This is a genomic window from Pyxidicoccus caerfyrddinensis, from assembly GCF_010894405.1.
Taxonomy (GTDB): Bacteria; Myxococcota; Myxococcia; order Myxococcales; family Myxococcaceae; genus Myxococcus; species Myxococcus caerfyrddinensis.
Genome location: NZ_JAAIYA010000031.1, coordinates 52,666 through 108,753 on the forward strand (window position 1 = coordinate 52,666; position 56,088 = coordinate 108,753).

Below are 56,088 nucleotides of genomic sequence, written 5' to 3' on the forward strand. Positions count from 1 at the left end.
GTGACGACCCGAGCATCGGAGCGAGCAACTACGAGTGCAGCCTGGACGGGGCGGCCTTCGTCGGGTGCGGCACGCCGCACACGCCGACGCTGACCGTCGTCGAGGGCGAGCGCAAGCAGCACACGCTGCTGGTGAGGGCGAAGGACGCGGCGGGCAACGTGGACGAGAGCCCGGCCAGCTACACCTGGTTCATCGACAACGAGAATCCGCCGGTCTCCATCACCGCGCTGGACCTGAGGGACCCGAGCAACGCCACCAGCGCGGGCTTCGACCTGGACTCCGCGGCACCGGACTTCTTGCGCTTCGAGTGCCGGCTGGACTGGCGGCCGGCGGGAGGTGGCGCGACCACCACTGGAAGCTGGGGCAACTGCTCGGCCACGCATGTCGAGCCCTCACTTCAGGGCGACCGGCGGTACACGCTGTCGGCACGCACGGTGGACCAGGCGGGGAATGAGTCGAGTCCCGTCGCCAGCTACTCGTGGACGGTGGACACGGTAAGGCCGGACACGTCGCTTCCCCTCAAGCCTCCGCCGGAGACGCAGACGAACGACCCCTTCAACTTCAGCAGTGACGACCCGAGCATCGGAGCGAGCAACTACGAGTGCAGCCTGGACGGGGCGGCCTTCGTCGGGTGCGGCACGCCGCACACGCCGACGCTGACCGTCGTCGAGGGCGAGCGCAAGCAGCACACGCTGCTGGTGAGGGCGAAGGACGCGGCGGGCAACGTGGACGAGAGCCCGGCCAGCTACACCTGGTTCATCGACAACGAGAACCCGGACGCCGCCATCAGCCGGACGTCGCCTGTTCCTCCCCGCAATCCCGACAACTCGGACACGGCGGTGTTCGGCCTGACCACCACCGCGACCGACCTGGCGCGCTTCGAGTGCCGCCTGAACCTCCTGCCGGGAGACAACGACTGGCATCCCTGCCTGGCGTCCCACTCCATCACCAGCCTGGTGGACGGAACGACGTACACGCTGTCGGTGCGCGCGGTGGACCTGGCGGGGAACGTGGGCCCGAGCTCTGACAGCTACACCTGGACGGTGGACACCGAGCTGCCGGAAACCACGCTGCATTCCACGTGCGTTCCGGATGAGCTGACGAGTCTGCTCGACGCGCGATTCAGCTACACCGCGACCGAGGCGCATTTCTCGCACTTCGAGTGCAGCCTCGACGGTGAGGACTTCCAGCGGTGCGACCTCGATATCGAGGGTGACGCCCCCACCCCCGAGCCCCCCCAGCCTCCCTGTGCAAGTCCAACGAGGTACTACAAGCGACGCGTCGCGGATGGGCCTCACAAGATGCTCGTCCGGGCCGTGGACACCGCCGGCAACGTGGACCCCACGCCGGCGACCCATGCCTGGCGCGTCGAGTCCAAGGCCGTGACGACCCAGATCAACAGCCGTCCCGACGCGCTCACCAACGACCCCACCGCGGACTTCGCCTTCACCTCGAACCGGGGCAACGTGACCTTCCGGTGCAAGCTTGACGACCAGCCGGAGAAGGACTGCGGAACCATGGTTCCCCCGACGCGGGTCGTCACGCATACGTTCCCCGATGTGGCGGGCGGTTCGTCCGAACTTGATGACGGCTTGCACACGCTCAACGTGTACGCGGTGGATACCGACCCGGTGGACGACGAGCGTGACCCCAACGGGGCCTTCTATTCGTGGGTGGTGGATACCGAGGAGCCCAAGGTGTCCCCCCCCGTGACCGAGCCCGCGCAGGAATTCGTCAACACGACGACGCTGACCATCCGGGGCACGTCCCAGGAGCAGGGCCTTGTCAGGGTCTACCTTGGAGACCTCGTCGTCGACCAGGTCAACACCACGCCCCTGCTCACGTGGGAGGTGCGCAACGTGCTGGTGGAGGAGCGGACATACATCCTCCGGACCACGCTGACGGACGTGGCGACCAACCCGGGCCTGCTGGAGAACGCGGTGCCGCGGACCATCACTGTCGATGTCACCTCGCCCGATACCCGCATCACGGCCTCGCCCCCGGCGCGCGGGCGTGAGCGGAGCGTCTCCTTCACGTTCGAGGAGCAGTCGGAGCTGCACCCCGACGGCTTCGAGTGCCGTATCGGCGTGGATGGGCTCTTCGATCGCTGCACGAGCCCGTATTCGTTCACCGCTCCCCAGGACGGCTCGTACCAGTTCCAGGTTCGCGCGGTCGACAAGGCCGGGAATGCCGACCCGACACCTGCCAAGCATCTCTGGTCGGTCGACGCCACACGCCCCGGTACGAGAATCCTCACGAAGCCCGAGTTGTTCGACCGCTCGGAGAATTCGCGGTTCACGTTCGCTACGGAGGACGAGGCGGAGGAGGTGCACTTCGAGTGCAAGCTCGGCGAGTCCGACTTCTTCCCCTGCGACAGTTCCTTCGTGCCTCCGCCGCTCGATGAACTGACCTACACCCTGCAGGTGCGAGCCATTGACGCGGTGGGGAACCAGGATGAAAGCCCCGAGACCTACACCTGGACGGTGGATGACACCGCGCCCTTGCTGCCCACGGTGGACTTCCCGGTGGAGAGCAGCCCGGTGGAGACCCGGACCCCGCAGTTCCGCGGCACCGCCGAGGGCGGCGCCAGCGAAGTGGTCATCTTCGTGGATGGGACCGAGCGGGGCCGGGTGAGCGTGGACGCGGCAGGACAGTGGCGCTTCACGCTGCCCGAGGAGATTCCCAACGGGGAGCACTCGATCAGCGTCTATGCCGTGGACAAGGCCCGGAACGAGAGCGACCGCACCGCGCTGCGGCTCTTCCGCGTCATCCCTTCGACGGAAATCGACTCGCGCGGTGGCGGTCTGAGTTGTGCCCTGGGCGGCGGTGGTGGCTCACCGCTGGCCACGGCGGGGCTCATCGGGCTCGCCCTACTGGCGGCCCACCGTCGACGGCGGCACTAGCGGCAGGGGCGGCATCCCCCCTGGAGGCAGGGGGAAGGGATGCCGCCTTCCAGCCGTTGAGGGATTGCGTGCTTGCGTCGCCGGGGAAGTTCGGCTACTTGTCGCCCGCTGTTGATGGCCGTCTGCGGGATTAGCTCAGCTGGATAGAGCGTTGGCCTCCGGAGCCAAAGGCCACAGGTTCGAATCCTGTATCCCGCGCAGAGAAGGGCCCGGAACCAAGGGGATGCTCTCCTGCGGTTCCGGGCCCTTGTCTTTTCAGGGCGTGACGCCGCACCCACCACGGGCCGGAAGCACCGAGCGCGGGGGCAGGCGCACCTCCACCTCTTTGCCGCCGGTCTGTTGATGAGTCCCCGGTCTGCGAGTGCACTCCCGACCGCAAGTCCCGGCGTGCTCTTGTGGTTCACGGACTCGTCCGATATGCGACTTCCCCCTTCTCCGAGAGAGCCCTCTTCGGAGACGAGGCGCGAGGTGAATCGATGAGCCGTGTTCGGTCGAAGGTATGGAGCCTGGTGCTCGTGTTGGGGCTGCTGGCTTGCGGTGATGACGCGCCGGAAGGGCCCGTCCTCAAGGTCCCTGGCGCGCCGCGGAGCGTGAGCGCCGTCCCGGGCGACGGGCAGGCCACGGTGAGCTGGTCGGCGCCGCTGGAGGATGGCGGGAGCGCCATCCTGCGGTACTCCGTCCAGGCGCTGCGCGACGGAGCGGTCGCGAAGACACAGGAGGGCTCGGCGACGTCCCTCACCGTCACGGGGCTGACCAACGGCGCGTCCTATACGTTCGTCGTGACGGCGGGCAATGCCCAGGGTGCTGGGCCTGCCTCCGCGGCCTCCGCGCCCGTGGTGCCCCGAGTCACTCCGGGCGCGCCGCGCGACGTCACCGCGACGCCCGGAAACCAGCAGGTCACCGTGTCCTGGAGCGAGCCGACGGACACAGGCATGCCCATCGTCGGGTACACCGTCACGGTCCGCCAGGGAGAAACGGTCGTGACGACGCAGCAGGCTTCCGGGCTGAGCGCCACCATCTCCGGCCTGACCAACGGGACGAGCTACCTCGTCAGCGTGTCGGCGAGCAACTCCGTGCTCGCGGGGCCCGAGTCCTCGCCCGTGGCGGTCATGCCAGTGACCACTCCCGGGGCCCCAGACGGGTCGCTCGTCGTGTACGTCGACCGGGTGGCCTTCTCCTGGACGGTACCGGCTGACGGGGGCAGCCCCATCACCGGTTACACCGTGACGCTCAAGCAAGGTGCGCAGGTGGTGCGGACCGAGGAGACCTCCGAGACGACGTTCACCTTCTCGGGGCTGACCTACGGCACGGAATACACCTTCATCGTCGCCGCCAACAGCGCGGTGGGGCGGGGACCGGAGTCCGAGCCCGAGGTCGTGATGCCCTGCGGCTATTCGAGCCCGCCCATGGGTTTGAGGTCCGAGCCGGGCAACGGGCAGGTCCAGCTCTTCTGGCGTGCGCCCGCGGATACGGGGGGCTGCCCCGTCAGCCGGTACCGCATCGGCACCCTCCTGCCCGGAGGCGAGTACGTGACCTGGACCACGACCGAGCTGAGCTACACGGTGACGGGGCTGCAGAACGGGACCTCGTACAAGTTCTCCGTGTACGCCCAGACCACCTGGTTGGAAAATGAAGCGGCCTCGGTGAACCAGACGCCCCGGACGGTACCCGCCGCTCCCAGCAACCTCGCGGCGGCGCCCGCCAATGGGTCGGTGCGGTTGACGTGGACGCCGCCCAACGACGGGGGCGCGGCCCTCAACGGCTACGTGCTGACGGTGACGCCGGGCGACCAGCCGCCCATCGACGTCGATGGGACGGCGAACGAGGTCCTCGTCAGCGATCTGACCAACGGGACGAGCTACACCTTCACCCTCATCGCGAGGAACGTCGCTGGGACGGGCCCTTCAGCGACGGTGCAGGCCACGCCGGCGACCCCCTGACGCGGCGGGGCCCCTGGCCCGGTGCGGTGACAGAGGCGCAGGGGAGGGGCTCGCCGGGGCGAGCGCGGGCCACTCCTCACGCCTCCGCTTGCGGCGGCTGCGGCAGGTGGAAGCGCACGGTGCGCACGCGGCGGGGCGAGGACTCCAGCACCTCCACCACCAGGCCGCCCTCGGCCTTCAGCCGCGTCCCCGGCTCCGGAATGGCGCCGCCCGCGAGCGAGATGCACAGCCCCGCCACCGTCGAGTAGTCCTGGTCCTCGTCCAGCTCCAGGCCCAGCGCGCGGTTGACGTCGCGCAGCGCCGCCGAGGCCTGTACCAGCGCCGTCGTCGGGCCCTCGCGCGTCACCAGCTCCTCCGGTGTCTCCGACTCGCTGAGGATGTCCCCGACGAGCTCCTCCACGAGGTCCTCCACCGTCACCAGGCCCGCCACGCCGCCGCGCTCGTCCACCACCACCGCGAGCTGCATGCGCCGCTTCTGCAGTTCCTTCAGTGCGTCCATGGCGCGCATGGACTCCACGAGGAAGAAGGGCGGCCGCATCACGTCCTCCAGGACGATGAGGTTGCCCTCCCACGCCACGCCGAGCAGGTCCTTGGCGATGACGTAGCCGACGATGTTGTCCACCGTGTCCTCGTACACCGGCATGCGCGAGTGGCCGTGCTCCAGCAGCACCTGGCGGATTTCCTCCGCGCTCGAGTGCCGCCGCAGCGCGACGATGCGCTCGCGCGGCACCATCAGCTCGCCCAGCGTCAGGTCGCCCATCTCGAAGGCCCGCGAGGCAATCTCCCCCGCGTGCGGGTCCAACGTGCCCTGCTTCGCGGCCTCCACCACCAGTTGCTGCAGCTCCTCCGCCGACAGCCGTCCTTCCGTGAAGTTCGTCCGGTCTCCGAAGAGGCGCAGCACCACGTTGGAGCTGGCGGTGAGGAACCACACCACCGGCCGCATCAGCCACGACAGTCCATGCAGGGGCCGGCCGATGAGCAGCGCGTAGCGCTCGCCCGCGCGCAGGGCGAGCGACTTGGGCACCAGCTCGCCCAGCACCAGCGACAGGTACGAGACGAAGGCCACCACCACCGCCAGGGCCACGTCGTCCGCCTGCTGCTCCGGCAGTCCCAGCCGCACCAGCACGCCGCCCAGCCGGGTGGCCATGCTGGCGCCGCCGAAGGCCGCCGCGGTGGCGCCGATGACGGTGATGCCGATCTGCACCGTGGCGAGGAAGCGCTCCGGGTCTCCCCGGAGCTTCTCCACCGCCTTCGCCGAGCCGCTGCCCTCGTCCATCAGCTCCCGCAGCCGCGTGCGCCGCATGGAGAGCACCGCCAGCTCGGCTCCGGCGAAGATGCCATTGCCCAGGACCAGCAGCAGGATGATGACGAGCTCGGTGACGATGACGGCCCTCCTCTCAGGGGCCCTCTACCCTAACCGTCGCAGGCTGGCCGCTCACTCTCCAAGTGACTGCAAGAGGAGCGACAGTTGATCCCGGCTCGCGCCCTTGGGCAGGTAGTAGTGCGGACCGGACAGCAGCGCGTTGCCTACGTCCTGTGCAGCCGCCGAGGTGAGGAACACGATGCGCGGATGGGGACCTCGCGGCAGCCGCTCCACGACTTCCAGTCCGCTCAGGCCGGGCATGTTGAGGTCCAGCAGCATGACGCCATAGCGGTCACCCCGCTTCAGCGTGTCCAGCGCCTCCTGTCCATCCGCGGCCTCGAAAGTCTCATAGCCAAGGTCCTCCAGGCTGAGCCGGAGAAACTCCCTCCAGTCCGCGTCGTCATCGACGACCAGGACCTTGCGTGCGCCATCATCCGTTGCAAGTCGCGCCAATCATCCTCCCCCGACAGGAGATGAACTCCGCTGAAGGCGTCCATCATTCACACCAGGCGCTGAAATGGCGCCTGCCGGGAGAGCGGGCGAGCGGGCGCTAGAACAGGGCGATGCCGAGCTGTCCGACGAGGTACTGCAGCGCGGGGCGCACGTTGTGGCTCGCGGTGCGGGGGCGCTCCGACAGCATGGCCCGGCACCACGCCGGCTCGCCGAGCAGCCGGCCGGCCTGGTGCTGGAACACGCGGAAGCGCCCCAGGTCCGCGGAGCTGCCCGCGTTGTAGATGCGCAGCGGTCGCGCCGCTTCGGACGCCAGCACCCGTTCGCCGGGAACGTGCCGGTGGCCGTGCAGCACCAGGTCACACCGCCCCTGCAGCCGCGACACCCACTCCGCGCCCACGGGCAGCTCCGCCGCGTGGGGCCAGCCCAGCATCGTGGCCAGCCGCTCCGGGAAGCTCTCCTCGGGTAGCGGCAGGATGTGGTGGTGCACCAGCACCGCCGTCAGCGTCCTGCGCGGCGCCGCGGCCAGGGCGGTGTCCACCGCGTCCAGCTCGGCGCGGGACAGCTCTCCGTGGCTCGCGAAGTAGTTGCGGTTGTGCGGACCGGTGGAGTCCACGCAGACGAGGTACAGCCCCGGCTGCTCCACCACGCGCACCTTGTGGCCCTCCATCCACTGACTTCCCGCGTCGTCGCCGGGGCGGTCATGGTTGCCGGGGATGAAGGTGAGCCTGCCGGCGTCCAGCAGCGGTGCGAAGAGCTCGCGGAAGCGCTGGTACTCCGCGCTCATGCCCTGGTGCGTCAGGTCTCCCGTCACCACCACGTGGTCCACGGCGCTGGCCTGGAGCGCTCCCATCAGCGCGCGGCCCGCCGCGTCGCTCTCGGGGGTCAGGTCCAGGTGGAGATCGGACAGATGTGCCAGCGTTCGGACAGGCATGCCCTTGAGATAGGCATTCCTTGCGGCGGCATCAGGGCCTTCTGGTGAATGGGCAGCAAGTGATTGGCGACAGTCGTGCGTCAGCTCACGACTTCGCCTGCCAGCAACTCCTCACGCGCGTGAAGCGTGTGCTCGGGAACAGAGGCGGGGGCGCGCACCGGCACCAGCCGGGTGCCCGGCCCCACGCGCAGCTTCGTGCCGCGCCAGTCCACCGTGCGAAAGAAGACGCCGTGCCACCAGGCCGCGAAGAGCAGCGCGTCCTTGAGGAGCACGCCCGGCACCGCGTCCCAGGGCAGTGCTTCCGCGCGCAGCGCGCGGCACGTGGCCAGGTCCACCGCCACCTTGCCCAGCACCACCGCCATGGCCACCATGCCCGCCGTGGGGGAGGGTGAGAGCAGTGCGCCCAACACGGCCAGCGGCGCCGGATTGAGCAGCGACTGGGCCAGGTACGTGGTCGGGGACACCGCCGTGCGGTGGATGACGCTCCAGCGCAGGTAGCGCTGGAAGAAGGCCTTCACGCTCTTGCGCAGCGACACGTTGAACACCGGTGTGCGCGCCACCACCACGCGCTTGCCCAGCTTGCGCGTCACCCACTGGCCGATGACGTAGTCCTCCGCGAGCACGTCCTTCACGGAGAAGAAGCCGCCCAGCGCGTCCACGTCCTCGCGCCGCAGCGCCATGGACTTGCCCACGACGATGTCCTGGTCCGCGAGGCGCTTGGCCGCAATCATCCCCGCCGCCGCGCTGGAGGCCAGGTAGAGGTTGTCCAGCAGCGAGCCGAAGCTCTTCTCTCCCAGCCCCGCCACCGGGTGCGTCACGCAGCCCACCCTCGGGTCCGCGAAGGCCGCGGCCAGTTCCTCCAGGTAGCCCGGCGCCACGCGCGTATTGCTGTCGCTGATGACCAGCACGTCGTGCCGCGCCCGGTCCGCCAGGGTGATGAGCTGGTTCACCTTCGGATTCAGCCCCGGCTCGCCCTCCTGCAGCTCCAGGCGCATGACACCCGGCCACCGCGCCACCGCCGCCCTCGCCACCGCGAAGGCAGCGTCCCGCGTGTCCTTCACGCCCAACACCACCTCGTAGTCCCCCGCGTAGTCGAGCCGGGCGAACTGCTCCAGGTTCGCCTCCAGGTCGTCGTCCACGCCGCACAGCGGCTTGAGGATGGAGATGCCGGGCCGGGGCGCGCCCGCGGGGAGGACGCGGGGCGCGTCGCGCCGGTGCCGGAGCACGAAGAGGTACTGGATGAAGAGGGCGGTGAGACCGAAGCAGGCGGCGAGCAGCAGGAGGCCGGAGGCGAGCAGCATTCGCGGGCAGTCCCCGAAGTCGGCGCGCAGGCATTGCGCGACCTGGGTGGCACGCTAGAGGGGGCTCGCGTCAGGCCCGCGAAGCACTCGCGGCGCCGGGGGCAATTCGGTGTGACGCCCCGGTGAAGCCGTCTGGCTAGTCGGTGAGGTTGCGGCTGCGCGGGTGGCGGATGTCCTTGCCGCGCACCATGTAGACCACCATCTCCGCCACGTTCATCGCGTGGTCGCCGATGCGCTCCAGGTGCTTGGCGATGAACATCAACGCGGTGGCCCGGCGGATGTTCTTCGAGTCCTCCATCATGTACGCGAGGAGCTCGTTGAAGATTTTCAGGAAGAGGGCGTCGAGCAGGTCATCGCCCTGGAGCACCTCCTCCGCCTTCGTCACGTCGCCGGAGACGAAGGCGTCCAGGGCCCGCTTCACCTGCTGCTGGGCCAGCTCCGCCAGCCGAGGCGTGTCCACGTAGGGCGCGAGCGGGGGGACCTGGTTCAGGTCCATGGAGCGCTCGGCGATGTTGACGGCCAGGTCGCCGATGCGCTCGAGGTCCGTGACAATCTTCAGCGCGGTGGTGATGAGGCGCAAGTCACTGGCGGCCGGCTGGCGCAGGGCGAGGATGCGACGGCACAGCTCGTCGATCTCCACCTCCAGGCGGTTGACGTCCTTGTCCGCCGCGACGACCTTCTCCGCGAGCGCGCTGTCGCGCTCGGTGAGGGCCTTCATGCTCTGCGCGATGAGGTTCTCCACTTTGGCCCCCATCGCGAGGAGCTTCTCCCGCAGGTCCCTCAGGTCCTGCTCGAAGGCCTTGTCCGTATGGGTCGCCGCCATCTCCCGTGTCCCTTCTTCCGCTCGTCCACTCACCCGAACTTGCCGGTGACGTAGTCCTCGGTGCGCTTCTCGCGAGGGTTGGTGAAGATCTGCTCCGTGGCCCCGCATTCCACCAGCTCGCCCATGTAGAAGAAAGCCGTCCGGTCCGATACGCGCGCGGCTTGCTGCATGTTGTGGGTGACGATGGCGATGGTGTACTGCGCCTTCAGCTCGTGGATGAGCTCTTCGATTTTCGCGGTGGCGATGGGGTCCAGCGCGCTGGCGGGCTCGTCCATCAGCAGCACCTCGGGCTCCACGGCCATGGCGCGGGCGATGCACAGGCGCTGCTGCTGGCCGCCGGACAGGCCGAGGGCGCTCTCGTTGAGGCGGTCCTTCACCTCGTCCCAGAGGGCCCCGCCGCGCAGGGACTTCTCCACCCGGGCCGCCAGCTCTGCCTTGTCCTTCATGCCCCCCACGCGCAGGCCGTAGGCGACGTTCTCGAAGATGCTCTTGGGGAAGGGGTTGGACTTCTGGAACACCATGCCCACGCGGCGGCGCAGGTCCACCACGTCCACGCTGCGGTCGTTGATGTCCGTGTCGTCCAGGAGGATGTGGCCGGTATGGTTGGTGCCCGGAATCAAGTCATTCATCCGGTTGAGCGAGCGCAGGAAGGTGGACTTGCCGCAGCCGGAGGGGCCGATGAGCGCCGTCACCCGATGCTCGAGGATGGCCAGGGAGACCTTGTTGATGGCCGTCTTGGTTCCGTAGCGGAGCGTCAGCTCCCGCGACTCCATCTTCGCGCGCGGGGTATGGGGCTGGAGGGACATGGAAGGCGTACCGTCTCTCAGTGGGCGCCGGCGGCCTTGCGGCGCGTGCGCGTCCGGATGATGACCGCGACGAGGTTGAGGGCGAAGGTGAGCAGGAGCAGCACCAGCACCGTCGCGTACAGCAGCGGGCGGGTGGCCTCCACGTCCGGTGACTGCGTGGCCAGCACGTACGTGTGGTAGCCCAGGTGCATGAACTGTGAGTTGAGGTGGCTGGGCAAATCCGGGAGGAAGTAGGCCGCGCCCGTGAAGAGGATGGGCGCCACCTCGCCCGCGCCGCGGGAGATGGCCAGCACCGCGCCGGTGAGGATGCCCGGCAGCGCGCCCGGCAGCACCACCCGCACCAGCGTCTGGGACTGGGTGGCCCCCAGCGCGAGGCTCGCGGTGCGGTGGTCCAGGGGCACCGCGCGCAGGGCCTCCTCGGTGGAGACGATGACCACCGGCAGCGTCAGCACTGCCAGGGTGAGCGATGCCCAGAGGATGCCGGGCTGTGCCCAGTGCATCTCCTCGTAGCCCAGCACGCGGTCCATGCCGCGGCCGACGAAGAGGATGAAGAAGCCCAGGCCGAAGAGGCCGAAGACGATGGAGGGCACGCCTGCCAGGTTCACGACGGCTACGCGCACCCAGGCCGCGAGGCGCGAGCCCGGCGAGGCGTACTCGTGGAGGTAGACGGCCGTGAGCACGCCCACCGGCATCACCGCCAGCGTCATCAGCAGGGTGAGCGCCGCGGTGCCGACGATGGCGGGGAAGATGCCGCCGCCCATCATGCCGTCGCTCGGCGGCTGGGAGAGGAACGTCCAGGTGACGTGGCTGGCGCCGTTGGCAATCACATCCAGGAGGATGAGCGCCAGCATGCCCACCATGAGGAAGGCGGCCAGTCCGGTGAGCGTCGTGAGGAACAACCCCACCGCGCGGCGTGTGGTGTACGTCACGAGGCACTCCCCGTCAGGCGCTTGATGACCTTCTTCGTCCAGGCGGACGCCAGCATGTTGAGGACGAAGGTGAAGAGGAAGAGCTGCACGCCGATGAAGAAGAGGATGGAGTAGTGGGGGCTGCCCACCACCACCTCGCCCATCTCCGCGGCGATGGTGGCCGACAGCGAGCGCACCGAGTCGCCCAGGCTGGCGGAGACGATGGCTGCGTTACCGGAGGCCATGAGGATGATCATCGTCTCGCCGATGGCGCGCCCGAAGCCCAGCACGCACGCGGCCAGGATTCCGGGGGCCGCCGCGGGGAGCACCACCTTCCACGCCGTCTCCCACGGGGTGGCGCCCAGCGCCAGGGACGCCTCGCGGTAGCTGCGCGGCACCGCGGTGAGCGAGTCCTCGGCCACGGTGAAGATGACGGGGACGATGGCCAGCGCCAGGCCGATGCCGGCCACCAGCGCGTTGAGCCGGGTGTGCAGGCCGAAGGTGTCCTGCAGCACCGTGGCCATCACCATCAGCGCGAAGAAGCCCAGCACCACGGAGGGAATTCCCGCCAGCAATTCGATGACGGGCTTGAGCAGCTCGCGCAGGCGGCGGGGGGCGAACTCGGCGGCGTAGAGGGCGCCGAAGACGCCCACGGGCACGGCCACCAGCATGGAGACGACCGTGGTCTTCAGCGTCCCGATGAACAGCGGAATCATGCTGACCTTGGGGACATTGGAGACCGGCTGCCAGACGAAGGCCGGCGGCTTCCCCTGCCGCACCACCTGCGGCAGGAACATCTTGGAGAGGCTGGCCTCGTGGCGGGCCTCGGGCTCCAGGAAGAGCGCGAGCGCCTCCTTGGCCACGAAGACGATGATGAGCACGAGGGCGGCGATGCCGGTGAAGGCCACCAGCGTGACGATGCCCGCGATGACCTTCTCCCGGAGCTGCCGGCGCCGCGCGGCCGCGGACAGCCGCGGCACTGCCAAGGTTTCCGTGAGGCCCTGCTCCATGACCACCTGTCTATCCATGTGCGTCAGGGCCTCGCGTGACAATCGTGTGACGGCGGACCTACTTCACGGGGAAGTAGCCGACCTTGGTGACGATGGCCTGCCCCTCGGGCGAGAGGGCGAAGTCGATGAAGGCCTTGACCTCACCGGAGGGCTTGTTGCGCAGGTAGAAGTAGAGGTCGCGCGACAGCGGGTACTTGCCGTTCTTGATGTTCTCCGCGGTCGGGGCGATCTCCTCGTTGCCCTTCTTGACCTTCAGCTCCTTGATGCCCTTGGCGTACGCGGCGCCGCCGTAGCCGATGCCGTTCTTCTCCTTGGCGACGGCGTTCACCACCGCGGCGGTGCCGGGCAGCGTCTGGGCGGTGGAGGTGTAGTCCTCGCCGTTGAGGACGTTGTCCTTCACGAACACATAGGTCCCGGAGGAGTTCTCACGGGAGTAGACGACGATGGGCGCGTCCGGGCCGCCCACGTCCTTCCAGTTGGTGATGTCTCCCAGGTAGATGTCGCGCAGCTGCTCCATGGTGAGTGAGTTCACCGGGTTGGAGCCGTTGACGTAGAAGGTGACGCCGTCCTTGGCCACCGCGATTTCCACGCCAGTGGTGTTGTAGCGGGTGCGCAGCTTCTCACCCTCGGCGTCCTTCATCTCGCGGCTGGACATGGCGATGTCCGTGGTGCCGTTCTGCAGGGCCGCCAGGCCCGTGCCGGAGCCGCCGCCCGTCACCTGCACCTTGGTGGCGGGGGTCTTCTTCATGTAGTCCTCGGCCCAGCGCTGGCCGAGGATGACCATGGTGTCCGAGCCCTTGACGGTGATGTTGCCCGCCTGCGCGGCCATGGGCAGTGCCAGCAGGAACACCGCGACGAGTGACTTGAGAAAGGTCTTCATTGGGGTCTCTCCGGGTTGCGGTTGGTGAGAGCGGGCCTAGTAGCGGGCCTGGAGCTGGAGGGTGAGCAGGTTGTCGTGCGGGTCCTCGGCCGTGCCCGGCGCGGCCGTCATCGGCAGCTCGTAGGCGAGGGTGGCCTTGAGGTTCTCCGAGAAGTAGTGGAGCAGGGCGACGTCGAGCGTGCCGATCGAGTTGTTGGGGCCGGGCTTGCCCTCCGGGGTGGCGAGGTTGGCGCGGCCACTCTCGGGGTCGAAGTAGTCGTAGCGGACGGCGACGGCGTCCGACAGGCCCACGTTCTGCACCAGCAGTCCGTACCAGCCGCTGGCCGGCACGCCGAGCTGCTCCACCTTCGTGCTGCCGGAGCTCTTCGAGTACGTCGTGCCGTTGATGTACTCGCCCTTGATGGCGGTGGCGCCGAAGGGCAGCACGTCCAGGTACATCTGCGCGTCCAGCGCGACGCGGTTGCGGTCATACGCGACGCGGTAGGTATCCGTGGGCTTGCGGCCCAGGGAGTGGCCGTACCAGCCGGAGATGCCGCCGGACAGCCACTTCAGGTCGAAGCCGGCGCGACCGATGATGTCCTTCTCCTTGTCGTTGTCGAGGCCGACGGAGTTCTGGTTGAAGAGGCCGTTGCCGTCGAAGACGCCGACGTTGACGTTGAGCATGTTCTTGTAGAACTTGCCGAAGAGCTTCGCGCCGCGGTCGCGCTCGTCGGGGAGGAAGGCGCGCACCACGCGGCTGCGCTCGGGCACCTCGCGGTCGCTGGAGGACTGCACGGCTTCGTAGCCGAAGGGCCACTTCATCTGGCCCAGGGTGAAGCCCATGGCCTGCTTCGTGCCGGGGAAGTAGAGCGTGGCCTCGGCATCGCGGAGCGTCACGCCGGCTTCGGACCCGGCGTCAAGCTGCAGCATGACCTGCGCCCAGTCCGTGGTGTACGTGGTCTTGAGCCGGCCCCGGCGCACGGTGAAGCGGCTGAAGCCGCCCGCGCCGGTGTCGTCCAGGGGCTCCTGGTACTGGTAGCGGCCCTGGACGTAGCCGGAGATCTTCAGCTTCTTGAGCGCGGACAGGTCGTTCTTCGTCTCGACGTTCTGCTCCTCCAGGGAGGAGACCTTGCCCTCCGTGGTGGTCATCCGCTCGTCGATGGGCGGCTCCGCGGGGGCCTCGGTGGCCGCGGGCGTCTCGGTGGCGGGGGGCGTCGCGTCAGCAGTGCCGGGCTGTGGCTCCGTCGTCTGGGCCAGTGCCGCGCTGGAGGTCACGGTGAGCAATGCAACGAGAAGATTGCGCATGATGTTGGGGGGCTCCGGTGTGTTACGGCGCGTGGCGATCTATGGGGGCCGTGTGGCCTTTTCGCGTCCCGCCTGTCACAAATGGGTGAACGTGCATCACGAACGTGTGACGGGCGTCAGGAAGCAGCTGGGTCGATGATGCGGTAGCCAACACCCCGCACCGTCTCCAGCAGCGCGCGCGCCGGGCCGAGCTTGTCGCGCAGGCGCATGACGTGCGTGTCGATGGTGCGGGTCTCCAGGGAGGAGGACAGGCCCCAGACCTCCTCGAGGAGCTGGTCTCGCGTCTGGACGCGGCCCGGCCGCGTCATCAGGTATTCCAGGAGGCGGAACTCGAGCGCGGTGAGCTGCACCTCGCGGCCCTCCACGTAGAAGCGGTGGGCGCCCACGTCCAGCTTGAGGGCGCCGATGAGCCGGGGCGCGACGCCGTCCGTGGGCGGGCCGCCGCGGCGGAGGATGGCCTTGAGGCGCAGCACCAGCTCGCGCACGCTGAAGGGTTTGACGACGTAGTCATCCGCGCCCGCCTCGAAGCCGCGGATGCGGTCCGCCTCCTCGCCCTTGGCGGTGAGCATGACGATGAGGACGTCGCGCGTCAGGGTGGAGGCCCGAAGCTGCCGGCAGACGTCCATGCCGGACATGTCCGGCAGCATCAGGTCCAGCAACACGAGGTCTGGTTTCTGCTCACGGGCGGCGGCCTGGGCGACCTCTCCGGTGTGGGCCACGCGCGTGGTGAAGCCGGCGCCGCGCAGGTTGAAGTCGATCAGCTCCGCGAGGTCTTGCTCGTCGTCGACGATGAGGACATGGGACATGACGCACGCAATGTGCGCGTCCCGGTTTGCCGCCGGGTGACGCGTCTGCAACAACTGCGTGAGGTCCCGGCGAAGACAGATGGGATGAAGCCTCCAGCTCCGGTGTAGATCTCCCTCACGCACCCATGGACCCCCAGCTCCCGTCCCCGCCACCGGTACCTTCGCTCACCCCCACGCCCGGCGAGCTGGCGCACGCGCAGCGGCGGGGCGGCCGCTCCGCGCTGGTCGGCCTGGGCCTCGTGGGGCTCGTCGCGCTGACGAGCCCCGTCATCGGCTACGTCGAGGACGTGCGCCGCGCGCGCGAGGAGCTGCTCACCCGCCTGTCGAGCACGGCCCGGGTGCAGGCGGACGCGCTGAGCGTCCACCTGGGGGTGCTGGAGGCGGAGCTGGCCCGTGTCTCGGGGCACCCCGCGCTCCTCCCGGAGGACGGCACCTCACCGGCGGAAGAGGCGCTGCTCGACAGTGCCTTCTACCACTCGTCGCTCTTCTCGGAGGGCGTGGCCCTGCTCGGGCCCGACGGCAATCGGCTGTGGAGCGACCCTCCCGGCATGTCGCTGGGGGACTCGCCGGTGACGCAGCGGCCCTGGTTCCGGCGGATGGTGGAGCGGCACGCGCCGGAGATTGATTTGCTCGAGCGCGAGGGCGGTCCGCTCGTCGTGGCCGTCCCCATGATGGGCAAGGGCCGGGTGCGCGGGGTGCTCGTCGGCGAGGTGCGGGCCGGGGCGCTGCCCACGCGGACGACCGCGGGGACGACACAGCTGCTGATGGACGAGCGCGGGCGGTTCCTGTTGCCGTCGCCCCGAGGCTCGAACCCGCCGGAGGCGTCCGAGCGGCTGCGGGCGCTCGCGGAGGTGCCCGGGCCGCTGAACCTCTCTGGCAACCCGCTGGTGGGCGCGGCGGCGTGGGTGGGCCGGAGCGGCCTGTTGCTGGTGGTGCTGGAGGAGGAGACCGCCACGGCGGACCTGCGCGCGCGGCTGCTGCGGCAGCTGGCCCTGCACGTCGCGCTGCTCGTCAGCACGCTGGTGCTGCTCATCCTCCTCTTGCGCCGCTCCTACCGCTCCCTGCTGGTGGCCGAGGAGCGGCTGCGGCGGCAGGAGACGATGGCGGCCCTGGGCACGGCCGCGGCGCTCATCGCGCACGAGGTGAAGAACGCCCTCAATGGCATCCAGGCCGCGCTCTCCGTGCTGCGGCACACCGCCGCGGGCAGCGAGCTGCCCGTCCGGGCGCTGCGCTCGCAGGTGGAGCGCCTGGGGCACCTGGCGCGCTCGCTGCTGTCCTTCGGCTCGCCGCGGGCCGCGATGCGCCGCAGCTGCGAGCTGCGGCTGCTGGCGGAGGACGCGCTGCAGGCGGTGAGCATGCTGCCCGAGTCCGAAGTGGTGGAGCTGCGCAAGTCGCTGGAGGAGGGGCTGATGGTGCAGGGGGACGCGGCGCTGCTGGTGAGCGCCATCGACAACCTGGTGCGCAACGCGGTGGAGGCGGGCGCGGTGGCCCGGGACACGGGGCTGCGGACCGAGCCGTGGGTGTCCGTGAGCCTGACGCGGGAAGGCGACGAGGGCGTGCTGGTGGTGGAGGACAACGCGGGAGGCGTGGACCCCGGGCTCGAGCCACGGCTGTGGGAGCCGTTCGCCACGGGCCGTGCGAAGGGAATCGGCCTGGGGTTGCCCATGGCCCGCTCCTCCGTCGAAGCTCATGGGGGAAGCCTGACCTATCTCCGCCGTCCGCAGGGCAGCCGCTTCACGCTTCGGCTGCCCCTGGAGCGCACGCCATGAGCACCCATCTGCTGCTGGTGGACGACGACCGGACCTTCGCCGCGCTGGCCGCATCGGTGCTCCGGCAGGAGGGCTTCCGGGTGACGACGGCGCACTCGCTCCACGACGCGCGCGCGGCGCTCTCTCGCGAGGCGCCGGACGTGGTGGTGCTGGACAGGCGCCTGCCCGACGGAGACGGCATCGACTTCGTCCCCGAGCTGCGCACCCAGTTCCCGGACACCGCCGTGCTGCTGGTGACGGCGCACGGGGACATCGCCAACGCGGTGGAGGCCATCAAGGCGGGCGCGCGCGACTACCTGTCCAAGCCGGTGGAGCTGGATGACCTGGTGCTGCGCGCGCGCCGGGCCGCCGCGGACCTGCAGCTGCACGAGCGGCTGCGGCAGGCGGAGAGCGAGCTGGGCGGCCGGCACCGGCTCCTGCGTCCCCGCTCCCCGGCGATGATGGCCTCGCTGCAGATGCTGGAGCGCATCGCGACGGCGCCGCGCAGCGCGGTGCTGCTGTTGGGCGAGACGGGCGTGGGCAAGGAGGTGATTGCCCGTCACCTGCACGCCCTGCGAGGAGGGCAGGGGCCCTTCGTCCACGTCAACTGCGCGGCGCTGCCCGCGACGATGGTGGAGAGTGAGCTGTTCGGCCACGAGCGCGGCGCCTTCACCGACGCGCGCGCGGCCCGGCGCGGCCTGGTGGAGGTGGCCAATGGCGGCGTGCTCTTCCTCGACGAGATCGGCGAGCTGCCGCTCGGCCTCCAGGCGAAGCTGCTGACCTTCCTGGACCAGGGGGCCTTCCGCCGCCTGGGTGGCACCGTGGAGCTGCAGAGCACCGCGCGCGTGGTGGCCGCCACCAACCGGGACCTCACGCGCGAGGTGGCCGAGGGCCGCTTTCGCGAGGACCTCTACTTCCGCCTGAGCGTCTTCCGGGTGGAGCTGCCGCCCCTGCGCGAGCGGCGCGAGGACGTGCTGCCGCTGGCGGAGTCGCTGGTGGCGGAGCTGTGCGCCGAGCTGGGGCGCAGGCCCGTGGGCTTCTCGCCCGCGGCCGTCAAGCGGCTGGAGCGCTACCCCTTCCCGGGCAACGTGCGCGAGCTGCGCAACGTGCTGGAGCGCGCGCTGGTGCTGGAGACGGGGCCCGCCCTGGAGCTGCAGGCGCTGGAGCCGCGCGGTGACGCCACGCCGTCACCGACGGACCCTGACGCCTTCGTGGTGCCGGGCCCGCCCCGAGCGATGGAGGAGGTGGAGCGCCTCTACGTCCGCCACGTCCTCGGCCGGCTCGAGGGCCGGAGGATGGAGGCCGCCCGGGCGCTCGGGCTGTCGTACCCCACCTTCCTCCGCCGGCTGGGCGAGGACTGACGCCCGACGCCGAGCGGGCATTCAAGATTCTTTCAGCCCCCGGACGGCCACTTCAAAAAGCTTTCATCCCCCTCCGCACCCCGCCAACGCCGCTCCCTCTGACGCGAGGGGTCAGCGCGGCGGCACGCATGTTGCGAAGGCCCACGAGCACTGTGTGCGCCAGGTCATGGCGCCTTCTCGTGGAGGTGTGATGGAGAAGTTGAAGAGTCCTGGGAATGGGGCGGCCGCGTGGAAGTCGCTCGTCGCGGACCTGCCTGCCTCCCTGGTGGTCTTTCTGGTGGCCCTGCCCCTGTGCATGGGCATCGCGCTCGCGTCGGGCGCGCCCATCATCTCCGGGCTGATTGCCGGCGTGGTGGGAGGGTTGGTGGTCGGGTTGTTCGGTGGCGCGCCGCTGCAGGTGAGCGGACCCGCGGCCGGGCTGGCGGTGATGGTCTTCGGTTTCATTCAACAGCTGGGGCTGACGACGACGTTCGCCGTCGTCGCGGCGGCGGGGCTCCTGCAGATGCTCCTGGGCGGGCTGAAGGTGGCGCGCGCGGCGCTGGCCATCTCTCCGGCCGTCATCCACGGCATGCTGGCGGGCATCGGCATCCTCATCGTCCTGGGACAGGTGCACATCGTCCTGGGCGGCGCGCCGCAGTCCAGCGCGTGGCAGAACCTGAAGGAGCTGCCGGGGCAGCTCGCGGACGTCCATGGGCCCGCGGCGGTGCTGGGAGTGCTCACCATCGGCCTGCTCGTGCTGTGGCAGGTGATGCCGGTGAAGCGGCTGAAGGCGGTGCCGGGGCCGCTGGTGGCCGTGGTGGGCGCCACGGTGGTGGCGGCGCTGTGGGGCGCGGACGTGACGCGCGTGCAGCTGCCGGAGAACCTGCTGGGCAGCTTCCAGCTCCCGTCGCTGCCCCAGGGAGGCTGGGGCGTGTTCGCGGCCGCCGTGGTGTCGCTGGCGCTGGTGGCCAGCGCCGAGTCACTGCTGTGCGCGGTGGCCACGGACAAGATGCACTCGGGGCCGCGCGCCAACCTGGACCGCGAGCTGTTCGCGCAGGGGCTGGCGAACACGGTGTCCGGCCTCGTCGGCGGGCTGCCCATCTCCGGCGTCATCGTGCGCAGCGCGGCGAACATCGGTGCCGGCGCGAAGACACGGATGTCGGGCGTGATGCACGGCGTGTGGCTGCTGCTCTTCGTCACGCTGCTGGGCTCCGTCGCGGGCCTGGTGCCCCTGACGGTGCTGGCCGGCCTGCTCGTGGTGGTCGGCGTGAAGCTGGTGAACGTGGACCACATCCGCGAGCTGAACCACCGCGGCGAGCTGCCCGTGTACCTCGTCACCGTGGCGGGCGTCGTCGGCATCAACCTGCTGGCGGGCATCGGCCTGGGGTTGCTCGTGGCGATGCTGCGGTTGTTGTGGCACCTGGGCAGCGTCCACGTGGACGTGCGCAAGCAGGGTGAGGCGTACCAGGTCCGCGTGTCGGGCGCGCTCACCTTCGTGGGCGTGCCGCGGCTGTCCACGGCGCTGGCTCGGGTGCCCACCGGCGCGCGCGTGGAGCTGGACCTGGCGCTGGAGACGCTGGACCACTCCGGGCACGAGGCCCTGGAGAACTGGTGTGACACGCACCGCAAGACGGGCGGCAGCGTGAGCAGTGAGTCGCTGGAGGAAATCTGGACCCACAAGGGCACCCGCAGGTCGGCCGCGTCCGGCCTGGCCGCGCGGGTGTCCTCGAACAATCTCGTTTCTGGAGGTGCACAGTGAAGAAGCTCATCCGTGGTCTGCTCGACTTCCAGCTCAACGCCCGTCCGGGGTATCGCGACGTCTTCTTGAAGCTGGCCCAGGGCCAGTACCCCGACTGCCTCTTCATCTCCTGCGCGGACAGCCGCGTGGTGCCCAACCTGCTCGTGTCCATGGACCCGGGGGACCTGTTCGTGGTCCGCAACGTGGGCAACCTGGTGCCGCCCTCGGACGCCGACGGCCACTCCACGGGAGACCAGTCCGAGCCCGCGGCGCTGGAGTTCTCGCTGCAGCACCTGCCGGTGGAGGACGTGGTCATCTGCGGCCACTCGAGCTGCGGCGCGATGAAGGCCATCCTCGCGGGAGGCGTGGGGCCGGAGACGCCCAACCTGGCCCACTGGCTCACGCACGGCCAGGGTGCGCTGCGCGCCCTGCGCGCCGGGAGCCCGGTGGGCGAGGGGCTGCCGGAGCATGACCGGCTCTCGCAGCTCAACGTCCTGCAGCAGCTGGAGCACATCAAGACGTACCCGCTGGTGAAGCAGCGGCTCGCGGCGGGCACGCTCCGGCTGCATGGGTGGTGGTTCGACATCGCCCATGCCCAGGTCCACGCCTGGCGCCCCACGCAGGGCCGCTTCGTCCCCATGGACGAGCTGGTGGGGGAGGCGCTGCTGCGGGAGCTGGGCGGGGGCACGTCCATGACGGACGACGAGCCCTCCGCGAATGACGCCACGGGGCCGAAGTCCGGACCGCCCCAGTGGCTCTCCGTCGCCAGCGGGAGCTGACGACAGGCGAGCAGGCAGGCAGGGGGGCGGCGCGAAAGGCGCCGTCCTCTTGTTGGAAAAAGGGCGCGAGCGAGGAAGGATGCGCTCGCGCTTCGATGACTCCCTTCCTCTTCACGCTCGTGGTCCTCTGCTTCTCCGTGGGGGCGGGGTTGCTGGGCTCGCTGCTGGGCATCGGCGGCGGGCTCATCCTGATTCCCGTCCTCACGCTGTGGCTGAAGGTGGACATCCACTACGCGGTGGGGGCGTCCATCGTCTCCGTCATCGCCACCTCCAGCGGCGCGGCGGCGGCGTACGTGCGCGACCGGATGGCCAACATGCGGGTGGCCATGTTCCTGGAGCTGGCCACCACGGCGGGCGCGCTCACCGGGGCGTACCTGGCCGGCCTCGTCGCGGGGCGCGTGGTGTACCTCGTCTTCGGCACCGTCATGGCGTACTCGGCGCTGGCCATGCTCCGGCGGATGCGGGCGCATGAAGAGACGCCGGTGCCCGCGGATGCGCTGGCGGACCAGCTGGCGCTGCACGGCAGCTACTGGGACGAGGCCTCCGGGCGCGAGGTGCCCTACCGCGTCACCCGGCCGCTCCTGGGGCTGGGGCTGATGTACGTGGCGGGCACGGTGAGCGGGCTGTTGGGCATCGGCTCGGGGGCGCTGAAGGTGCCGGCCATGGACCTGGCCATGCGGCTGCCGCTGAAGGTGTCCACCGCCACCAGCAACTTCATGATTGGCGTGACGGCGGCGGCCAGCGCGGGCGTCTACTTCGCACGCGGCTACATCGACCCGTTCATCGCCGGGCCGGTGTGCGTGGGCGTCACGCTGGGCGCGTGGCTGGGCTCGCGCCACCTGATGGCGCGGATGAACAGCACCTGGCTGCGCGGGCTCTTCGTCTTCGTGCTGTTGTGGGTGGCGTACGAGATGCTGCTCAAGGGGTGGGTGTCATGAGCGAGGGGCCGGAGTCGCAGCGTCGGGAGCAGGTCGTCGCCACCGCGCTGGAGGTGGAGGCCGAGCCGGTACCGCTCGTCCCGGAGTTGCTCATCAGCGATTTGCTGCGCTACGGCGTGCTGGCCAGCCTGACGCTGGTGACGCTGGGCACGCTGGTGACCTTCCTGCGCCACCCGGACTACCTCGTCTCGTCGGAGGCGTTGCAGCGGCTCACCGCGCCGCACCCGGTGCCGCACGGCCTGTCGGACGTGGTGGCCGGGGCCATGGCCGCGCGCGGGCAGTCCTTCGTGATGTCCGGGCTGCTGGTGATGATGGCGGTGCCGGTGATGCGCGTGGCGCTGTCGCTGCTCATCTTCCGGCAGCAGCGGGACACGCGCTACGTGGCCATCACCACCACGGTGCTGGCCCTGCTCGTGCTGTCCTTCATCCTGGGCGCGGCGGAGGGCTGAGGCTCTTCAGCGCCGGTCGCCGGGGCGCCGCACCGGCCGGCCCGGCGTGGCCCACCACGCGAGGGTGAAGCCCTTGTCGGCGAGCGGCCGCAGTGCCAGCGCCGTGCCCTTGCGCAGCTTCTCCGGCAACTCCTCTCCGTCGAGCGCGAGCGCGGCCGCTCGCTCCAGCGAGGGGTTGTGGCCCACCAGCGCCCAGCCCGGGCCCAGGTGACGGGCCAGCTTGAGGATGCGCTTGTGCGCACCGGGGCCGGGCACCAGCGCCGGGTGCACCTCCACGCTGGACAGGCCGAAGGCCTCGCAGAGCAGCTCCGCCGTCTGCACCGCGCGCACCAGCGGGCTGGTGACGATGCCCGTCAGCGGCGTGAGGCGCGCCAGCTTTCGGGCATGGTGGCGGAAGGCCGCGCGGCCCTCGGAGGTGAGGGCGCGGGCCTCGTCGCCCAGCTCATGGGAGTCCTCCGCCACGGCGTGGCGGACCAGCAGCAACGGTAGCTCTCGGGGAGACATGGTGGCGGCGGTGAATCACACCGCCCCGGCCCACGCGCAAGCAACGGCACTGCGACAACCGTGTGTCCAGGCGTTCGGAAGTGGTTGCTGGACACGTCCGCGAAGGCAGCCGGGAGGCTCAGCCTTCCATGTCGTTGAGGATGTCCAGCGGCAGCGGGCTGGCGTCCGTCACGGTGCCGTCCATATCCGCGGGCAGGGTGCCGGGGTCCACTTCCGTGGGCGGCCGGTCGTCGAGCGGCGTGGCCAGGTTGCGCGCGACGGCGCCGGGCGGCGGGCGGAGCACGGGCCCCGGAGGGGGCAGGCCGGAGTGGCGGCGCGCGGCTTCCAACAGCGCGTTGTGGTGGCGGTAGCGCGCCTCCACCAGCTTGTGGATGAGCAGCGGGCCGCCGGGCACGCGCCTCGCGGTGAGGGCCTGCGTGGCCTTGCGCACCGGGTAGCGCACGCGGCGGATCTGCACCCGCCAGCCCTTGGGCGTGAAGGTGAAGACGCCGTAGGCGGGGCGCAAATCCCCGTCACGCGGAATGCCCGCGCTGGCCACGTCGGCGATGAGCATCCGACCCACGCGGCGGCGGTAGGGGAAGTGCAGGTGCCCGAAGGCGCACGCGGCCGCGTCCAGGTGGTTGAAGAAGCGGCGCACCGCGACGTCGTCCAGCGTCGGGTCCAGCGACTCCTCGAGGTTGCGCGGGTTGGCGTGACAGACGAAGAGGTCCTGTCCCTTGCGCGGCGTGTAGCGCACGGAGAAGGGCAGGGCGCCCAGCTTCTGCAGCAGCTCTCCGCCGAGCTGGTCTCTCGTCCAGCGCAGCAACTCCGTCTTCCAGTGGTCCCGCTCGCGGTAGGCCCCACCCAGGTAGTTGCCCGCGAGGTAGCAGTCGGTGTTGCCCATCAGCACCGAGTCGCAGCGGTCGAAGAGCAGGTCCACCGTCTCGCGCGGGTGCGCGCCGCGCAGCGCGAGGTCTCCGGCCGCGACGATGTAGTCGGGCGCCACCGAGCGCGTGATGTCCTCGAGGACAGCCTCGCAGGCAGGAAGATTGCCGTGGATGTCCGCGAGGATAGCGACCCGCATGGTCGCCCCATCCTATCCGGTCGCAGCCTTGGGGGGAGCGGCCCGGGGAAGAAAAATGGTGAAGGTGCTGCCCTCGTTGGGCTGGCTCTCCACCTTGACCTCCCCCTCCATGGCCTGCAGCAGGTGCTTGACGATGGAAAGGCCCAGGCCGGTGCCACCCATGTCGCGGCTGCGACCCTTGTCCACCCGGTAGAAGCGCTCGAAGATGCGGGACAGGTGCCGGGGCTCGATTCCCAGCCCGGTATCCTTCACGCGCACCACGCAGCGGTCTTCCTCACACGCACCGTATACGTCCACCCGTCCCCCGGCCGGCGTGTACTTCACCGCGTTGTCCAGGAGGTTGAGGAGCACCTGCTCCACCGCGCGCGGGTCTCCCAGGGCCCGCAGCTCCGCCGGGACGTGGAGTGAAACCCGCTGGGACTTGCCCTCGGCCTTGGGGCGCACCGTGTCGGCGGCGCGGGCGGCGGCCTCGGCCAGGGGCACCTCGGTGAGCGTCAGGCGCACCTCGCGCGACTCCAGGCGCGACAGCTCCAGCAGGTCCTCCACCAGCTCGGAGAGGCGCTCGGACTGGCGGTGGATGATTTCCACCATCTTCGGCGCCATGACGGGGTCATTCAGCGCGCCGCCCTGCAGCGTCTCCGCGTAGCCGCGGATGGCGGTAATCGGCGTGCGCAGCTCGTGGGAGACGTTGGCCACGAAGTCCTTGCGCACCTTCTCCAGGTGCCGCAGCTCGGTGATGTCGTGGAAGACGGCGGCGCTGCCCGGCAAGTCGCGGCCCAGCGGCGTCACCCGGACGGACAGCGTGCGGGGAAACAACCCCTCCAGCTCCAGCTCGAGCCGGGTGGAGGCGCCCTCGCGGCAGGCGCGCATCACCGCGTCATGCAGCTCGTCGTTGCGCAGCAGTGCCAGGGGGCGCTGGCCGATGAGCTCTCCCGAGGTGGACTGGAGGATGTCTCGGAGCGCGTCGTTGTGGCGCACCACGGTGCCCGCGTCGTCCGTCACCCAGACGCCCTCGGCCATGCCGTCCAGCACGGCGGTGAGGGTGCGGGCCTCCTGGGTGAGCCGCGAGTGCTGCTCGGACAGCCGGGCGTGGAGCGAGTCGATGGCGCCCTCGAGGTTGGCCACCTCCTCCAGTTGGTCCGGGTCCGGCGCGGGCACGGTGAGCGCGCCCTCGGCGCGGCCGCGCGTGTGGAGGGCCAGCGTGTCCAGCTGCCGCTGCAGGGCCCCCCGGCTGACGCCCAGGGCCATGAGAGAGCCGGCCAGCGTGACGAGCGCCGCGGCCAGCGCGCCGCCGGGCGTGTCCAGCACGGCGACGAGCACCGCCACCACGAGGGCCGGCAGCAGCAGCGGGAGGAGGATGGCGCGCACGGGCATGAGCGTCCTGGCCCTACGGAGGGCTGAGCTTGTAGCCCACGCCGCGCACCGTCTCGATGATGTCGCCCGCGGGGCCCAGCTTCTCGCGCAGCCGCTTGATGTGCGTGTCCACGGTGCGGGTGTGGATTTCGGCCTGGATGCCCCAGACGTCGGACAGGAGCACCTCGCGCGTCTGCACGCGGTCGCTGCGCTCCATCAGGGTGCGCAGCAGGCGGAACTCCAGGGCGGTGAGCACCACCTCCACGTCCTTCACGCGCACCTGGTGGCGCGAGGTGTCCAGGGCGATGTCGCCGGACGTCAGCACCGCCGCCGGGCCTTCCTCCACGTCCCCGCGGCGCAGTACCGCCTTGACGCGCAGGAGCAGCTCGCGGACGGAGAAGGGCTTCACCACGTAGTCGTCCGCGCCCAATTCCAGGCCCTGCACGCGGTCCGACTCCTGGCCCTTCGCGCTGACGATGATGACCGACGTCTTGCGCAGCTCCGTGTCGAGCTTGAGCATGCGCAGCACCTCGCTGCCCGCGATGTCCGGCAGCATCAGGTCCAGCAGCACCAGGTCTGGCGGCTGCGCGCGCGCCTTGGAGAGGCCGCCCGCGCCGGTGTTCGCCGTCTCCGTCTCGAAGCCGGCGGCCCGGAGGTTGTATTCGATGAGTCCGGCGAGGTCCTGCTCGTCCTCGATGATCAGGATGCGCGACATGAGGTCCTCTCGAAGCTTCTGGCGGGCAGCGAGCAGGCGGCCAGACGGCCGCGGGGACGCATGTCCCCCGGAAGGGCTTCCCCGGCCCGCCTCGCGAAAGGGACAACCCTTGCGCGACCACCGCCCTGCCCGTGCATCAAACCGGCTCCATCAAAGCGTTATCTGAAGAATCCACGAAGGGCTCGCCACAGGGGGTGACGGTGGCGTGACATCTTCGTGGCGGAGTTGGACAAGGTCGTGTTGACCGGGGAGGGGCCGCCCTCTATGTTGCCCGCCCTCTTTTGACTGAAAGTCGTAAATGCTCGTAAAGATTGAACAAATCAAGGAGACCGGGCTTCAGCTCAACGAGCCTATCGGTCTCAACCTGCTCGGCGAGGCGCTGGGCGGCGGCGAGTCCGGCGAGGACACCGGCTTCCGTGCCGCGGGCCCGTCCACCCTCAAGGCGTCGCTGCGCAAGGTGAGCGGCGGCGTGCTGCTGGAGGGGCAATTCACGGCGACTGTCACCAGCCAGTGCAAGCGCTGCCTGGGCGACGTGGAGCTGAAGGTGCCGGTGTCCTTCACCCTCAACCTGGTGCCGAAGGCGCTCGTCCACGGGGACGACTACCTGAAGGACGACGAGTCCCTCATGGAGAAGAAGGAGCGCAGCCAGGGCGAGACGGGCGGCTCGTTCGAGATGGAGGACGCGGACCAGGAGGTCTTCGACGGGAAGACCATCGACCTGGACCCCATCGTCCGGGAGCAGCTGATCCTGGCCCTGCCGCTGACCATCGTCTGCCGCGAGGACTGCAAGGGCCTGTGCCCCCAGTGCGGCATCAACCGCAACGACGCGACGTGCTCGTGCGAGACGAAGCCGGTGGACCCGCGCCTGGCGCCGCTGAAGAACATCAAGCTGGGCAACTGACGCGCCGCGGGCCGCGCGAAGGCGCGCGGCCCGGTGGCGGAAACGACGAGGGCCGCGACCTCCAGACGGAGGCGCGGCCCTTGTTGCTACCGGCGCTTATAGGAAGGGCGCCGTCCGGGCGGGAGTGTCAGCTCCCAGCCGAGGGCTGCACTTCACGGCCCTTGTACTGGCCGCAGGCGCTGCAGGCGCGGTGAGGCATCACCGGCTCCTTGCAGTTGGGGCACTTTGACACCTGCACGGCGACGCGCAGGTTGCTGTTGGCCGCGCGGCGGCGATCGCGACGCATCTTCGAAGTACGCTTCTTGGGGACACCCACGGCTCACCTCTATATCGACGCCGACCCGGAGTTGATGCCGGCCGGACCGGTTCAGTCAAAATGTCTCAAGCGCTGTGCCGGGGTCCCCGGCGTCCTGCGCAACACTCTATGAACTACACCGGGCTGAAGCGGTTGCTCGAAGGCTCCCGTACTCCATGTCCGGCTTCGGAAGGCGGCGGACCCTAGCGGCTCACAAGCCCCGAGTCAATGCGCCTGCGCGCCCCGGAAAGACTTCTCCCGGACCTCCACCGCCCACCCGCTCTACCTCCAACCGGTGCCGGGTGACAACGCCCGGCCGGCCGGGCCCATTTCTCCGGCTTCTGACAGGGATGGCCGGCCCTGGGGGAACCCTACCGGGCAGGGCAGCCAGTCGTTGCCCGCCTGGGGGCTTCCTGGTGTGCTGCGCCGCCGCCCTGGCCCCCATTCCCAGGGCTCGCACGGGATACCCCTCCATGGAGTTCAGGAACCTACAGGGATGGCGGGCATGAGGCTGGTGCTGGATGCCATGGGCGGCGATCACGCCCCCGCCGCCCCGGTGGAGGGGGCGCTCCTCTTCGCCAGGGCCCACCCCGACCACCAGGTGCTTTTGGTGGGAGACCAGGCGCGGATGGCCCCGCTGCTCGCGCGCGGCCGGCCGCCGGCCAACCTCCAGGTCCACCACGCCTCGGAGGTGGTGGAGATGGACGACCACGCCTCCGCGGCCTTCCGCAAGAAGCGGGACTCGTCCCTGCGCGTGGGCTTCGAACTGGTGCGCGAGGGCAGGGCGGACGCGCTGGTCTCCGCGGGCAACTCCGGCGCCGTCATGGCGGGCGGGCTCTTGACGTTGGGGCGGCTGCCCGGCGTGGAGCGGCCGGCCATCGCCGCGCTCTTTCCGGCCCTGAAGGGCGGGGGCCGCTGCCTGCTGCTGGACGCGGGCGCCAACGTGGACTGCCGCCCGTCCCACCTGGCCCAGTTCGCCGTCATGGGCGAGGCGTACGTGCGCGCCCGCCTGGGCGTCCCCCGGCCCCGGGTGGGGGTGCTCTCCAATGGAGAAGAGGCCTCCAAGGGTACGCCGCTCACCCGCGAGGCCAGTGACCTGCTGCGCCGCTCCGACCTGGACTTCGTGGGCTACGTGGAGGGCAAGGACCTGTTCTCCGGCGACGTGCAGGTCGTCGTCACCGACGGCTTCACCGGCAACATCGTCCTCAAGACGTCCGAGGGCGTAGGCATGGGCGTCATCGGTCTGCTGCGCCAGGCGATTGAGAAGCGGGGCGGGCTGCCGGAGAAGCTGGGGGCGCTGCTGCTCCAGCCCGCCCTGGCGGGTCTGCGGCGGGTGGTGGACTACGCCGAATACGGCGGCGCCCCCCTGCTGGGCATCCAGGGGGTCGGCATCGTCGCGCACGGCCGCTCCACACCTCGCGCGCTCTACAACGCGCTGGGTGCCGCGCTGGCCATGGCCGAGGGCGGACTCCAGGAAGAGCTGACGCGTTGCATTGAGCGGGCCAGTGTCTGGCTTCCTACCCACCAGAAGGGAAAAAGAGCGACAGACGAGGCCGTTTCCGATTAGACAGCGTGCCCCGGGCGTTGGGTTCCGACGGACGAAATCTCCCTCTGGAGAACCCTCGTGGCATGTACGCAGATCATCGGAACCGGCTCCTACGCCCCCTCCCGGGTCATCACCAACCAGGAGCTGGAGCAGCGCGTCGACACCTCGGACACCTGGATTCGCGAGCGCACCGGCATCCAGGAGCGGCGGCAGGCCGCGCCTGAAGAAGCCACCAGTGACATGGCCGTCCAGGCGGCACGGCGCGCGCTGGACATGGCGGGCGTGGCCCCGGAGGAGCTGGACCTCATCGTCGTGGGAACGATTACGGCGGACATGCCCATGCCGTCCTGCGCGGCCTTCGTGCAGGCGAAGCTGGGCGCGCGGCGGGCCTTCGCCTTCGACGTGGGCGCCGCGTGCGCGGGCTCGCTGTACGCCATGAGCGTGGCGGACCAGTTCGTGCGCTCCGGGCAGGTGCGGCGGGCGCTCGTCATCGGCGCGGAGCTGCTCAGCCGGGTGGTGGACTGGGAGGACCGCAACACGTGCGTCCTCTTCGGAGACGGGGCGGGCGCCATGGTGCTGTCGCCGTCCCCCACGCCGGAGGACGGGCGCGGCATCCTCTCCACGCACCTGCACACGGACGGCACGCTGGCGGACATCCTCACCATCCCCGGGGGAGGCTCGCGCACGCCCATGACGGAGGAGGCCGTGCGCGCGAAGCTGAACACCCTGCACATGAACGGGCGCGAGGTCTTCCGGTTCGCGGTGCGCGCCCTGGTGGATTCCACTCAGGAGGCGCTGGCCTCGCACGGGCTGACGCCGGGGCAGGTGGACCACGTCATCGCGCACCAGGCCAATGCTCGCATCCTGGACGCCGCGCTCGAGCGGCTGGAGATTCCGCGAGACAAGTGCTGGCTGAACCTGCACAAGTACGGCAACACGTCGTCGGCCTCGCTGCCCATGACGCTGGACGAGGCGCACCGCGCCGGAAGGCTCCAGCGGGGAGATGTCATCGCGATGATGGCCATTGGCGCGGGCATGACGTGGGGCAGCGCTGTCGTTCGCTGGTAGCGCGCTGGTAGGGCAACGGAAGCAGAAAGATTCAGGAGGCGGAGACCGCACATGGCGAAGGTCGCGTTCGTGTTCCCCGGGCAGGGCAGCCAGGCCGTGGGGATGGGCAAGGACCTCTACGAGAAGTTCCCCGAGGCCCGGGCCGTCTTCGAGGCCGTGGACGAGGCGCTGGGGGAGAAGCTGTCCACCCTGTGCTTCGAGGGGCCTGAAGACGCGTTGAAGCTGACGGCCAACACCCAGCCGGCCATCCTCACCGTGTCGGTGGCGGCGCATGCCGTCTTCTCGAAGCGCGGGCCGGCGGCGGCCTTCATGGCGGGGCACTCGCTGGGCGAGTACTCCGCGCTGGTGGCCGCGGGCGCCATGTCCCTGGGGGACGCGGCGAAGGCGGTGCGCGCGCGCGGCACCTTCATGCAGGAGGCCGTCCCCACCGGCGTGGGCGCCATGGCCGCGGTGCTGGGCCTGGAGCCGCAGAAGGTGAAGGCGGCCTGCGACGCGGCGGCCGAGGGGCAGGTGGTGGCCCCCGCCAACTACAACTCGCCCGAGCAGACCGTCATCGCCGGCAACGCCCAGGCGGTGGAGCGCGCCGGGGTGAAGTGCAAGGAGGCCGGGGCCAAGCGCGTCATGCCGCTGCCGGTGTCCGCCCCCTTCCACTGCGCGCTGATGGACCCGGTGAAGCCGCGGCTGGCGGAAGTGTTGAGCCGAGTGCAGATCCATGCGCCCGCGGTGCCGGTGGTGACGAACGTGGAGGCCCGTCCCAACGCGGACGCCTCGCGCGTGGTGCCGCTGCTGCTGGAGCAGGTCAGCTCGGCGGTGCGGTGGATCGAGTGCGTGGAGGCGCTGAAGGCCGAGGGCGTCACCCGCGTGGTGGAGCTGGGGCCGGGCAAGGTGCTGTGCGGCCTCATCAAGCGCATCACCAAGGACATCGAGACGTTCAACGTGGAGGACGCCGCGGGCCTGGAGAAGGTCCTCGCGGCGCTGGGGTGAACACCATGAGCGGCTTCAAGGACAAGGTGGTGCTGGTGACGGGTGGCTCGCGCGGCATCGGGCGGGCAGTGGCCGTGGCGTTCGCGAAGGCGGGCGCCTCCACCGTGGTCATCAGCTACGCGGGCAACGAGGCGGCGGCCCAGGAGACGGTGGCCCTGCTCCAGGCGGCCGGCGCCAAGGCGGAGGCGGTGAAGTTCGACGTGTCGGACACCGCCGCGGGCGCGAGCGCCATCGACACCCTCGTCAAGACGCACGGCCGGCTGGACGTGCTCGTCAACAACGCGGGCGTGGCCGTGGATGGCCTGGTCATGCGCGTGAAGGACGAGGACTGGGACAAGCAGCTGGACACCAACCTCAAGGGCGCCTTCGCGCTCATCCGCGCGGCCAGCCGCCCCATGATGAAGCAGCGGTCCGGGGCCATCATCAACATCACCTCCGTGGTGGGTGAGATGGGGAACGGCGGTCAGGCGGCCTACTCGGCCTCCAAAGCAGGGCTCATCGGCCTGACCAAGGCGGTGGCCCGCGAGCTGTCGAGCCGGAACATCCGCGTCAACGCCGTGTCCCCCGGCTTCATCGGGACGGACATGACCTCCCACCTGAGTGACGAGCTGCGCCAGAAGATGATGGAGGGCATCCCCCTCGGGCGGCTGGGCAACCCGGAGGAGGTCGCCGGGGCCGTGGTGTTCCTGGCGGGGGACGCCGCGTCCTACATCACGGGTGAGGTCCTGAAGGTCAACGGCGGCATGTACATGTAACCCAAGGTTGGATTGCAACCGGGCGTGGGATATACCGCGCCGGCTTTCGATAAGGGCCCGGGAAGCCACCGGGCCGACATCTGGTTCCTGGAGGGTTCTACACTTATGTCGACGTCAGCCATTGAGACCAAGGTCAAGAACATCATCGCCGACCAGCTCGGGGTGGGAGAGGACGAGATCAAGCCCGAGTCGTCCTTCATCGAGGACCTTGGCGCGGACAGCCTCGACATCGTGGAGCTCGTGATGGCGATGGAAGAGGAGTTCGAGGTCGAAATCCCCGACGAGGAGGCCGAGAACATCAAGACCGTCGGCGACGCCATCAACTACATCAACACCCACAAGAAGTAGGCCGCATACCAGGGCGTGCCGGGGTGCGGGGTGACGCCGCGTTGAACGTGGCGTCCCCGGTGTCCCCTTGAGCGCCACCGGAGAGGACTGTGTCAGACCGTCGAGTCGTCGTCACCGGTACCGGGCTCATCTCGGCACTGGGCACTGGAACCGAGAAGAACTGGCAGGCGATGCTCGCCGGCAAGTCGGGTATTGCCCGGGTCTCGCGCTTCGACCCGTTGAAGATCGACGCGCGCATCGCCGGCGAGGTGAAGGACTTCGAGCCGGAGAAGTTCATCGACAGGCGCGAGGTGCGCCGGATGGACCTGTATGCCCAGTACGCCCTGGCCGCCGCGGAGATGGCCGTCAAGGAGTCGGGCATCCCCATCGGTCCGGACCAGCCGCACGGCTACGCGCCGGAGAAGGTGGGCGTCATCGTCGGCTCGGGCATCGGCGGCATCTCCTCGCTCGAGGAGCAGCACCGCAAGGGTCTGGAGAAGGGGTTCGACCGGCTGTCGCCCTTCTTCATCATCCAGATGATCGTCAACATGGCGCCCGGCCTCATCTCCATGCGGTACAACTGCAAGGGCCCCAACTGGGCCCCTGTGTCCGCATGCGCCACCAGCGCCCACGCCATTGGCGAGGCCTGGAAGTCCATCAAGCTGGGCGAGACGGACGCGGCCATCGCCGGCGGCGCCGAGGCGGCCATCACCCCGCTGGGGCTGGGTGGCTTCTCGGTGATGAAGGCGCTGTCCACGCGCAACGACGACCCGTCGGGTGCCAGTCGTCCCTTCGACAAGGACCGTGACGGCTTCGTCATGGGCGAGGGCGCGGGCATGCTGGTGCTCGAGGAACTGGAGCACGCGAAGAAGCGTGGCGCCAAGATTCTCGCGGAGCTGGTGGGCTACGGCGCCAACTCGGATGCGTACCACGTCACGCAGCCGGCTCCGGAGGGCGAGGGCGCGGCGCGCTGCATGCGGCTGGCGCTCAACTCCGCGAAGATGAACCCGGAGGAGGTGGGCTACATCAACGCCCACGGCACCTCCACCCCGTTCAACGACGCGAACGAGACGAAGGCCATCAAGGCGGTGTTCGGCGACCACGCGCGCAAGCTCGCGGTGTCGTCCACCAAGTCCATGACGGGCCACATGCTCGGCGCGGCGGGTGGAGCGGAGGGCGTGGTCAGCGCGCTGGTGCTGACTCACAACGTGCTGCCGCCCACCATCAACCAGCAGACGCCGGACCCGGACTGCGACCTGGACTACGTGCCGAACACGGCGCGCGAGGCCAAGGTGGACGCGGTGATGAGCAACTCGTTCGGCTTTGGCGGCACCAACGCGGTGCTGCTGTTCAAGCGGTTCCAGGCCTGACGGCCTTGTGCGGCTCCAGGGAGACACCCGCGTGAGAATCATTCTCGCTTCCGACCACGCGGGCCTGGAGCTGCGCCAGGAGCTGGTGGCCGCGCTGAAAGAGCGTGGCGTGGCCCATGACGACGTGGGCCCCGTCACGCGTGACTCGGTGGACTACCCGGACTTCGCCTCGCGGGTGTCGCGCGCGGTGGCGGGCGGGGAGTACGCGCTGGGCGTGCTGGTGTGTGGCACCGGCATCGGCATGAGCATCGTCGCCAACAAGCACCGGGGCGTGCGCGCGGCCCTGTGCACCACCGAGTTCGAGGCCCGCATGGCCCGGGCTCACAATGACGCCAACGTGCTGTGCCTGGGCCAGCGCGTAGTGGGGGCCGGCGTGGGCCGCGCCATCCTCGAGGCGTTCCTCAGCACCCCCTTCGAGGGCGGCCGCCACGAGCGGCGCGTCCAGAAGATCCGCGAGGCCGAGTCCCAGGGCTAGCGGCCCCGCCGTACCCGTTGTCCGAAGGGAATCCGCCATGGAGAACACCCGCACGCTGGCCGACGTGGACCCGGAGATTGCCCGCGTCCTGCGCGAGGAGACGCAGCGTCAGGAGGAGGGGCTGGAGCTCATCGCCTCCGAGAACTTCGTCTCCCCGGCGGTGATGGAGGCGGTGGGCTCGGTGCTCACCAACAAGTACGCGGAGGGCTACCCCGGCAAGCGCTACTACGGCGGCTGCGAGGTGGTGGACGTCGCGGAGAACCTGGCCCTGTCTCGCGTGAAGGAGCTCTTCGGCGCGGACGCGGCCAACGTGCAGGCGCACTCCGGCAGCCAGGCCAACATGGGCGCCTTCATGGCGCTGATGAAGCCGGGCGACACCATGCTGTCGCTGGACCTCAACTCCGGCGGCCACCTCACGCACGGCGCGGCCTTCAACTTCTCCGGCAAGCTCTACAAGGTCGTCCACTACGGCCTGACGCGCGACACGGAGACCATCGACTTCGCGCAGGTGGAGACGCTGGCCAAGGAGCACAAGCCCAAGGTCATCGTCGTGGGGGCGAGCGCCTACCCGCGCACGCTCGACTTCGCGAAGTTCCGCGAGATTGCCGACGCGGTGGGCGCGGCGATGTTGGTGGACATGGCGCATATCGCCGGCCTCGTCGCCGCGGGCGTGCACCCGTCGCCGGTGCCCTTCGCTGAAATCGTCACCAGCACCACGCACAAGACGCTGCGCGGTCCGCGCGGTGGCCTGGTGCTCAGCCGTGAGCAGTACGCCAAGAGCATCAACAGCCAGATCTTCCCCGGCATCCAGGGCGGTCCGCTGATGCACGTCATCGCCGGCAAGGCGGTGGCCTTCCGCGAGGCGCTGACGCCGGAGTTCAAGGCGTACCAGAAGCAGATTGTCGCCAACGCGAAGGCGCTGGCGGAGGCGCTGAAGGGCGCGGGCCTGCGGCTGTGCTCGGGCGGCACGGACAACCACCTGATGCTGGTGGACCTGCGGCCCAAGAAGCTCACCGGCAAGGTGGCCGAGGAGGTGCTCGGCAAGGCCGGCATCACCGTGAACAAGAACATGATTCCGTTCGACCCGGAGAAGCCGATGGTGACGTCCGGCGTCCGGGTGGGTACGCCGGCCATCACCACGCGCGGCATGCGCGAGGCGGAGATGGCGGTGGTGGGACGGCTCATCGGCGAGGCGCTGGACGCGGCGCAGGACGACGCGGCCCTGACGCGCATTCGCGGCAAGGTGAAGGAGCTGTCGCAGGGCTTCCCGCTGTATGCCTCGCGGCTGAAGTAGGGGGAGCGCAAGTTACCGCCACCCCATGCGCTGCCCCTTCTGCCAGGACGCCGAGAACAAGGTCATCGACTCTCGCGAGTCGCATGAGGGCTCGGTCATCCGCCGCCGCCGCGAGTGCCTGGCCTGCAAACGCCGCTTCACCACGTACGAGCGGGTGGAGGAGCTCCATCCGCTCATCGTGAAGAAGGACGGGCGGCGCGAGGTCTTCGACCGCGAGAAGATTGTCAGCGGCCTGAAGAAGGCGTGCGAGAAGCGCCCCGTCTCCGCCGACCAGCTGGAGGAGACGGTGGTGGCCATCGAGCGGCAGCTGCAGGGCATGGGCGAGAAGGAAGTCCCCTCGTCCGTCATCGGCGAGGAGGTCATGCGCCGCCTGCGGCAGCTGGATGAGGTGGCGTACGTTCGCTTCGCGTCCGTGTACCGGAGCTTCCGCGACATCGCGGAGTTCATGGACGAGCTGAAGCCGCTGCTCGAATCCGAGGAGCGGGAGCGCAAGGCGAAGGCGCCGCCGGGCACCGACGGTTAAAGAGGGCACATGCGGCTGCTGACGCGGGCACGGATGGATGCAACGAGGGCGCCCCGGGCGAAGCGGGCGGCGGACTTCGACCGCGCGGTGGCCGAGTTCTTCATGCGCATTGCCCTGGAGGAGGCCGCCAAGGGGCTGGGCCGCACCAGTCCGAACCCCGTGGTGGGCGCGGTGCTGGTGAAGGGTGGGCGCATCATCGCCCGCGGCTACCACAAGAAGGCGGGCACGGCGCACGCGGAGGTGGTGGCGCTGGAGGCGGCGGGCTCGAAGGCGAAGGGCGCGGACCTCTACACCACGCTGGAGCCGTGCGACCACTACGGGCGCACGCCACCGTGCAGCCTGGCGATTCTGGAGGCCGGGGTGCGCCGGGTCATCTGCGCGTCCGCGGACCCGAATCCGAAGGTGAGCGGCAAGGGCGTGGCGCGGCTGCGTCGCGGCGGGGTGAAGGTGCTCACCGGCGTCCTGCAGGAAGAGGCGGACACGCTGAACCGGCCCTTCTTCAAGACGATTCGCTCCGGCCTGCCGTGGGTGACGCTGAAGGCGGCGGTGACGCTGGACGGGAAGCTGGCCACGGCGACGGGAGACTCGCGCTGGGTGACGGGCGAGCCGGCGCGGGCGTGGGTGCACCGGCTGCGCGACGCGGTGGACGTCATCCTCGTGGGCGCCAACACGGTGCGGAAGGACGACCCGAAGCTCACCACGCGGCTGCCGGGTGGTGGGGGCAAGGACCCGCTGCGCGTGGTGGTGGACAGCCACCTGCGCCTGTCGCCGGGCTACACCGTCTTCACGCAGCGCAGCCCCGCGCGCACCGTGATTGCGACGCTGGAGGACCCGGAGGGCCGCAAGGCGCGGCGCTTCCTCGCCCAGGGCGTGGAGGTGTGGCAGGTGCGCCAGAAGGCGGGCCGCGTGGACCTGAAGGCGCTGCTGAAGCGCATTGCCAAGAGTGGCCTCAACCACGTGCTGGTGGAGGGCGGGGCGGAGATGTACGGCTCCTTCCTGCGCGAGCACCTGGCGGACTCGCTGGCGCTGTTCCTCGCGCCGAAGCTGATTGGCTCACCGGGGCTGTCTTGGGCGGGAGACCTCGGCGTGAAGGAGATGGCCCAGGCCGTGTCCGTGAGCGACCTCACCTTCGAGCGCCACGGGGCCGACGTCCTGCTCCAGGCGCTGCTGTAGGACCCGGGCACGCCGTCCCGGCGCCAGTTATAAGGCGCCCATGTTCACCGGACTCATCCAGGACCTGGGCAGGGTGGAGCGCGTCATCCCCGGCGGAATGACGGACCTCTGGATTCGCACCTCTCTTGGCGCCGAGAAGTTCGACCTCGGCGAGTCCATCGCCGTCGACGGCGCGTGCCTCACGGTGGTGGAGCGCAGCGGGGACACCTTCAAGGTGCAGGCCGCGCCGGAGACGCTCCGCCGCACCACCCTGGGCGCCGTGCGTCCGGGCGACCGCGTGAATCTGGAGCGCGCCCTGGCGCTCGGCGACCGGCTGGGCGGGCACCTGGTCTCCGGCCATGTGGACGCCGTGAGCGAAGTCCTCGAGACCTTCCCCGAGGGCGGCTCGTGGGTGATGCGCTTCCGGCTGCCCGAGGAGCTGGCTCCGTTCTTCATCGAGAAGGGCTCGGTGGCCATCGACGGCATCAGCCTCACCGTCAACACGGTGGAGGCGGACCGCTTCAGCGTGCAGCTCATCCCCGAGACGCAGGAGCGCACCACCCTGCGGGCCAAGGCGGTGGGCGCCCGGGTGAACCTGGAGGCGGACCAGATTGGCAAGTACGTGGCCCGGCTCTTCGCCCTCCAGCGGGGGCAGGGGGCACCCGGGGGCGGCGGAGGGCTGACGGCGGCGGCCGTCCGGGCGGCGGGCTTCGGGACGCCGTAGCCCGCGACGCCGGGGCGCGGGTGGTGTAGGAAGCGCCGCATGCCTCGCTATTTCGACGGTGACTACCTTCCCCCCAAGGGGCGCTTCGCCATCTGCGTGGCCCGCTTCAACGGCTTCATCACCGAGGAGCTGGCCAAGGGCGCCGTGGACACCCTGGTTCGCCATGGCGTCGCGGACGCGGACATCGACGTGTACCGCTGCCCCGGCACCTATGAGCTGCCCGGCCTGGTGCGCCGGGTGACGGAGTCCCGCCAGTACGCGGGCGTGATTACGCTGGGCGCCGTCATTCGCGGCGGCACCCCCCACTTCGACTACGTGGCCGGCGAGTGCGCCAAGGGCATCGGTCAGGTGGCCTTCAGTGCGGCGGCGGGCACTCCGGCCACGGCCGTCACCTTCGGCGTGCTGACGTGCGATACGGTGGAGCAGGCCATCGACCGGGCGGGCGTGAAGGCGGGCAACAAGGGCTCCGAGGCCACGCTGGCCTGCATCGAGATGGTGAACCTCTACGCGAAGCTGGCGGCGACGGAAGGAAGGAAGGGCTAATCCATGGGCGCGCGGAGAACCGGACGCGAGCGGGCGCTGCAGGCGCTCTACCAGTTGGAGATGGCCCCCGCGACGGTGGCCGAGGCCCTGGAGTCCGCATGGACGGCCTCCGAGGAGGCCAAGCGAGACCCGGACGCGGTGAAGTTCGCCCGCGAGCTGGTCGAGGGCGTGCAGGGCCACCGCGAGGAAATCGACCAGCTGATTGAACGGCACAGCCACAACTGGCGGCTGGACCGCATGTCCCGCATCGACCGGAACGTGCTGCGCCTGGGCATCTTCGAGCTGAAGTACCGCCCGGACATTCCCCGCAAGGTGACCATCAACGAGGCGGTGGAGCTGGGGAAGAACTTCGGCACCGAGGAGTCCAGCGCCTTCGTCAACGGCCTGCTGGACCGCGTGGCCGTGGCGCTCAACAAGCCGTGAGCGCACTGGCGCTCAACAAGCCCTGATCCGCGAACACCCGAGGGACGCCCGCGTGAGCCAGACGACGACGCACGACATCGGGATGGAAGGCCTGGACGCGCTCGGCGGGGTGGACGCCCTCTGCCTCTTCGTGGCCGAGGATGACCGGCCCCTGCCGTCCTCCGCCGGCTACGTGGACTGGCGCCTGTGCGGCGCCCTGTCGCGGGTGCTCAAGAATGGCTTCTTCACCGGGGCCAAGGACGACTGGCTCCTCCTGCCGTCCGACGGGAAGCTGCCCGTGCCGCGCATCTTCGTGGTGGGGCTGGGCTCCCGGCAGAAGCTGGACGCGGCCTCGCTGAGCGAGGCCCTGGCCGGCGCGGGCCGGGTGCTGAGCCGGGCAAAGGTGGACGCGGTGGCCCTGGAGGTGCCCTTCGGGGGCAGGGCCGAGGACGCCGCGAGGGCGGAGGCGTACCAGAAGGGCTTCCTCCCGGCGTTCAAGGGTGGACGGGTGGCGCTCCTGGTGGACAAGGGGCTCGTCCGGCTCCTACCAGCCCGCAAGGGGTGACGCTCAGCGGCCGGGCGAGCGTTCTGTTAGCATGTACCGCCCGGGGCGAGCGCACATGCGTGTCAAGGTCTTGATTGTCGAGGACTCCAAGGCGTCGCGCGAGTACATCGCCGCGATGGTGGAGGCCGTGGAGGGCATCGAGGCCATCGTCACCTCGAGCGGCTTCGAAGCGCTGAAGCTGCTGCCCCGCCACCGGTTCGAGCTCATCATCACCGACATCAACATGCCCGACATCAACGGGCTGGAGCTCATCAACTTCGTCAAGAAGAACCCCAACTACCGGGACGTGCCCCTGTTCATCATCACCACCGAGGGGCGCGAGCAGGACCGCGACCGCGGCATGGCGCTGGGCGCGACGGAGTACCTGGTCAAGCCCTTCCTGCCCGGGAGCCTGGAAGAGCTCCTGCGGCGCTACCTGAAGCTGCCGTGAATCCCGGCTCCAAGGCCCTGGCCGAGTTCGTGGCCGAGGCGACCGAAATCCTCGACGCGCTGGGCAAGGATCTGCTCGTGCTCGACGAGCGGCGCGGCCAGGAGGCGGACCCGGAGCTGGTCAACGGCATCTTCCGCGCGGCGCACTCGCTCAAGGGGCTGTCCGGGCTGTTCGGCCAGGAGCGCATCTCCCGGCTGGCGCATGGGACGGAGGACCTGCTCGACAGGCTTCGCCTGGGCCGGCTGCACCTGGACGACACGGCGCTGGACGCGCTGATCGAAGCACTGGACGCCTTCCAGGCCCTGCTGGCCGAGGCGGCGCGGGGCTCCGAGTCCGAGCCGCTCACCCGGCGCGTGGAGGACATGACGGCGCGGCTGGCCGGGCTGGGCTCGCCGCCGGTGTCCGTGGACGAGGACCCGCTGGACCGGCTGGAGCTGGACCCGCAGGTGCGCTCCGTCTTCACCGAGTACGAGGAGCACCGCCTCCGGGAGAATGTGCGGCGCGGCGTGTCGCTGTGGCGCGTGCGCGCCGCGTTCGACTTGTCCGACTTCGACAAGGGGCTGGCGGACCTCAACGCGCGCCTCAAGCCGCTGGGTGAGGTCATCAGCACGTTGCCCTCCGCGCGGCCCGGTGGGACGCACGGCATCGCCTTCGACCTCATCTTCGGCGCGCAGGCGACCGGCGAGGCGCTGGAGGCCGGACTGAAGGGCACGCCCGCGGAGCTGTCCCCGCTGGTGGTGCGCCCCGCGGCCACCCACGCCGCCGCCCAGGCCCTGGCCCGCGCGGTGGAGCCGCCCGCGTCTACTCGCGCGACGCTGTCCCGGGTGGATGCGCCCGCGGCTCCGGTGAAGCGGGGAGGGAAGAAGAAGGGCGCCCGTGCGGGCACCACCACGAAGGGAGCCCAGAAGTCCCTGCTGCCGTCGACGGACGCGGAGGGCGCCGATTCCTCGGGCCCGGGCGACGCGCTGACGCCGTCCGGAGCTCCGCGGGGCCCGGGCGACGCGCTGGTGCCGGTGACGCCGTCCGGGCTTCAGTCGCCGGCGGGCTCGCCCGGAGCGTCGGTGGCGTACCTGCAAGGGGCCGGTGGGACACAGCGGGTCCGCGCGGTGGTGATGGAGACGCCCTCCACGGGCACTGCTTCGCCCGCACGTCCCGAGGGCGATACCTCGCTGCGCTCGCTGACGCAGACAGTGCGCGTGGACATCGGCCGGCTGGACGGGCTCATCAACATGGTGGGCGAATTGCTGCTCATCAAGGCCAACCTCCAGCGTCTGGCGGAGTCCGCGCGGCAGGACGGGGCGGTGGCGCTGTCCAAGCTGTTCGGCCAGGAGCTGGCGCGCGAGACGCGAGGCCTGGAGCGCAAGCTGGAGGCGCTCCAGGAGGGGCTGCTGGAAGCGCGCATGGTCCCCGTGGGCCAGGTCTTCGACAAGCTGGCCCGGCTGGTGCGCCGCATCACCCGCGAGGCGGGGAAGGAAATCGAGTTCGTCATCGGCGGCGGCGAGGTGGAGCTGGACAAGCTCATCGTCGAGGAGCTGAGCGACCCGCTGATGCACCTCATCCGCAACGCCATCGACCACGGCGTCGAGTCCCCCGAGGCGCGGCTGGCCGCCGGCAAGCCCCGGCGCGCAGTGGTGGCGCTGCGCGCCGAGCAGAAGGGCAACCACGTCGTCATCGAGGTGAGCGACGACGGCGCCGGCATCGACGAAATGCGCGTGCGCGAGGTGGCGCTCACCCGGGGCCTCATCACCTTCTCCCAGGCGCAGGAGATGGGCCGGCGCGAGCTGCTCAACCTCATCTTCCTGCCCGGCTTCTCCACCGCGCGCAGCGTGTCCGAGCTGTCTGGCCGTGGCGTGGGCCTGGACGTGGTGAAGAACAACCTGGGCAACCTGTCCGGCATCATCGACGTGTGGAGCGAGCGCGGAAAGGGCACCGCCTTCCACCTCACGCTGCCCGTCACCCTGGCCATCATCCGCGCGCTGGTGGTGGGTGTGAGTGGCCGCACCTACGCGGTGCCGCTCAACAGCGTGCTGGAAATCCTCTCCGTGCAGCCCAAGGACATCCGCACCGTGGAGCGGCGCGAGGTGCTCGACTTGCGCGGGCAGACACTGCCCTTCATGCGGCTGGCGCGGATGTTCGCCCTGCCGGAGCGGCCGGTGAATCGCTACTTCGTGGTGGTGGTGGGGCTGGCGCAGGAGCGGCTGGGCATTGCCGTGGACGAGCTGCACGGCCAGCAGGACATCGTCACCAAGCCCCTGGGGGGCCGGCTGCAGTCCGTCCGGGGCATCTCCGGCGCCACGGACCTGGGCAACCGGCGCACGGTGCTGGTGCTGGACGTGGCGGCGCTGCTGGAGGAGGGCCTGGCCGTGGAGCGCCGTCGGGCCTGAGCCACGCTGCGGCCGGGGCGGCCGGCTGCTATCCTTGGCGGCCGTGTCCAGGTTCGCTGCGCTACTCGACGACTTCTTCTACCGCCCGGACGAGGACGTCGCCGGACTGCACGACTTCGCCGCCGGCAGCGACGGCACGCAGTCGTCCGTCCCTGAAGAGGTGCCGGAGGAGTACCTCGCGTTCCGCCTGGAGGGCGAGTGCTACGCGGTGCCCATCCGCGTCGTGCGGGAAATCTCCAAGGTGCCCCCGCTGACGGAGATTCCCCGCGCGGAGCCGCACCTGCTCGGCGTGATGAACCTGCGGGGCGAATTGCTGCCCGCCTACGACATCAAGGTGCGGCTGCGGCTGGCCGAGCGGGCGCCCGTCGTCGCGGGGCCCGAGGCGCCCTCGCCACCGCGCGATGCGCGCATCCTGGTGCTGCGCACGGAGTCCGGCCCGGCCGGAGTGTGGGTGGACGGCGTCACCGGCGTGGTGAAGCTGAAGCCCTCCATGCTGGAGGCGGCGCCGCCGGGGCTGCGCTCGGGCGACAGGGACTGCGTGGTCGGCATCGGCCGCCGGGGGTCCACGCTGTACATCCTCCTCGACGCGGAACAGGCGCTCGCCTCATGAAGGACCCGGTCAACCTCCTGGCGCGCCGGCCGCGCGCGGTGCTGGACGCTCCCACCGAGGAGGCGGACACGCTGGTGCAGCTGTGCGCCTTCTTCGTGGGCAACGAGGAGTACGTGCTGGACATCATGCGCGTGGAGGAAATCCTCCCGCCCCAGCGCGTCACGCCCATCCCCCATGCTCCGTCCTTCGTGGAGGGCGTGCTGCACCTGCGGGGCATCATCCTGCCGGTGGTGGATCTGCGGCGCCGGCTGCTGGGACAGGCGACGCCGGAGACGCCGAAGACGCGGCTCTTGGTGTGCAGGCTGGGGACGCGGCGCGTGGCGGTGCGGGTGGACCGGGTGGCGGAGGTGCTGCGCGTGCGCAAGGGTGACATCAAGCCCGCGCCCGCGCTGGTGGTGGCGGGGCGCTCGCCCTTCGTGGTGGGCGTGTGCGGGCCGCCGGAGCGGCTCCGGCTGCTGCTCGACTTGAAGGCGTTGTTGCGCGCGGAGCTGGAGCGCGAATCCTCACGGAGGCCCGAATGAGCCCGCACGATGGAGCACGCATGGACCTGCAGTCGCTCGAAGGGCATCGCCGCATCCTCGGCATCGTCTTCATCGTGATGAACGCGCTGACACTCCTGGTCGCGCTGGGGTTCGGCGCCTTCGGCCTGGCCATAGGCCAGTTCGGGATGCAGCACGCGCGGGCGGACGAGGAGGCCGTGGTGACGGCTGTCCTCGTGGGCGTCACCGGCTGCCTCTTCGTGATGGGGCTGCCGGGCATCATCACCGGCATCGGCCTGCTGAAGCGCCGCCCGTGGTCTCGGATGCTGGCGCTGGTGCTGGGCTGTCTCGCCCTTCCCAACGTTCCGCTCGGGACGGCCCTGGGCATCTACACCATCTGGTTCTACACGCAGGCGGGGTCCGACCAGGTCTTCGAATGAACCACCTGCCCGAGTTCCCCGCGGAGGAGGCTCGCTACCGCGCGCTCCAGGAGCTGGACCCGGGGACGGCGGGGGCCCTGGAGGTGCTCGTCATCGGGCTGCACGACGAGAGCTGGCGCGTGCGCCACGTGGCGGCCGAGGCCCTCAAGCGGCTGCCCTCCTCGCGCGAGGTGGCCGAGCGCCTCATCCGCGTGCTGGGCGAGCGCGGAGAGACGGGCGCGCGCAACGCGGCGGCGGAGGCGCTGGCGGGCCTGGGCGGCGCGGCGCTGGGGCCGCTGGTGGTGCTGCTGGCGCACCCGGACCCGGACCAGCGCAAGTTCGCGGCGGACATCCTCGGGCAGCTCGGGCAGCGCACCGCGGAGCTGCCGCTGGTGCAGGCGCTGGAGGACCCGGACCTCAACGTGCGGGTGTCCGCGTCGGAGTCGCTGGGGCGGGTAGGTGGTGAGCACGCGGCGCGCGCGCTGGAGGGGCTGTTGACGGACGCGGAGCCGCTCTTGCGACTGTCCGCGCTGGAGGGGCTCGCGCTGCTGCGCCGCCCGCCGCCGCTGCCGGTGGTGCTGTCGCTGCTGGAGGACCCGCGGCTGCAGCGCAGCGCCTTCCGCGTGCTGGGGCTGGTGCCGCAGGTGGTGGCCACGGAGCGCATCTGCCAGGGGCTGGCGTCGGCGGTGCGCTCGGTGCGCGAGGCGGCGCTGGGCGCGCTGGGCACGCAGGTGGCGCTGGCGGAGCCGATGCGGCGCGGCGAAATCGAGGCGGTGGTGCGCGTGGCGCTGCGGCGCCTGCCGGACGCGGCGGAGCGGCTGGCCCAGGCGCTGGAGGCCGAGGACGTGACGGTGCGCTCGGGCGCGCTGGTGTCCGCGGCGGCGCTGGGCGAGGCGTCCCTGGCGCTGCCGGTGGCGGAGGCCGCGCGGGAGGACCGGCTGCTGCGCGAGGTGCTGAACACGCTGGGCCGGCTGGGGCCGGAGGGCGGGCGCGCGCTGCTGGCCCACATGGCGGACCTGTCCTCGCCGGCGCGGGCGGCCGCCGCCGAGGCGCTGGTGGACCTGGTGGACGCCCACTCGGTGACGGCGCTGTGCGCGCTGCTGGAGTGGGCGGAGGACGACCTGCGCGCGGTGGTGGTGCGGGCGCTGGGGCGCACGCGCTCGCCGGAAGCCGTGCCTCCGCTGGTGGACCTGCTGGTGGACCCGTCCCTGGCGGGCGCGGCGACGCGGGCGCTGGGTGTGCTGGCGGGCAGCAACCGGGCGGCGGTGCTGGCGGCGCTGGAGGAGGCGGTGACCCGACGGGCGACGTCGGCGGCGGTGGCGGCGCTGGCCCGGGTGGGCGGCGCACCCGCGCTGCCGGCGCTGCGGCAGCTGGCCCGGGACGCGGAGCCCACCTGGCGCGCGGCGGCGGTGGAGGCCGCGGGCGAGGTGGATGGCTCGGTGGGACGGGAGTTGGCGCGCGCCGCGCTGGCGGACGAGGCGGTCCAGGTGCGCGCCGTCGGCGTGCGGGCCATGGGCCGGCTGGGAGGCCCGGAGGCGGGAGCGCTGCTGCGGCCCGCGCTGCATGACGAGGACGCCTCCGTGCGCCTGGCCGCGGTGGAGGCGGTGGGCGAGAGCGGGGCGACGGACCGGGCCGGCGATCTGGAAGCGCTGGTTCGGCACCCGGACGGCGCGCTGGCGGTGGCGGCGGTGCGCGCGCTGGCGAGGCTGGGCGTGGCGGGGCCCGGGATGCTGCGCGAGGCGGCGGGCCACCCGGACGCGGAGGTGGTGAAGGCGGCGCTGTCCGCGGGCGCGGTGAGCAAGGAAGGGGTGGCGCTGGCGTTGTCGCTCCTGGGGCATCCGCGCTGGGACGTGCGCGCGGCGGCAGCCCGGGTGCTGGGAGATTCGGGCGGGCCGGAGTGTCTGGCCGCCGCCCGTGGAGCGCTGGAGGCGGAAGCGGACGCCCTGGCGCGGCAGACCCTCTCCGACGCGGTGGAGCGCCTGTCCCGGCGCTGAGGGGGAAACCGCGTGGCTCGCTTCGACGACGGACGACCGGAGATGACGGTGGAGGAGTTCCGGCTCCTCAGGGACCACGTGTACTCGCACTGCGGCATCCTGGTGCACGAGGACATGAAGTTCGTGATGGAGCGCCGGCTATGGCCCCGGCTGGAAGCGCTGGGGCTGTCCGACTTCGGCGCCTACCACCGCTACCTGCGCTACGACGCCCAGCGGCACGCCGAGCTGGAGGCGGCCGTCGAGTCGCTCACCACGCACGAGACGTACTTCTTCCGCGAGCCCTCGCAGCTCAAGGCCTTCTGCGAGGAATTGCTGCCGGTGCTGGAGAAGCGCAACGGCCGCACGCGGCGGCTGCGGCTGTGGTCGGCGGGGTGCTCGTCCGGAGAGGAGGCCTACACGCTGGCCATGCTCCTCAAGGACAGCCGCCGCTTCGACGACTGGGACGTGGAGGTGTACGGCACGGACATCTCCCGCCGCGTGCTGACCATGGCGCGGCGCGCGGAGTACGGGCCGTCCGCGCTGCGCGCCACGTCCGCGGACCTGCTGGAGCGCCACTTCCTGCCGGCGGGCAACAACCGCGTGCGCGTGCGCGACGAGGTGCGCTCCTGGGTGTCCTTCGGCCACCACAACCTGCTGGACGAGACGGGCAGCCAGCTGGTGCCGCGGATGGACGTCGTCTTCTGCCGCAACGTGATGATCTACTTCGATCAGGCCGCGCGCCGCCGGGTGCTGCGCATCGTCCGGGACAGGCTGGTGCCCGGGGGCTATCTGCTGCTGGGTCACTCGGAGAACCTCTTGAACCTGGGCGCGGACTTCGAGCTGGTGCACCTGCGCGGAGACCTCGTGTACCGCCGGCCGGAGCTGCCGGGCCTGACGGGAGGGGAGGGGCGATGAGCGCGCAGGACTCCATCTCCGTGCTCGTCATCGACGACTCGGCGCACAACCGCCACACCCTCACCACGCTGCTGGAGTCCGCCCCCGACGTGCGCGTGTTGGACCGCGCGGCCGACGGCGAGGAGGGGCTGAAGAAAGTCTTGGAGCTGAAGCCGGACGTGGTGACGCTGGATTTGGAGATGCCCAAGCTGGGGGGCTACACCTTCCTCCGGCTGCTGATGCGCACGGTGCCCACGCCCGTCATCGTCATCTCCAGCTACTCGCACAAGTCGGACGTGTTCAAGGCACTGGAGCTGGGGGCCTTCGACTTCATCGCCAAGCCGCCGCGCAGCACGCGCGAGGCGCTGGACGGGCTGCGTAACGAGCTGCTCGACAAGGTGCGGGCGGCGCGGCACGTGCGGCCCGGACAGCGGCACGCGGCGCCGGGCGCGCGGGCCATGGCGGTGGCGGGCGAGCTGCCGCTGGTGGTGGCGGTGGGCGCGTCCACGGGCGGGCCGCCCGCGGTGCAGCGGCTGCTGGAAGGACTGGCCTCGGAGCCGACGCCGTGCGTGCTGGTGAGCCAGCACATGCCCTCGCAATTCACACGGGCCTTCGCCGAGCGGTTGGACCGCATCGGCCCCTTCACGGTGACGGAGGCGTGTGACGGCGACGTCGTGCAGCCGGGGCACGTGTACATCGCCCCGGGCGGGCGGCACATGGTGGTGGCCGAGCGCGGCACGAAGCTGGAGCTGCACACGCCGCCGCCCACGCCGCTGGACAAGTACGCGCCGAGCGTGGACCGCCTCTTCACCAGCGTGGCGCAGGTGCTGGGTCCCCGCGCGCTGGCGGTGGTGCTGACGGGCATGGGCGCGGACGGCGCGGAGGGCGCGCGCGAGGTGGCCCGCGTGGGCGGCGAGGTGTGGGCCGAGTCCGAGGAAACGGCGGTGGTGTTCGGCATGCCCGGCGAGGCCATCGCCACCGGAGCGGTGAAGCGGGTGCTGCGGCTGGGGGAGATGGGCCCCGCGCTGGCGGCCCTGGCCAAGCGCAAGCGGTAGCGGCTCGCTGCTTTTTCAACGGAGTGGCGAAAGTCCCAATACCCGGAGTGTCTCCCGGAAGTCCGGACTCGAAGCGCGGAAAGCCGGCCGGAAGGCTGGAAATGGCTCGGGGAGTGTCGGCCGGAAGGCCGGACACTGTGGCTGGCGGACAGGGCTCCCCGCGGGGCTGGTGCTTCCCCGCCGTGGCCGAATGGCCCGGGTGGTAGTCTACCGGGGTCATGACGCAGCAGATCCGAGCGCTGGTGGTGGATGACTCGCAAGCGATGCGGCGCAGCATCATGTACGCCCTGCAGCGCATCAGCGGCATGGTCTGCACGGAGGCCCAGGACGGGGCCGACGGGCTGAAGAAGCTGACGCAGGGCCAGTTCGACGTGGTGCTGACGGACATCAACATGCCGCTGATGGACGGGCTCAAGCTCATCAGCCACATCCGCCGGGCGACGGACCACCGGCACGTGCCCATCGTCGTCATCACCACCGAGAGCGCGGCGGCGGACCGCGAGCGGGCGATGAAGCTGGGCGCCAGCGCGTACCTGGTGAAACCCGTGCAGGCGAAGGTGGTGATGGATACCGTTCGGGACGTGCTGAAGCTCGACTGAGGGTCGCCCCGCGCATGGATGCTGTTCTGGAGGTGGAGGGGCTGGAGAAGGTCTACGGCGACGTGAAGGCCGTGAGAGGACTCTCCTTCGCGGTGGCTCCCGGCGAGGTGCTCGGGCTGGTGGGCCCCAACGGCGCGGGGAAGACGTCCACGCTGAGGTGCCTCGCGGGAATCCTTCCTCCCAGCTCGGGGCGCATCGTGGTGGCGGGGCACGACCTGAGGCAGCAGACGGTGGAGGCGAAGCGCGCGCTGGCCTTCCTTCCGGACGAGCCGCGCTTCTTCGAGTACCTCACCGTGTGGGAGCACCTGAACTTCACCGCGCGGCTCTACGGAGTGGAGGACTGGGAGGCGCGCGGTCGGGCGCTGCTGGAGGAGATGGAGCTGACCGGCAAGGAGAAGTCGCTGCCGGGCGAGCTGTCGCGAGGCATGAAGCAGAAGCTCTCCATCGCCTGCGGCTTCCTGCACTCGCCGAAGCTCATCCTGCTGGACGAGCCCCTAACGGGACTGGACCCCATCGGCATCCGGCGGATGAAGGCCTCGCTGCGGCGCCGGGCGGAGGAGGGCGCGGCGCTGGTGCTGTCCTCGCACCTGCTGCCGCTGGTGGAGGAGCTGTGCCACCGCCTCCTGGTGATTGCCGGAGGACGCGCGGTGGCGCTGGGCACGCTGCCGGAGATTCGCGCGCGGCTCAGCGGCCCGGAGGCGGAGGGTGCGTCGCTGGAGGACCTCTTCATCCGCATCACCAGCGCGGCGGCGGAGCCCGGGACGCCCTCGCCGTGAGCTTTCCGCGTGCGGTGCTGTTCCTCTGGACCGCGTCGCTGCGCAACCGCGTGTGGCGGCAGCTCGCGCGGCTGCGGCGGCCGCGCTACCTGCTCGGCGCGGTGGTGGGGCTCGTGTACCTGTACTCCGCCGTCACCCGGGGCCTGGGCGTCCGGGGGCTGGGCGCCATGCCCGGGAGCGCGAGGCTGTTCGCGGAGCTGTCGCTGGTGGGCTCGGCGCTGGGGACGGTATTCGCCGCGTGGATGCTGGGGAGGGACCAGCCGTCGCTGACCTTCTCGGAGACGGAGGTGGTGCAGCTGTTCCCCGCGCCCGTCACGCGGCGTGCGCTGCTGCACTACAAGCTGGTGCGCGGCCTGCTGGGGGCGATGGTGGGCGCGCTGTTCGCCACGGTGTTCATCGGCCGGGTGGTGAGCGGCACGCCGGTGCTCTTCTTCCTGGGCGCAAGCCTGGCGCTGGGGACGCTGTACCTGCACACGACGGCGGCGTCCTTCACGCGTACTCGGCTGGCGGCCCGTGGCGGCTGGGGCCTGGCGGTGCGCTGGGGCGGGGTGACGCTGGCGGTGGTGGCCGTGGCGCTGGCGGTGCTCGGAGCGCTTCGCGCGCACCCCTTCCCGGAGGAGGTCTCCTCGTCGCGGGAGCTGCGCACGTGGCTGCAGGTGCTGGTGGCGTCGCCGGGCCTGGACGCGGTGCTGTGGCCGGGGCGGCTGCTGGTGGGGCCGTCGTTGGCGGGGGACGTGGACGGCTTCCTTCGCGCGCTGCCTCCGGTGCTCGCCTTGGCCGCGACGCACTACGGCTGGGTGATGCTGGTGGAGGTGCCCTTCGAGGAGACGGCGGTGGTGCGGGCGGAGTCGCGCGCCCGGGAGCGGGCGCTGCGCGCGTCGGGGCAGCGGGCGCGGACGGGCACCTTCACCCTGCGCAAGCCGCCCTTCCGGCTGACGGCGCGAGGACGGCCGGAGGTGGCGCTCGTCTGGAAGAACCTCGTCGCCCGCAAGCGCATGGCGGGTGGGGTGGTGACGTTCATGCTCTTCATCGTGTTCGGCGGCGCCGTCGCCGCGATGCTGGGGGATGCGCGCCTCTTCACGGACACGCGGGAGGTGGTGGGGCCCCTGGCGATGACGCTGGCGGTGATGCTGACGGTGGTGGGCCCGAGCGCCTTCCGCATGGACCTGCGGATGGACCTGCCGAAGCTGGACCTGCTGCGGACCCTGCCATTGACGGGGCGGCAGGTGGTGGGCGCGGAGCTGCTGGCGTCCGCGCTGTCGCTGGGCGGCTTCCAGCTCGCGCTGCTGTCGGTGGCGCTGCTGATGGGGCCGGGAGAGGAAGCGGCGCTGCTGAGTGACTGGTGGTGGCCGGTGTCACTGTCGCTGGTGGTGCTCCTGCCCTCGCTGGCGCTGGCGGGCCTCTTCGTGCAGAACGCGGCGGTGGTGCTGTTCCCTGCGTGGGTGCCCGCGGACACGGGCATGCGGGTGCGCGGCCTGGAGGCCATGGGCCAGCGGCTGCTGACGCTGCTGGGCACGCTGGTGGTGACGCTGGCGGGGCTGGTGCCGGCGACGCTGGCGGCGCTGCTGGTGGGGCTGCCGCTGTACTCCGTGCTGGGCCCGTGGACCGTCCCCCCGGCGGCCCTGGCCGCGGCGGGTGTGCTGGTGGGGGAGGTGTTGCTGGGTGTGGTGGCCCTGGGCCGTGCCTTCGAGCGCCTGGACGTGTCCGAGGACCGACCGGAGTAGGGCGCCCGGCGTCGGCTCGTGGACGCTCGCGTGCTTTCGCTCGCCGTTCCCCCTCGCGCGGATTATCCGAGCGGCGATCGGGGAGGACGTACGCATGAAGGTTGGATTCATTGGATTGGGCAACATGGGTCTGCCCATGGCGAAGAACCTGCTCGCGGCGGGGCACGAGCTGTCGGTGTGGAACCGCACGCAGGCCAAGGCCGGGCAGCTGCGTGAGAAGGGCGCGCGCGTGGCCAGCACCCCCGCTGAAGCCGCGCGCGGCGCGGAGGTCGTCTTCAGCATGCTCGCGGATGACCGCGCCGTGGAGGACGCCATCCTCGGCAAGGACGGCGTGCACGCGGGGCTGGGGAAGGGCGCCATCCATGTCTCCTCGAGCACCATCTCCGTGGCCCTCTCCGAGCGTCTGACGGAGGCCCACGCGAGCGCGGGGCAGGGCTACGTGGCCGCGCCGGTGTTCGGCCGTCCCGAGGCCGCGGATGCGAAGCAACTCTGGGTCGTCACCGCCGGGCCGAAGGCGGACGTGGAGCGCTGCCGGCCGCTGCTGGATGCCGTGGGACGCGGCCTCACCGTGCTGGGCGAGAAGCCCTCCGCCGCCAACGTGGTGAAGCTGTCGGGCAACTTCCTCATCGCGTCCATGATGGAGGCGCTCGGCGAGGCCTTCGCCCTCACGCGCAAGTCCGGCCTCGAGCCGAAGGTGTTCCTGGAGGTCTTCCAGTCCGTCTTCGCGCGCTCGCCCATCTTCGAGCGCTACGCGCAGCTCATCGCCGAGGAGAAGTACTCCCCCGCGGGCTTCCCCATGAAGCTGGGCCTCAAGGACGTGGGGCTGGTGCTGGACGCCGGTCGCGCCGCGGAGGTGCCCATGCCCCTGGCGAGCCTCCTGAGAGATCAGTACCTCGGCGGTGTCGCGCAGGGACACGGCGACCTGGACTGGTCCGCGCTGGGCGCGCTCATCGCGGAGCGCTCGGGCTTGAAGAAGCGCTGAGCCTCGAGCGCCGCGGCCTTGGCCTCTGTAAGCCCGAGGACGTCGCCGCGAGTGATACATGAGCCAATGTATTTGCGCGCACGAGAGCCCGTCGTGTTCTCCTGGGTCAGGGGAAGGGACCGATGCTGACGGAGAACCGACTCAGGAAGTCCATCCACGGCGGGGCGCTCGCGCTGGGGCTGGTGAGCACGCTGCCGCTGCCGTCGCTGGTGGAGATGGTGGGGTACGCGGGCTACGACTTCGTCATCCTCGACCAGGAGCACGCGCCCGTGGGCCCGGAGTTGCTGGAGCACCTGCTCCGGGCCGCGGAGTGCGGCGGCATCACCCCGCTGGTCCGCGTGCCCTCGCCCACGCCGGACGCCATCCTCCGCGCGCTGGACGCGGGGGCGCTGGGCGTGGTGGCGCGCGTGCGCAGCCGGGAAGAGGCGGAGGCCGTCGCGAGGGCCACGCGCTTCCACCCCAAGGGAGACCGGAGCCCCGGCGACGGGCGGCCCACGGGCTTCGGCCGGCTGCGGTTGCCGGAGTACGTGACGCGCGCCAACCGTCAGCTGATGGTGGTGGTGAGCATCGAAGACCGCGCGGCGGTGGAGGCGCTCGACTCCATCGTCACCGTCGAGGGCATCGACCTGGTGATGGAGAGCGCCGTGGCCCTGTCGCAGTCCTACGGGGTGCCGGGGAAGCTGGAGCACCCGGACGTGCATGCGGCCATCCAGCGCGTGGCCGAGGCCTGCCGTCGCAACGGGGTGCCCTACTGCGCCACACCCCGCCTCCCGGGAGAGGCGGAGCGGTGGCAGCGGGAAGGGGTCGCCGCGCTGCTGCTGGGCGACGACCGGAGCCTGGCGTTCCGCTCACTCCAGGCGCACTTGGAAAACATGCGCCTGGAGCTCACCAAGCAGTAGTCCCGCGGACTGTTAGCGGGCGTCCGTCTCCGCGGCGGGGATGGGGAAGCGCTCGTGCGGCGCGAAGCTGGGGTCCAGCTCGCGGGGGAGCGTGTCCAGCCGGTTGTAGCGGCGCAGGTCGATCCACCGGTGGCCACCCTCGAACAGGAGCGAGTACCGCTTCTGCTTCAAGAGCTCGTCCAGGGCGTTGGCCGCGGTGATGTCCGTCCGGGCAGCGAGCCGGCCGGAGCGGGTGCGGATGTAGTTGATGTCATCCGCCGCCGGGCCGATGTTGCCCAGGCCGATGTTGGCCTCCGCGCGCAGGAGGATGAGCTCCTCGTTGCGGATGATGGGCACCGGCGACTCCGCGCTGGGGTACAGCGTGAAGGCCAGGTCCGTGGACAGCTTGCCGTCCGCCGCGGTGGCGGCCTTGTCCAGCTTCTTCGTCTTGCGCGACACGCGGTCATCCACGCTGTCGTTCGCCTGTTTCTCCGCGTCCGTCACGATGGACGGGTGCGCGAAGATGGTCGTGCTGAGCAGGTTGTTGTCCAGGTCACCCGAGGCCGCGCGGAACACGTGGTAGACGCCACGGTTCAGCGAGGTGAGGGCGGCGCCCTTGGCGCCGTCGTCCGCGGGGATGCTGGAGTCGATGAACGACTGGCTCAGCGCCGTCAGCGCGTCGGCGTAGTGGCCCTGGTACACCGCGACCCGTGCCTTCAGACCGCGGTTGAACTTCAGGAACGCGTCCGCGGTGGTGAAGTCGTCCGTCGGGGTGCTCGGGTCACCCTCGAACCCGGTGCTCAGGCGGAACGGGAAGGCCACCTTGCCCGCGGCCGTCAGGTGCGTCGCGGCCTGGTCGAGCAGCCCGGAGATGTGGTCGAACACCTCCGCCTTGCTCTTGAGGTCGGCCAGCTCCGTCAGGGGCTTGTCCACGTCGATGGCCGCGCCATTCGTGTCACGCGTGTTGATGACGACCAGGAAGTCCAGCGCCTGGAACGTCTTCGCGTAGCCGCGGATGGCCTCCTTCTCGGCATCCGACACGCTGGTCGACGGCAGCTTCTCCATCGCCGCCAGCAGCGTGTTGGCGTTGCGGATGTTGGCGTACGGGTTCGTCCAGAAGTTGCCGCCGAACGCCGGGCCGCCCGGGTCCAGCGCCGGGCCGAGCAGCTCTTCCACCGGGCGGGGCTCCGCCGGGTCGAAGATGAACGCCTCGCGGCCGATGACGCCCAGCTCGGCCACGTAGCCGTTCTGGGCCGCCAGGCCGACCCGGTTCCCGATGATGAGACCCGTGGCCGCGGTCAGGACGCGTGACTTCGTCGGGTTGTCCCGGAAGTCATCCAGGCTGACGTTGTCCAGGTCGTCGACGTCCAGGCTTCCGCAGCCGCCCAGGCCCAGCGCGGCGCACAGCACCACCACTGCACTCTTCGTCCGATACATGTTCATGGCCTTAGAACCCGACGTCGAGCGACGTCCAGAAGCTGCGGCTGGGGGGGAACGGGGCGACGTCGATATTGCGAGCGATGGCCTGGTTGCCGAAGTTGCTCACTTCCGGATCCAGACCCGAGTAGCTCGTGAAGGTGAGCAGGTTGCGGCCGCTCAGGCTGAGCCGGGCGTTCTGCACCTTCGGAATCGCGGACACCCACTTCTTGGGCAGGTTGTAGGTGAGCGTCACCTCGCGCAGCTTCACGAAGCTGGCGTCCTCGATGTAGACGCCCGCGTTGGCGCGGCGGTCCGTCAGGCGCTGGCGGCCGCCCGTCTCGAAGTCCTCGGACGTGCCCGCGGCGTCATACAGGAACCGGGTCAGGTTGATGATGTCGCTGCCCTGCTGCCAGTGGAACAGGAAGGACAGGGTGAAGTCCTGGTACTTGAGGCTGTTGGAGAAGCCCATGATGAAGTCCGGCTCGGTGTCGCCGAGCTTCTTCACCGACAGGTTGCCGTCCGCGTCCCGGACGTTGCCGACAATCTGCGTCGCCGACGCGCCCTGCTCGATGCGGAAGGCGCCCAGGCCCGTGCCGAAGCCGCCCGTGAGGAACGCGGGCACCGGCAGGTCCGTCACCATGCTGCGGTTGAGCGCGAACGTCGCCGAGCTCGTCCACTCGAAGGCGCCGCGGATGGGCGTCACCTGCACCATGGCCTCGATGCCGCGGTTGCGCAGCGAGCCACCGTTGAAGATCTGCGTGGTGAAGCCGGTGGAGGGGGGCAGGGTGCGCTGCAGGATGAGGTCGCTGATGGTGCGCTGGTAGAACGTCAGCTCCGCCACCACGTCGCCGCCGAAGAAGAGACCGTCGATGCCCGCCTCGATTTCGCGCTGACGCTCGGGCTTGATGGTCGGATCGCCGGCGATGCCGGAGCCGAGGAGGCCCGGGTTGCCCTCGATGTTGTTGATGGTCGGCAGGCTGTTGAACTTCATGCCGTACCGGGGCTGGTTGCCCGTCTCACCGTAGGCCACGCGCACCTTGAACTCGTTCACCTTGGGGTGGAACGAGGGGATGCGGTAGGCGGTCGCCAGCTTCGGGTAGAAGTACAGCGCGTTCTCGTTGCCGTTGGCGCTGCTCTGCTCGCCTCGGATGGCGCCCACGAGGGTGAGCCGCTCGTCCAGGAGGAGCATCTCCTCCTGCACGTAGTAGCCGCGGTCCCGGATGAGCTGGCGGTCCTGCCGCACGCTCACCACGGTGCCGGAGTCCACGTTCGGCTGGCCGGCGTTCAGGTTCTCGCTGATGACGTACACCGAGTTGACGCTGCGCTCCTCGAGCTGCACACCACCGGAGGTGGTAGAGACGAGGGACTTCGACGCCGGCCGGTACGTGTGCACCAGGTTGAGGCCGGTGTTGATGTTGCGCACCTGGCTGGTGCCGAACAGCGACGTGCCCGGGAAGGTGTCGTCCACCGGCTCGAAGTTGAGCTCGGGCGGGAAGACCACCTGGTTCTCCTGCTGGAAGCGGTCCACGCCGGCGTTGGCGAGGATGCGAAGGTGGTTCTCCTCCGTCTTCAGCAGGTGGATGGTGGCATCACCCGCGCCGATGAAGCGCCACACGTCCTCGTCGTTCTTCACGAGCGCGGCCGTCTGCAGCGGGTTGGCCCCGTTCCCCAGGAAGGGGTTCGTGGGGAACACGCCGGACGAGTCCGCCTGGAGGTTCAGGAACTCGGGCGCGTACGGCATCGTCATGTAGTACGTGATGGTCTGGTTGTCGTTGTTCGTCAGACCGCGCTGCCCCAGCGTGTGGAGCAGGTTGGTGGAGACGTTCAACTCGACAGCCTCGCCGAGCGTCTGACCCAGGTTGAGCCGGAACGACTGCTTCTCGTAGCCGGTGTTGGCGATGATGCCCTCGTCGTTCTTCACCATGGCCGAGGCGAAGTACTTCAAGGTGCCCGCCGCGCCGCTGATGCTGGCCAGCGTCTCCGAGGACAGGTCGCGGCGGCCCGCGAGCGCGGACTCCTGGTCATAGGTGCGGCCGGGCACGTAGTACTGGGCCGCGTCCTCACCGAAGGTGTCGATGACCTCTTCCACCGTCTCGAAGCGGCGGGTGCCCAGCTTGTTGGCCAGCGAGTAGAAGCCGAGGCGCTGGGTGATGTCGACCTTGGGCGCGCCCTCGCGGCCGCGCTTGGTGTTGATGATGACCACGCCGTTGGCGGCCTTGGAGCCGTAGATGGCGGCGGCGGACGCACCCTTGAGGACTTCGATGCTCTCGATGTCGTTGGGGTTGATGTCCGCGATGCGGTTGACCTGGTTGTCCTGCGTGGGCGACGGGTTGGAGCCCGTCACCGAGTCCGTCACGGTGTAGATACCGGACGCAATCGCCACGTCGCTGACGAGCACGCCGTCGATGACGTACAGCGGCTGCGTGGAGCCGTTGATGGTGGACACGCCGCGCAGGCGCATCTGCATGCCGCCGCCCGGAGCGCCGGAGTTGCTCTGGATGTTGGCG

The 56,088-nt window shown here is 70.4% G+C and carries 54 protein-coding genes and 1 tRNA gene (1 of these 55 only partly in view); 37 read left to right on the forward strand and 18 right to left on the reverse strand.

What is annotated here, in order from left to right:
• From G4D86_RS44945 to G4D86_RS44955, 3 genes are all read left to right on the forward strand, one after another.
• Positions 1-2,903 (forward strand): Ig-like domain-containing protein (locus G4D86_RS44945; protein ID WP_205520356.1); only part of this gene is annotated, 2,903 nt, incomplete at its 5' end.
• Between the two features lie 124 nt (positions 2,904-3,027).
• Positions 3,028-3,101: transfer RNA gene (locus G4D86_RS44950), tRNA-Arg, on the forward strand.
• 278 nt (positions 3,102-3,379) lie between these two features.
• A complete protein-coding gene (locus tag G4D86_RS44955; RefSeq protein WP_164001286.1) occupies positions 3,380-4,843 on the forward strand; it encodes a fibronectin type III domain-containing protein in 1,464 nt (487 codons plus the stop codon).
• A gap of 76 nt (positions 4,844-4,919) precedes the next feature.
• Here the strand turns inward: G4D86_RS44955 and G4D86_RS44960 are convergent, their stop codons facing one another.
• The 11 genes from G4D86_RS44960 to G4D86_RS45010 form a co-directional block, all read right to left on the reverse strand.
• The gene (locus G4D86_RS44960; protein ID WP_164001473.1) at positions 4,920-6,200 is read right to left on the reverse strand and encodes a hemolysin family protein; all 1,281 of its coding nucleotides are present in this window, start codon (positions 6,198-6,200) and stop codon (positions 4,920-4,922) included.
• A gap of 78 nt (positions 6,201-6,278) precedes the next feature.
• The gene (locus G4D86_RS44965) at positions 6,279-6,659 is read right to left on the reverse strand and encodes a response regulator (protein WP_164001288.1); all 381 of its coding nucleotides are present in this window, start codon (positions 6,657-6,659) and stop codon (positions 6,279-6,281) included.
• A gap of 97 nt (positions 6,660-6,756) precedes the next feature.
• A complete protein-coding gene (locus G4D86_RS44970) occupies positions 6,757-7,590 on the reverse strand; it encodes a metallophosphoesterase family protein (protein WP_164001290.1) in 834 nt (277 codons plus the stop codon).
• An 80-nt stretch (positions 7,591-7,670) separates the two neighbouring features.
• On the reverse strand, positions 7,671-8,891 hold the full coding sequence (locus G4D86_RS44975; protein WP_164001292.1) for a ceramide glucosyltransferase: 1,221 nt from the start codon (positions 8,889-8,891) through the stop codon (positions 7,671-7,673).
• Between the two features lie 136 nt (positions 8,892-9,027).
• Positions 9,028-9,714 carry a phosphate signaling complex protein PhoU gene (gene phoU, locus G4D86_RS44980; protein ID WP_164001294.1) on the reverse strand — a complete coding sequence of 229 codons (687 nt, stop codon included), beginning with the start codon at positions 9,712-9,714 and terminating at the stop codon, positions 9,028-9,030.
• A 29-nt stretch (positions 9,715-9,743) separates the two neighbouring features.
• Positions 9,744-10,487 (reverse strand): phosphate ABC transporter ATP-binding protein PstB, encoded by a 744-nt coding sequence (gene pstB, locus G4D86_RS44985; protein WP_240360842.1) that lies wholly within the window; start codon positions 10,485-10,487, stop codon positions 9,744-9,746.
• A 50-nt stretch (positions 10,488-10,537) separates the two neighbouring features.
• Positions 10,538-11,449: a phosphate ABC transporter permease PstA gene (gene pstA / locus G4D86_RS44990; protein ID WP_164001298.1), complete on the reverse strand. Its 912-nt coding sequence runs from the start codon at positions 11,447-11,449 to the stop codon at positions 10,538-10,540.
• The gene (gene pstC / locus G4D86_RS44995; RefSeq protein ID WP_164001301.1) at positions 11,446-12,456 is read right to left on the reverse strand and encodes a phosphate ABC transporter permease subunit PstC; all 1,011 of its coding nucleotides are present in this window, start codon (positions 12,454-12,456) and stop codon (positions 11,446-11,448) included. The genes pstA and pstC overlap by 4 nt, the downstream gene beginning before the upstream one ends.
• A gap of 40 nt (positions 12,457-12,496) precedes the next feature.
• Positions 12,497-13,318, reverse strand: coding sequence for a phosphate ABC transporter substrate-binding protein (locus G4D86_RS45000; RefSeq protein ID WP_164001303.1), 822 nt, complete (start codon positions 13,316-13,318; stop codon positions 12,497-12,499).
• A 36-nt stretch (positions 13,319-13,354) separates the two neighbouring features.
• Positions 13,355-14,602, reverse strand: a complete 1,248-nt coding sequence (locus G4D86_RS45005) for a porin (protein WP_164001305.1) — start codon at positions 14,600-14,602, stop codon at positions 13,355-13,357.
• Positions 14,603-14,718: 116 nt separating this feature from the next.
• Positions 14,719-15,408 carry a response regulator gene (locus G4D86_RS45010; protein WP_164001307.1) on the reverse strand — a complete coding sequence of 230 codons (690 nt, stop codon included), beginning with the start codon at positions 15,406-15,408 and terminating at the stop codon, positions 14,719-14,721.
• 125 nt (positions 15,409-15,533) lie between these two features.
• Here G4D86_RS45010 and G4D86_RS45015 point away from each other — a divergent pair, with 125 nt between their 5' ends.
• The 6 genes from G4D86_RS45015 to G4D86_RS45040 all read left to right on the forward strand — a co-directional run bounded on the left by G4D86_RS45015 (position 15,534) and on the right by G4D86_RS45040 (position 22,400).
• Complete coding sequence (locus tag G4D86_RS45015) at positions 15,534-17,177, forward strand: sensor histidine kinase (protein WP_164001309.1); 1,644 nt, start codon at positions 15,534-15,536, stop codon at positions 17,175-17,177.
• Positions 17,174-18,517, forward strand: coding sequence for a sigma-54-dependent transcriptional regulator (locus G4D86_RS45020; protein WP_164001311.1), 1,344 nt, complete (start codon positions 17,174-17,176; stop codon positions 18,515-18,517). The genes G4D86_RS45015 and G4D86_RS45020 overlap by 4 nt, the downstream gene beginning before the upstream one ends.
• 190 nt (positions 18,518-18,707) lie before the next feature.
• Positions 18,708-20,255, forward strand: a complete 1,548-nt coding sequence (locus G4D86_RS45025; protein ID WP_164001313.1) for a SulP family inorganic anion transporter — start codon at positions 18,708-18,710, stop codon at positions 20,253-20,255.
• Positions 20,252-21,013, forward strand: coding sequence for a carbonic anhydrase (locus G4D86_RS45030; protein ID WP_164001315.1), 762 nt, complete (start codon positions 20,252-20,254; stop codon positions 21,011-21,013). Before G4D86_RS45025 ends, G4D86_RS45030 begins: the two co-directional genes overlap by 4 nt.
• A 95-nt stretch (positions 21,014-21,108) precedes the next feature.
• Entirely contained in the window at positions 21,109-21,951 is an 843-nt protein-coding gene (locus G4D86_RS45035; protein WP_164001316.1) for a sulfite exporter TauE/SafE family protein, read from the forward strand.
• Complete coding sequence (locus G4D86_RS45040; protein WP_164001318.1) at positions 21,948-22,400, forward strand: DUF1634 domain-containing protein; 453 nt, start codon at positions 21,948-21,950, stop codon at positions 22,398-22,400. The genes G4D86_RS45035 and G4D86_RS45040 overlap by 4 nt, the downstream gene beginning before the upstream one ends.
• A 6-nt stretch (positions 22,401-22,406) precedes the next feature.
• On the opposite strand, the gene G4D86_RS45045 is transcribed toward G4D86_RS45040, so the two are convergent.
• The 4 genes from G4D86_RS45045 to G4D86_RS45060 form a co-directional block, all read right to left on the reverse strand.
• A complete protein-coding gene (locus G4D86_RS45045) occupies positions 22,407-22,904 on the reverse strand; it encodes a SixA phosphatase family protein (RefSeq protein WP_164001320.1) in 498 nt (165 codons plus the stop codon).
• Positions 22,905-23,022: 118 nt separating this feature from the next.
• Entirely contained in the window at positions 23,023-23,967 is a 945-nt protein-coding gene (locus tag G4D86_RS45050) for a metallophosphoesterase family protein (RefSeq protein ID WP_164001322.1), read from the reverse strand.
• Positions 23,968-23,979: 12 nt separating this feature from the next.
• A complete protein-coding gene (locus tag G4D86_RS45055) occupies positions 23,980-25,341 on the reverse strand; it encodes a sensor histidine kinase (protein ID WP_164001324.1) in 1,362 nt (453 codons plus the stop codon).
• Positions 25,342-25,354: 13 nt separating this feature from the next.
• Positions 25,355-26,035, reverse strand: coding sequence for a response regulator (locus tag G4D86_RS45060; protein ID WP_164001326.1), 681 nt, complete (start codon positions 26,033-26,035; stop codon positions 25,355-25,357).
• 298 nt (positions 26,036-26,333) lie between these two features.
• Here G4D86_RS45060 and G4D86_RS45065 point away from each other — a divergent pair, with 298 nt between their 5' ends.
• Positions 26,334-26,936, forward strand: coding sequence for a YceD family protein (locus tag G4D86_RS45065; protein WP_164001328.1), 603 nt, complete (start codon positions 26,334-26,336; stop codon positions 26,934-26,936).
• Positions 26,937-27,063: 127 nt separating this feature from the next.
• Here the strand turns inward: G4D86_RS45065 and rpmF are convergent, their stop codons facing one another.
• On the reverse strand, positions 27,064-27,252 hold the full coding sequence (gene rpmF / locus G4D86_RS45070; protein ID WP_164001331.1) for a 50S ribosomal protein L32: 189 nt from the start codon (positions 27,250-27,252) through the stop codon (positions 27,064-27,066).
• Positions 27,253-27,736: 484 nt separating this feature from the next.
• On the opposite strand from rpmF, the gene plsX reads away from it, so the two are divergent.
• The 27 genes from plsX to G4D86_RS45205 all read left to right on the forward strand — a co-directional run bounded on the left by plsX (position 27,737) and on the right by G4D86_RS45205 (position 52,183).
• Entirely contained in the window at positions 27,737-28,798 is a 1,062-nt protein-coding gene (plsX, locus tag G4D86_RS45075; RefSeq protein WP_164001475.1) for a phosphate acyltransferase PlsX, read from the forward strand.
• 57 nt (positions 28,799-28,855) lie between these two features.
• Entirely contained in the window at positions 28,856-29,845 is a 990-nt protein-coding gene (locus tag G4D86_RS45080; protein ID WP_164001332.1) for a beta-ketoacyl-ACP synthase III, read from the forward strand.
• A 51-nt stretch (positions 29,846-29,896) separates the two neighbouring features.
• Positions 29,897-30,829, forward strand: a complete 933-nt coding sequence (fabD, locus tag G4D86_RS45085) for an ACP S-malonyltransferase (protein WP_164001335.1) — start codon at positions 29,897-29,899, stop codon at positions 30,827-30,829.
• A gap of 5 nt (positions 30,830-30,834) precedes the next feature.
• A complete protein-coding gene (gene fabG, locus G4D86_RS45090; RefSeq protein WP_164001337.1) occupies positions 30,835-31,584 on the forward strand; it encodes a 3-oxoacyl-[acyl-carrier-protein] reductase in 750 nt (249 codons plus the stop codon).
• A gap of 105 nt (positions 31,585-31,689) precedes the next feature.
• Positions 31,690-31,932, forward strand: coding sequence for an acyl carrier protein (acpP, locus tag G4D86_RS45095; RefSeq protein ID WP_164001339.1), 243 nt, complete (start codon positions 31,690-31,692; stop codon positions 31,930-31,932).
• Positions 31,933-32,021: 89 nt separating this feature from the next.
• Positions 32,022-33,281 (forward strand): beta-ketoacyl-ACP synthase II, encoded by a 1,260-nt coding sequence (fabF, locus tag G4D86_RS45100; RefSeq protein ID WP_164001341.1) that lies wholly within the window; start codon positions 32,022-32,024, stop codon positions 33,279-33,281.
• A gap of 31 nt (positions 33,282-33,312) precedes the next feature.
• A complete protein-coding gene (gene rpiB / locus G4D86_RS45105; protein WP_164001343.1) occupies positions 33,313-33,756 on the forward strand; it encodes a ribose 5-phosphate isomerase B in 444 nt (147 codons plus the stop codon).
• A gap of 37 nt (positions 33,757-33,793) precedes the next feature.
• Positions 33,794-35,050: a serine hydroxymethyltransferase gene (glyA, locus tag G4D86_RS45110; protein WP_164001345.1), complete on the forward strand. Its 1,257-nt coding sequence runs from the start codon at positions 33,794-33,796 to the stop codon at positions 35,048-35,050.
• Between the two features lie 25 nt (positions 35,051-35,075).
• Positions 35,076-35,573 carry a transcriptional regulator NrdR gene (nrdR, locus tag G4D86_RS45115; protein ID WP_164001347.1) on the forward strand — a complete coding sequence of 166 codons (498 nt, stop codon included), beginning with the start codon at positions 35,076-35,078 and terminating at the stop codon, positions 35,571-35,573.
• 9 nt (positions 35,574-35,582) lie between these two features.
• A complete protein-coding gene (ribD, locus tag G4D86_RS45120; protein ID WP_164001349.1) occupies positions 35,583-36,746 on the forward strand; it encodes a bifunctional diaminohydroxyphosphoribosylaminopyrimidine deaminase/5-amino-6-(5-phosphoribosylamino)uracil reductase RibD in 1,164 nt (387 codons plus the stop codon).
• A gap of 40 nt (positions 36,747-36,786) precedes the next feature.
• Positions 36,787-37,449, forward strand: a complete 663-nt coding sequence (locus G4D86_RS45125) for a riboflavin synthase (RefSeq protein ID WP_164001351.1) — start codon at positions 36,787-36,789, stop codon at positions 37,447-37,449.
• Between the two features lie 39 nt (positions 37,450-37,488).
• Complete coding sequence (gene ribH, locus G4D86_RS45130; protein ID WP_164001353.1) at positions 37,489-37,992, forward strand: 6,7-dimethyl-8-ribityllumazine synthase; 504 nt, start codon at positions 37,489-37,491, stop codon at positions 37,990-37,992.
• Positions 37,993-37,995: 3 nt separating this feature from the next.
• On the forward strand, positions 37,996-38,415 hold the full coding sequence (gene nusB, locus G4D86_RS45135) for a transcription antitermination factor NusB (RefSeq protein WP_164001355.1): 420 nt from the start codon (positions 37,996-37,998) through the stop codon (positions 38,413-38,415).
• A gap of 52 nt (positions 38,416-38,467) precedes the next feature.
• Positions 38,468-38,959, forward strand: coding sequence for a M17 family peptidase N-terminal domain-containing protein (locus tag G4D86_RS45140; RefSeq protein WP_164001357.1), 492 nt, complete (start codon positions 38,468-38,470; stop codon positions 38,957-38,959).
• Positions 38,960-39,014: 55 nt separating this feature from the next.
• On the forward strand, positions 39,015-39,389 hold the full coding sequence (locus G4D86_RS45145; RefSeq protein WP_164001359.1) for a response regulator: 375 nt from the start codon (positions 39,015-39,017) through the stop codon (positions 39,387-39,389).
• Positions 39,386-41,773, forward strand: a complete 2,388-nt coding sequence (locus tag G4D86_RS45150; RefSeq protein ID WP_164001361.1) for a chemotaxis protein CheA — start codon at positions 39,386-39,388, stop codon at positions 41,771-41,773. The genes G4D86_RS45145 and G4D86_RS45150 overlap by 4 nt, the downstream gene beginning before the upstream one ends.
• Before the next feature lie 43 nt (positions 41,774-41,816).
• Positions 41,817-42,383, forward strand: coding sequence for a chemotaxis protein CheW (locus tag G4D86_RS45155; protein ID WP_164001363.1), 567 nt, complete (start codon positions 41,817-41,819; stop codon positions 42,381-42,383).
• Entirely contained in the window at positions 42,380-42,904 is a 525-nt protein-coding gene (locus G4D86_RS45160) for a chemotaxis protein CheW (RefSeq protein WP_164001365.1), read from the forward strand. The genes G4D86_RS45155 and G4D86_RS45160 overlap by 4 nt, the downstream gene beginning before the upstream one ends.
• Positions 42,901-43,302 (forward strand): hypothetical protein, encoded by a 402-nt coding sequence (locus tag G4D86_RS45165; protein ID WP_240360838.1) that lies wholly within the window; start codon positions 42,901-42,903, stop codon positions 43,300-43,302. Before G4D86_RS45160 ends, G4D86_RS45165 begins: the two co-directional genes overlap by 4 nt.
• Positions 43,299-45,275 (forward strand): HEAT repeat domain-containing protein, encoded by a 1,977-nt coding sequence (locus G4D86_RS45170; protein WP_164001368.1) that lies wholly within the window; start codon positions 43,299-43,301, stop codon positions 45,273-45,275. Before G4D86_RS45165 ends, G4D86_RS45170 begins: the two co-directional genes overlap by 4 nt.
• Before the next feature lie 12 nt (positions 45,276-45,287).
• On the forward strand, positions 45,288-46,169 hold the full coding sequence (locus tag G4D86_RS45175; protein WP_205520357.1) for a CheR family methyltransferase: 882 nt from the start codon (positions 45,288-45,290) through the stop codon (positions 46,167-46,169).
• Positions 46,166-47,203 (forward strand): chemotaxis-specific protein-glutamate methyltransferase CheB, encoded by a 1,038-nt coding sequence (gene cheB / locus G4D86_RS45180; protein ID WP_164001369.1) that lies wholly within the window; start codon positions 46,166-46,168, stop codon positions 47,201-47,203. The genes G4D86_RS45175 and cheB overlap by 4 nt, the downstream gene beginning before the upstream one ends.
• Before the next feature lie 218 nt (positions 47,204-47,421).
• Positions 47,422-47,802 (forward strand): response regulator, encoded by a 381-nt coding sequence (locus G4D86_RS45185; protein ID WP_164001372.1) that lies wholly within the window; start codon positions 47,422-47,424, stop codon positions 47,800-47,802.
• A gap of 14 nt (positions 47,803-47,816) precedes the next feature.
• Positions 47,817-48,578 (forward strand): ABC transporter ATP-binding protein, encoded by a 762-nt coding sequence (locus tag G4D86_RS45190; RefSeq protein WP_164001375.1) that lies wholly within the window; start codon positions 47,817-47,819, stop codon positions 48,576-48,578.
• On the forward strand, positions 48,575-50,302 hold the full coding sequence (locus G4D86_RS45195; protein WP_164001378.1) for a putative ABC exporter domain-containing protein: 1,728 nt from the start codon (positions 48,575-48,577) through the stop codon (positions 50,300-50,302). Before G4D86_RS45190 ends, G4D86_RS45195 begins: the two co-directional genes overlap by 4 nt.
• A gap of 94 nt (positions 50,303-50,396) precedes the next feature.
• Entirely contained in the window at positions 50,397-51,284 is an 888-nt protein-coding gene (locus G4D86_RS45200) for an NAD(P)-dependent oxidoreductase (RefSeq protein ID WP_164001380.1), read from the forward strand.
• Positions 51,285-51,406: 122 nt separating this feature from the next.
• The gene (locus G4D86_RS45205) at positions 51,407-52,183 is read left to right on the forward strand and encodes an HpcH/HpaI aldolase family protein (RefSeq protein ID WP_164001382.1); all 777 of its coding nucleotides are present in this window, start codon (positions 51,407-51,409) and stop codon (positions 52,181-52,183) included.
• Between the two features lie 12 nt (positions 52,184-52,195).
• Here G4D86_RS45205 and G4D86_RS45210 read toward each other — a convergent pair whose 3' ends face one another.
• Positions 52,196-53,605, reverse strand: a complete 1,410-nt coding sequence (locus tag G4D86_RS45210; protein ID WP_164001384.1) for a RagB/SusD family nutrient uptake outer membrane protein — start codon at positions 53,603-53,605, stop codon at positions 52,196-52,198.
• Positions 53,606-53,609: 4 nt separating this feature from the next.
• A protein-coding gene (locus tag G4D86_RS45215; RefSeq protein WP_164001480.1) for a SusC/RagA family TonB-linked outer membrane protein crosses the window boundary here: on the reverse strand, positions 53,610-56,088 show its 3' portion. 389 nt of this gene lie beyond the right edge of the window; the window shows 2,479 of its 2,868 coding nt (coding positions 390-2,868); its start codon lies beyond the right edge, outside the window; it ends in the stop codon at positions 53,610-53,612.

Excerpts from the sequence above, each read along its gene's own strand:
- G4D86_RS44955 (WP_164001286.1), top strand. The coding sequence starts at position 3,380 with ATGAGCCGTGTTCGGTCGAAGGTATGGAGCCTGGTGCTCGTGTTGGGG.
- G4D86_RS44970 (WP_164001290.1), bottom strand. The coding sequence starts at position 7,590 with ATGCCTGTCCGAACGCTGGCACATCTGTCCGATCTCCACCTGGACCTG.
- G4D86_RS44975 (WP_164001292.1), bottom strand. The coding sequence starts at position 8,891 with ATGCTGCTCGCCTCCGGCCTCCTGCTGCTCGCCGCCTGCTTCGGTCTC.
- phoU (WP_164001294.1), bottom strand. The coding sequence starts at position 9,714 with ATGGCGGCGACCCATACGGACAAGGCCTTCGAGCAGGACCTGAGGGAC.
- pstB (WP_240360842.1), bottom strand. The coding sequence starts at position 10,487 with ATGGAGTCGCGGGAGCTGACGCTCCGCTACGGAACCAAGACGGCCATC.
- pstC (WP_164001301.1), bottom strand. The coding sequence starts at position 12,456 with ATGGATAGACAGGTGGTCATGGAGCAGGGCCTCACGGAAACCTTGGCA.
- G4D86_RS45000 (WP_164001303.1), bottom strand. The coding sequence starts at position 13,318 with ATGAAGACCTTTCTCAAGTCACTCGTCGCGGTGTTCCTGCTGGCACTG.
- G4D86_RS45005 (WP_164001305.1), bottom strand. The coding sequence starts at position 14,602 with ATGCGCAATCTTCTCGTTGCATTGCTCACCGTGACCTCCAGCGCGGCA.
- G4D86_RS45010 (WP_164001307.1), bottom strand. The coding sequence starts at position 15,408 with ATGTCCCATGTCCTCATCGTCGACGACGAGCAAGACCTCGCGGAGCTG.
- G4D86_RS45015 (WP_164001309.1), top strand. The coding sequence starts at position 15,534 with ATGGACCCCCAGCTCCCGTCCCCGCCACCGGTACCTTCGCTCACCCCC.
- G4D86_RS45020 (WP_164001311.1), top strand. The coding sequence starts at position 17,174 with ATGAGCACCCATCTGCTGCTGGTGGACGACGACCGGACCTTCGCCGCG.
- G4D86_RS45025 (WP_164001313.1), top strand. The coding sequence starts at position 18,708 with ATGGAGAAGTTGAAGAGTCCTGGGAATGGGGCGGCCGCGTGGAAGTCG.
- G4D86_RS45035 (WP_164001316.1), top strand. The coding sequence starts at position 21,109 with ATGACTCCCTTCCTCTTCACGCTCGTGGTCCTCTGCTTCTCCGTGGGG.
- G4D86_RS45040 (WP_164001318.1), top strand. The coding sequence starts at position 21,948 with ATGAGCGAGGGGCCGGAGTCGCAGCGTCGGGAGCAGGTCGTCGCCACC.
- G4D86_RS45045 (WP_164001320.1), bottom strand. The coding sequence starts at position 22,904 with ATGTCTCCCCGAGAGCTACCGTTGCTGCTGGTCCGCCACGCCGTGGCG.
- G4D86_RS45050 (WP_164001322.1), bottom strand. The coding sequence starts at position 23,967 with ATGCGGGTCGCTATCCTCGCGGACATCCACGGCAATCTTCCTGCCTGC.
- G4D86_RS45055 (WP_164001324.1), bottom strand. The coding sequence starts at position 25,341 with ATGCCCGTGCGCGCCATCCTCCTCCCGCTGCTGCTGCCGGCCCTCGTG.
- G4D86_RS45060 (WP_164001326.1), bottom strand. The coding sequence starts at position 26,035 with ATGTCGCGCATCCTGATCATCGAGGACGAGCAGGACCTCGCCGGACTC.
- G4D86_RS45065 (WP_164001328.1), top strand. The coding sequence starts at position 26,334 with ATGCTCGTAAAGATTGAACAAATCAAGGAGACCGGGCTTCAGCTCAAC.
- plsX (WP_164001475.1), top strand. The coding sequence starts at position 27,737 with ATGAGGCTGGTGCTGGATGCCATGGGCGGCGATCACGCCCCCGCCGCC.
- fabD (WP_164001335.1), top strand. The coding sequence starts at position 29,897 with ATGGCGAAGGTCGCGTTCGTGTTCCCCGGGCAGGGCAGCCAGGCCGTG.
- fabG (WP_164001337.1), top strand. The coding sequence starts at position 30,835 with ATGAGCGGCTTCAAGGACAAGGTGGTGCTGGTGACGGGTGGCTCGCGC.
- acpP (WP_164001339.1), top strand. The coding sequence starts at position 31,690 with ATGTCGACGTCAGCCATTGAGACCAAGGTCAAGAACATCATCGCCGAC.
- glyA (WP_164001345.1), top strand. The coding sequence starts at position 33,794 with ATGGAGAACACCCGCACGCTGGCCGACGTGGACCCGGAGATTGCCCGC.
- nrdR (WP_164001347.1), top strand. The coding sequence starts at position 35,076 with ATGCGCTGCCCCTTCTGCCAGGACGCCGAGAACAAGGTCATCGACTCT.
- ribD (WP_164001349.1), top strand. The coding sequence starts at position 35,583 with ATGCGGCTGCTGACGCGGGCACGGATGGATGCAACGAGGGCGCCCCGG.
- G4D86_RS45125 (WP_164001351.1), top strand. The coding sequence starts at position 36,787 with ATGTTCACCGGACTCATCCAGGACCTGGGCAGGGTGGAGCGCGTCATC.
- ribH (WP_164001353.1), top strand. The coding sequence starts at position 37,489 with ATGCCTCGCTATTTCGACGGTGACTACCTTCCCCCCAAGGGGCGCTTC.
- nusB (WP_164001355.1), top strand. The coding sequence starts at position 37,996 with ATGGGCGCGCGGAGAACCGGACGCGAGCGGGCGCTGCAGGCGCTCTAC.
- G4D86_RS45145 (WP_164001359.1), top strand. The coding sequence starts at position 39,015 with ATGCGTGTCAAGGTCTTGATTGTCGAGGACTCCAAGGCGTCGCGCGAG.
- G4D86_RS45160 (WP_164001365.1), top strand. The coding sequence starts at position 42,380 with ATGAAGGACCCGGTCAACCTCCTGGCGCGCCGGCCGCGCGCGGTGCTG.
- G4D86_RS45165 (WP_240360838.1), top strand. The coding sequence starts at position 42,901 with ATGAGCCCGCACGATGGAGCACGCATGGACCTGCAGTCGCTCGAAGGG.
- G4D86_RS45170 (WP_164001368.1), top strand. The coding sequence starts at position 43,299 with ATGAACCACCTGCCCGAGTTCCCCGCGGAGGAGGCTCGCTACCGCGCG.
- cheB (WP_164001369.1), top strand. The coding sequence starts at position 46,166 with ATGAGCGCGCAGGACTCCATCTCCGTGCTCGTCATCGACGACTCGGCG.
- G4D86_RS45185 (WP_164001372.1), top strand. The coding sequence starts at position 47,422 with ATGACGCAGCAGATCCGAGCGCTGGTGGTGGATGACTCGCAAGCGATG.
- G4D86_RS45190 (WP_164001375.1), top strand. The coding sequence starts at position 47,817 with ATGGATGCTGTTCTGGAGGTGGAGGGGCTGGAGAAGGTCTACGGCGAC.
- G4D86_RS45200 (WP_164001380.1), top strand. The coding sequence starts at position 50,397 with ATGAAGGTTGGATTCATTGGATTGGGCAACATGGGTCTGCCCATGGCG.
- G4D86_RS45205 (WP_164001382.1), top strand. The coding sequence starts at position 51,407 with ATGCTGACGGAGAACCGACTCAGGAAGTCCATCCACGGCGGGGCGCTC.
- G4D86_RS45210 (WP_164001384.1), bottom strand. The coding sequence starts at position 53,605 with ATGAACATGTATCGGACGAAGAGTGCAGTGGTGGTGCTGTGCGCCGCG.